Consider the following 57,671-nt stretch of genomic DNA (forward strand, 5'->3'; position numbering starts at 1 on the left):
GACCGCTACCACGCCGTCTTTCACCAGATAGCGCGGCAGAATCTCCAGCACTTCATTGGCCACCGACAGGTCATTGGCCTCCTTGGGGTTGAGGCCGATGGTGCAGAAGTGATGGATGCCGAACATGCTTGCGCGAAAGCGCTCCCAGCCCAGCAGGGTGTCGAAGTAATCGATGAAGCTGCCAACGCTGGTCCGGGCCTGACCCTGCCAGAACGCGGGCTCGATCACCCCGGTGATGCCGGCGGCGGCCATGTTCTGGTAGTCGTCGGTGGTGCGGCTGACCATATGAATGTGCGGGTCGAAATACTTGGGCATGGTGAATCCTCGTCAAGGGAAGGAGACGTTGGGTATCAGTTCAGGTGACTGCGCCATTCCGGCGGCAGGCGCTGCTGTTGGTCCAGGTCGAGCAGTCGCTGACGCTGCTCCGGGGTGAGCTGGTCGAAGGCAATCGCCAGGGGCAAGCCAACGGACACCGCCCGATCTGCCGCGAGTTGTTCTTCCAGCAGGTCGAGGGCCAGTTGATTGAGGGGGATGCTGTGTCGCTGGCTCAGGCCGATCAGGCGTCGCACATCGAGCCCCATGCCCAGCGCTTTCAACAGCAGTTGGTGGAAGGCCCGTTCCGGGTAGTGACGGGACGGGTAGGGCGTATCGAGGGCGAGGGCGGCAAACACCTGACTGTTGCTGGTGCGCCCGGCCTGCAACGCCAGTTCCACGCATTGCCCATGGCTGTCGAGCCAGTCGAAGGCTTTGAGGACGGCGATCTTTTCCTGATCGTCGCCCCACAGAAAAAGCTGGCGCAGCATGGACAATTGTCCGCCCTCGGAGGACTGTTCAAGGACCTGTGCCAGCAATAAAGCGCGCGCCAGCTGGATCAGATTCCAGTGGCTGTCGGGCAGTGCCCGGTCACGCAGATGACGCTTGCACTGGCCACTCAGAAACGATGCGGTATTGGCGTCCGGTTGCCGGGCCAGTTGCTCTTGCGCCTGACGCCACCAGTGCAATTCGCTGTCATCGAGTTGCCGGGCGAGGGCCTGATGGTGTTCGGCAAGGCAATCGCGGCGCATGCCGAGGGCCGCCGTCGGCGGCGCGGTGACGTCCATGTTCATGTCGGTTTGATCCAGCGCTGGAAGTGTGGGAGCAGGAAGAACACCAGAACACACAGCAGGCTGCCCAACGGCTGGTTGGCCACGGCCATCACCAGCGCATCGAACAGTGGCAGCGCCGCTAGGCCGGCCCCGATAAAGGCGCGGACCTTGCGCTGCTGCGGGTTGGCAAGGTGCTGCCGGTAATGCCAGCCCAGCCAGCCAAGCCAGAGCAACAGCACCGGCCAGAACCACAGGTTGTCGGCGTAGATCGCCAACGCCAGCGGGCTTAGCATCAGGAGCAGAGGCAAGCGACTGAGCAACTGGTTGTTGTGCTCATTGCGCGCCAGGTAAGTCAGCCCGCTGATGTAGACGCCCAGCAAAATCGCGCAGAGCCAGATCGGCTCCGGCGGCACCGCCAGACTGGCCGCTGCCGTGAGGTACAGTGCCGAGCGACAGGCGCCCATCAACCAAACGCTGTGGGCGTATTTTTTGTGCAGCACGTTGTAGCCAATGATGCAGCCCACCAACAGGCTGACGCTGGCCAACAACCAATGCGGCTGATCGATCAGTTGGCTCAGCCCCAGCACCGAAGCGGCCGCCAGTGTCAGCAACAACACGGTGGCGAGGCGCACTTGCTGGCGGCTCACCAGACCCAGCGTGATGGGCCGAGGATTGTGGTGTTGCTGATCCCAGTCGGCATCCAGCAGATCGTTCAACAACATGCCGGCCAGATACAGCAGTGACAGGGTGAACAGCAGCAGAATCCACACGAGCCACGAGGGCGGCGCCAGTGCACCGGCGCTGCTGGCCAGCAGGGCGGCGGCCAGGGTGTTGGTCCACACCGTGGGCAGGTTGGAGACACGACCGAGGGTCATCCAGGTCTTGAGGTTTTGCGGGGTCTGGCTCATTTCGCGAAACCCTCGCTCAAGTCGAGCACCGGGACGCTGCGGGCGGACAGCTTCTGCAACGCCTGCGCCATCCTCGCGTCGTCGACTTCATGCAGGTCTACCGACTGGCCGATTCCGCTGAGCATCGGGATCGAGAGTTGCCCGCCGAGGTGTTGACGGAACTCTTCCAGCCCGAGCAACACGGGTGAGCGACCTTGCGCATCTTTGAGGGTCAGTTCCGGCGGGCACAGGTTGAAACCGAGTCGGGTCAACAGGCTCATCACCCGTTCACTGTCGGTATCGCTCAACAGCCCGAGGGCATTGGCGTAAAGCCCGTCGAGTGCCATGCCAACCGCAACGGCTTCGCCATGGCGCAAGCGGTGATGGCTGAGGTTCTCCAGTTTGTGCGCGGCCCAGTGCCCGTAATCCAGTGGCCGTCCGTTACCGCGTTCGAAGGGATCGCCGGCGCCGGTGATGTGCGCCAGGTGCAGCTCGGCGCAGCGGCGGATCGCGTAACGACTGGCCGGATGATCGAAGCGGGCGAGGGCATCGGCCTGTTGCTCCATCCATTCGAAGAATGTCCGGTCCTTGATCAGCGCGACTTTCACCGCTTCGGCGAGCCCGGCGACCTGGTCGCGGCGGGTCAGGCTGGTCAGCAACTGGAAGTCATTGATCACGGCAGTGGCGGGGTAGAAGGCGCCGAGCAGGTTTTTCTGGCCGAAGGCGTTGATGCCGTTTTTCACTCCGATGCCGGCGTCGTTCTGCGCCAGCACGGTGCTCGGCACGCGGATCAGGCGGATACCGCGATGGAAGGTGGCGCAGGCATAGCCCACGGAATCCAGCGCCGCGCCACCGCCAAGAGCGAGTACGTAACAATGCCGGTCCAGCCCATGTTTCAGCATGTCGGCGTAGAGCTGCTGCAGCACCTGTGAATCCTTGCTCAGCTCACCGGCCGGAATGGCAATCGGCGGTGCCTGTAAATGCAGGTCCGCTGCATGGGCAGCAAAGTAGCCATCGATCTGTGCCAGCAGATGCGGCGCGCTTTTCAGCAGTTGTTCATCGGCGAACACCATCACCGTCACCCGGCCGTTTTGCCGGGCGGTGAGTTGTTGATGCAGGCAGGGGTTAGAAGAGTCGAAGAGGTGATCGGTGAACACCACCGGGTAGTCGTAACTGACTTCGAAACGCCCGTGCAGCACTGGCCCGGCACCGTGTTTGCGCAGGGCCTTGAACAGGCTGTACCCGGCGATGAACAACCCCGGCAACACCATGCTGGCGAGAATCGTCACCAGCAGCGCGTTCTCCTCGACGAGGAATGTGCCGATGGCGCTGTAGGCCAGTGCCAGCCCTGCATTGGCCAGGGTGGTCACCAGCAGGAATGCCCGCAGTGGATAATGCTGCATGCCGGCGGCCACCACAGACGTCTCAGCCAGCACGGGCACGCCGCGCAGACAGATCAACGACAGCGTGCCCAGTCGATAGGCCATTTGCCCGGGCTTGCGTTGATGCAGGCCGAGACGACTGGACAGCATCCGGAAATAACCGGCCCCCAATGCATAACCCAATCCGGCCCCCAGACATAGGCCAATGAAAATCACCAGATAACCGCCGACGCTGCCGAGCATGGCCACGGCCAGTAGCGCGACCACACTGGAAGGCACGGGCAGCACGACGTCCAGCGCCAACAGAGCGATCAGCAACAGCGCCAGGTTGAGTTGCTGGGTGGGGGAAGTCGGCAGGTACAGGTCGAGATGATTGAGGAAGTCCTGGATCTGCTGTTCGAACAACAGGAAACTGGCAATCACCAGTACTGCAAAGCAAAACAGTGACAGCCAGAAATGTCCGGCCGACGCATTTTTCGAGAGCGCACGATACCAACGGCTGTGCTTCATCAAGCATCCCTCTTGATTGTGATGACTGAGTTCCGTTCAGCAACTAAAGCAGCGTCTTGTTTGTTTCAGAAGAATGAACGCTCCCGCCGGGAGGGCTGTTTTTATTATTCGATGGGGTCGTGCCAGTGAAGATATTCATGAACCTAGACGGTTGTTGTGGTTTTGCAAGTCGATTGGGTGATGGCGCTTTTAAGAGGATGTTTAGTGGGTGTGAGAGTATCGCAAGGTGGCGGGATTATTTTTTGGATTTACTCAGCATATTCAACAGGATGGGGGATTTTATTGAAGTTTTTTAAATGCTGTTTAAAGCGCCAGATGAGAAGCCGTTTCAACTGGATTTGTTAGCAAGCTACTTAGGTGATGGCTATGTGGCATTATTTTTCGTTATTTGAGTTATTGCGGCTGGCTATAAGTGCTCCTGATAGTTGAGTGATTTGCTCGGTTAGTTGGACTTTTAACTTGCAAGCTCACATGGAAAAGAAAGATCCGGATGAAAGGCAATTCTTTAAAACCCGTGCCGCAGACCGTGCTTGATCAATTGGCGACTGACGGAACCTTCGGCCGCGTCGCTGAGAATGGGCAGATGCTTGAAGTGGAGGGCGGCAAGTTTTCGCTTGCCGATGGCAGGTGCAAAGGGCGGGGCTGGAAAGGCAGAGTCGTTGGGCTGCGAAGGCTGATATCCAGACGGCAGGAAGGCTGAGTGTGCGGAGATTTTGAGCTGCTATCGTTGTGCATACAGCAGAGTCGTATCCCTGCGAGGTTCTTGAGTGGCAAACCCTGCTGTATGGACGAGGCGGGTCAGCCCGGGACGTCATCGTCCGTGGCTGAGACTATTTGACGGCGTACACTTTGCGTACATAGCGCGTGCTTTTCCAGGCGCACGGCGCACCCCGCGCAACAAACACGCTGTCGCCGGTATTGACGGTCACGCTCAAACCCTCAGGCGTCTGCAACGTTACGGTTCCTTCGATCAGATACATCAGCTCATTGAGCTTGTGCGGGCGACCGTGACGTTCGTAGGGCGTCGAGTCCCACACGCCGACACGCAGATCGGTAGTCGCGTCTTCGAAAGCGTTACGTGACCGGCATTGCGGTGATGGACCGATCAGAATCTGTTGTTCCGGCGCGGCGGAGGGAGACAGGTGTGCCAGCGGGTCGAGCGAGGTCACACCAGGCGTCGCACCTTTGGTGGCCATGGCGCAAAACGCCCACCGCGAACCGGTCTGTGCTTCGATCCGTAAAGCCGTGCCCCGGCCTATGACCGCGCTGGCGCCGACGGCCAGTTCAAGTGTCCGCTCCCGGGTTTTCAATGTCACGTGCCCGGCGTGAACCACGATCACTTCGGTGTGCGGGAAATCCTCGACCTCAAGGCTTTCGCCTGTTTCGACGATGCCTGCAGACACGCCGTCGTTTCCTGACCAGGCGACCTGACGTTCAGTCGAGAACGGGTCTGCAGCGTTCAAGGGTTGCTGCTTGAAAGAGGTGTCGACGCGACTGCCATCGGCGCGAGCCAACAGCATGATGCAAGGTTCGAACATACGGGTGAAGCTCCAGCTATTGAGGGGATTTCTTGTGGGGGGCGAAAAGCGCCAACCCGAGGGTCAGCCGATGGCTTGAGTGACCAGCGCAAACTGCCGAACGCCATGGTGTGCTTGCGGTGCTGTACCACGGGACATTTGTGCCACGGTGTCGACCTGCTTCAGGCCGGCAGCTTCCAGCCAATCGGCCAGACCACCATCCGCTGGAATATCGATACGCACAAAGGCGTCCGGTACCTTGGCCAGCAATGTCGCGATCAGATGTTGGGCCTGCTCAAGGTTTTCGGCGATCAACGGGCCGATGCAACGACCGCGACCGAACGGGCGCAGCAGGGCGAACGCGCGCAGCTGACCGTCGCGCACAATGCCCACCGCATGCTCGACGATGGCGAATAGATCGGTGAGCACCGCTTGTCGATCCAGGCCGCTCCCGGCATTGGCCAGTTCCAGCACCCGCGCATGATCCGCTTCGCGCAGTGGGCGGCATTCTTCACCGTCTGCCAATGGCCCGGGCAGAGGGGCTTGCGCCTGGCCCTGGTGCTGCTGAATCCGGCCAAACTCGACAAAACCCTGGCTCGCATACAGCGGTGCGCCGGCCACGGTTGCATTCAATATCGCCGTGCTTGACTGGCAAGCCTGCAGCGCGTGTTCCATGAGCTTTCGCCCGATGCCCTGGCCCTGGTAATCGTTACTGACAATGACCAGGCCAATGGTCGTGAAATCACCTTGCGGGCAGGCGAACGCGGTGCCGATCAAGCGCTCGCCATCAAGTACGACAAAGCCCTTGCTGACCCTTTGCAGCATGGCCCAGTCGTCGAGTCGATGGGGCCACTTCAATTGCACGGACAGTGCATGGGCCTTGGGCAGGTCGTCGGCAGTCATCGGCCGATAGACGTAGGACGGACGTGGGGTGGACATGGCGATTCTCCGATAAAGAGTGTGCGCTTACGCCGGTTTTTCCGGCGAGATGACGCCTGTATCCCATCTGGATGAAAGCCTGACAAGGGGGCAGGGAATATTCGGCAGATTCCGCGAAGCACGGTCCCGAAGACCACACTTACTACTTAATCCGGGGCTTGTGTCGGCAGCAAATGCTTGGGCCTTTTTACTCTATAAAAGGCTTGTACCGAGCCTCGTCGCCCTAGGCGCTGGATGTGTTTTCTATCGCTTCAATTCAGAACCGGGCTGACGCGCGCGACAGCACCTGACACTACTGCTGCGATGGGGCGCAGTTTCTGCGGGCAAAGCCGATATCCGAAATCCACAGTGGCTGAAACAGGTCCATAAGGGCGCATAAACCGGGGCTTTGCCCAAGGCTGGAGCGCACCGCAAAGTCTGCTGAGTGGAATGACCAAAACGGTGATTTGTATCGAACGGAGGTCGCTTTTAACGCCATCTGCTGATTTCACGGTGTTGTAATGACGGTGTGCTGCAGCGTTGCATCGCTACTGCGCAAACCAGGCAAATGCTTGTAGCGCCATTGACCTCAACGAACTTCAGGAACGCACTCAATGAGCTTTCTTCGCCCCAAATTCATTACCTTCGACTGCTACGGAACGCTGACCAATTTCCACATGGGCACGATGACCCGCGAACTCTTCGCCGATCGCGTACCCGCGGAGCAGATGGATCAGTTCGTCAAGGATTTCTCGGCCTATCGTCTGGACCAGGTCATGGGCGACTGGATGCCGTATGACGAGATTCTCAAGACCGCTCTGGCGCGTACCTGCAAGCGTTGGGGAATTGAATACCGCGAAGAAGGCCAGCTGTATTACGACGCTGTTCCGACCTGGGGCCCGCACCCGGACGTACCAGCCGGCCTGTCGAAAATCGCCGACAAGATTCCCTTGGTGATTTTCTCCAACGCCAGTAACAGCCAGATCATGTCCAACGTCGAAAAGCTCGGCGCACCTTTTCACAAAGTCTTCACCGCAGAGCAGGCACAAGCCTACAAGCCACGTCTGGCAGCGTTCGAGTACATGCTCGACAACCTCAACTGCGGCCCGGAAGACATCTTGCATGTGTCTTCAAGCTTCCGTTACGACCTGATGCCGGCCCACGACATGAAGATCAAGAACAAGGCCTTCGTCGCCCGTGGCCACGAAGTACCGGGCAATGCCTTCTACAGCTACCACCAGATCCCGGACATCGGCGGCCTGGCCGGACTGGTCGGCCTGTAACGACATCCTCATTGGCAAAGGCGGGATTGAACATGGGCAGTGAATCCTACTGGCTCGACAGCGCACCGGACTTCACCGGCGCACAGCTCGGCGGTTTGCCCGGGCAAGTCGATGTGGCCATCGTCGGTGGCGGTTTCACCGGGCTGGCGGCGGCCCGGGCCTTGGCGCTCAAGGGCGCCAGTGTGGTGGTGCTGGAAGCAGGGCGCGTGATCGGCGAGGCATCGGGACGCAATGGCGGGCAGTGCAATACGGGGGTGGCGCAGGATTACGCCAGCCTCAGCGCCAGTCTCGGTGCCGACCGGGCGAAAGCCTATTACCAGGCTTACGAAAGTGCCGTGCAAAGCGTTGTGTCGCTGGTCGAGCAGGAGCAGATCCCCTGTGACCTGCTGCGCAACGGCAAGCTGAAACTGGCGGCAAAACCGCTGCACTACGAAGGCTTGGCCCGTACCTGTGAGCTGATTCGCAACGAAGTCGATGCCGATGTTGAATTGCTGTCTGCCGAACAGACCCGCACCGAAGTCAACTCTGCGCAGTTCCATGGCGGCCTGTTGCAGCGCAATGGCGTGCAGATGCACGTCGGGCGTTTCGGCGTCGGTCTGGCGCAAGCGGCAGTGCGTCACGGCGCGCTGATCCATGAGGGCACCTCGGTGCTCGACTGGAAAGCCCGGGCCGGCGGTTATCAGGTCAACACCAGCAAGGGGTCGCTGCACGCCGGGCAGGTTCTGCTGGCGACCGGCGCCTGTCAGCACGGTGGGCTGGGCTGGTATCGGCGGCGGATTGTGCCGGTCGGCAGTTTCGTGATTGCCACCGAGGTCCTGCCGCGGGCGCTGATCGATCAGTTGCTGCCGGGGCGCCGCGCTTATGTCACCAGTCGAATGATCGGTAACTACTTCCGCCTGACCCCGGACAACCGCTTGCTGTTTGGCGGGCGTGCGCGGTTTGCCATGTCCGACAGTGTCAACGATGCCAAGAGCGGCAAGGTGCTGCAGGCGGCGATGATCCAGATGTTCCCGCAACTGGCCGGCGTCAGGATCGATTACTGCTGGGGCGGCCTGGTAGACATGACCTCCGACCGTTTACCGCGAGCCGGTCAGCACGGCGGCGTGTTCCACTCGATGGGTTACAGCGGCCACGGCGTGCAGATGTCGGTGCACATGGGGCAGGTGATGGCCGATGTGATGGCCGGCAATGCCGAGGCCAACCCCTGGCGTGAACTCGACTGGCCGGCGATCCCCGGGCATTTCGGCAAGCCGTGGTTCCTGCCTTTGGTGGGCGCCTACTACCGTTTTCAGGACTATTTGCATTGAGTTGATGTTGTGGCTTCACCGTCGTTTGCGTTTCCAGGACGTTCCGGTCAACCGGAACACTTGAGCCTTCTTGATTTCGACAGGTAGCACTGAAATGACTGATCACAAGAACGATTCACCGCTGATCTCAGGCGAAGAAAGCCTGCGGGTGTTCGAAGGCCTAAATCGCGGCATGTCACGCCGTCACGCGTTACAAATGCTCGGCGTGGCCGGCGTAGCGGCTGCCGGCGCCGGCAGCCTGTTCGGTGCCGCCGGCAAGCTGTTGGCTGACGATACGGCCACGCCGGGCAAAGGCAAGCAGGGTGGGCGGATACGCGTCGCCGGCATATCCAGTTCCACCGCCGACACCCTTGATCCGGCCAAAGGCGCGCTGTCCACCGACTATGTGCGGCACTACATGTTCTACAACGGCCTGACTCGTTTCGACGCGCACCTGGTGCCGCAACTGGAACTGGCCGAGCGCATCGACAACACCGACGCGACACTGTGGACGATCACCCTGCGCAAAGACGTGACTTTTCACAACGGCAAAACCCTCAGCGCGGCCGACGTGGTGTTCTCGCTGTCACGACACAAGGATCCGCTGACCGGCTCCAAAGTCATGCCGCTGATGGAGCAGTTCGCGGAAATCAAGGCCACCGGCGCCAACGAAGTACAGATTCGCCTGACTGCGCCAAACGCCGAATTGCCGTCGATTCTGGCCGTCTCGCATCTGCTGATCGTTCCCGAAGGCACCACCGACTTCAACCAGGGCATTGGCACCGGACCGTTCAAGGTCAAGGAGTTCAAACCGGGTGTCCGTTCGGTCGCAGCACGCAACACCGGTTACTGGAAACCCGGCCTGCCGTACCTCGACGAAATCGAATTCATCGCCATTGGCGACGAGCCGTCGCGGGTCAACGCGCTGCTGTCCGGCGACGTGCACATGATCAATGAGGTCAACCCGCGCTCCACCGACCGGATCAAGGCCAGCGCCAGGCACCGAGTCGTTGATGCGCCGTCGGGCAACTACACTGATTTGATCATCCGTCAGGATCAGATGCCCGGCCAGAACGCCGATTTCACCCAGGCGATGAAGTACCTGCTGGATCGCGAACAGATCAAGTCGGCGGTGTTCCGCGGCTTTGCTGTGGTCGGCAACGATCATCCGATCGCGCCCGGCTCGCGCTACTACAACAGTGACCTGCCGCAAACGGTCTACGACCCGGAAAAAGCCAAGTTCCTGCTAAAAAAAGCGGGCATGGAAAACATCAGTATGGAGCTGTTTGCGTCGCCTGCCGCAACGGGTTCCGTGGATATCGCAGTGCTGTTGCAGCAGTCGGCCAAGCAGGCCGGGCTCAAGCTCGACGTCAAGCGCCTGCCGAGCGATGGCTACTGGTCCAACCACTGGATGAAGCACCCGATCAGCTTCGGCAACATCAACCCACGGCCGAACGCCGACGTGATGTTCTCGCAGTTCTTCCAGTCGAAGGCGCCGTGGAACGAGTCCGGCTGGAAGAACGAGCAGTTCGATCAATTGCTGATGCTCGCCCGCGGCGAAACCGACGATGCCAAGCGCGGCAAGATGTACGCGGACATGCAGACCCTGGTGCACGACCACTGTGGCATCGGCATACCGGTGTTCATCAGCAACATCGACGGCGTCGATCAACGGATCAAGGGCTACGGCAGCAACCCGCTCGGCGGTTTCATGGGTTACATGTTCGCCGAGCAGGTCTGGCTGGACGCTTGAACAGAGCCGTCGAAATGAACGGCAAGCCAGGTGCAGGAGGGTAGGCGATGAATAGCAACACACTGTGGTTGGTCGGACGGCGGCTGGGCGCCGCGATCGTGACTTTGTTGATCGTATCGATGGTCGTGTTTGCGATCACGGCGGTGCTGCCGGGAGACGCGGCACAACAATCCCTTGGCCAGTTTGCCACCCCGGAACAGGTGGCGGCACTGCGCCTGAAACTGGGGCTCGATCAACCTGGTGTGGTGCGTTACCTGCACTGGTTGATGAGCCTGCTCAGTGGCGATATGGGCGTGTCGGTATCCAACGCAATGCCGGTCGGTGAACTGATGGCCGGGCGCGTGCCCAACACTCTGATGCTGGCGGCCGCCACGGCGCTGGTGTCGGTGCCGGTGGCGCTGGTTCTCGGCATAGGCTCGGCGATGGGGCGTGGCGGACGGGTCGACAGTGTCCTGAGTTTCACCACCCTGGCGATGGTCGCGGTGCCGGAGTTTCTGGTGGCGACCCTCGCGGTGTTGATCTTTGCGGTAAACCTGGGCTGGCTGTCGGCGCTGTCCTATGCCAGCGACATCACTTCACCGTGGCAATTCATGCGTACCTATGCCTTGCCGGTGATGACGCTGTGCTGCGTGATCGTTGCGCAAATGGCGCGGATGACGCGCGCGGCAGTGATCGACCAGCTCGACAGCCCCTACGTGGAGATGGCCCGGCTCAAAGGCGTCAGTCCGATCCGCATCGTACTGCGTCACGCGTTGCCCAATGCCATCGGACCGATTGCCAATGCGATCGCGCTGAGCCTGTCGTATCTGCTCGGCGGAGTGGTGATTGTCGAAACCATCTTCAACTATCCCGGCATCGCCAGCCTGATGGTCGATGCCGTGACCAACCGTGACATGGCACTGGTGCAGGCCTGCACCATGTTGTTCTGTGCGGCTTATCTGGGTCTGGTGCTGATTGCCGACCTGTGCGCGATTCTGTCCAATCCGAGGCTGAGAAACCAATGAACAATCTCATTGTGAAATCGACGCCCGCAGCCCCCGATCTGTCAGCCGGCAAGGTGTCTCACGGGCCCGCGTGGCTGGGACTCATCGGAGCTTCCATCTGCGTTATCTGGCTGCTGGTTGCGTTATTCGGCCCGTGGCTGGCGCCGCATCCGGTCGGCGAGGTGGTCTCGGGCAACGTGTTCGACAACATCAGCGCGTTGTACCCGTTTGGCACTGATTATCTGGGCCGCGACATGCTCAGCCGGGTGCTCGTCGGCGCGCGCTTCACCGTGGGCCTGGCGTTGATTGCGGCGGTGCTGGCCAGCGCGCTGGGCACCGGCTGTGCGCTGCTGTCGGTGGTGTCGCCGAAGTGGCTGGACGAAGTGATCAGCCGCTTGATGGACGCCTTTATCTCGATCCCGAGCAAAATGCTCGCGCTGATCATGGTCTCGGCGTTCGGCTCTTCAGTGACCCTGTTGATCAGCACGGCGGTGTTGAGCTTCGCTCCGGGCGCGTTCCGTATCGCCCGCAGCATGGCAGTGAACATCGAAGCGCTGGAGTATGTGCAGGTCGCCCGAACCCGGGGCGAGCGGCGCTTGTACATCGCATGCGTGGAGATCCTGCCGAACATGCTCAACCCGGTGCTCACTGATCTGGGCTTGCGGTTCGGTTTCATCGTGCTGCTGCTCAGCGGCATGAGCTTTCTCGGGCTGGGCGTGCAACCGCCGGATGCCGACCTCGGTTCGCTGGTGCGGGAAAACATCGGCGGCCTCAATCAGGGCGCCCCGGCCATTGTCATCCCGGCGCTGGCCATCGGCACCCTGACCATCGGCGTGAATCTGTTCATCGACAGATTGTCGTCACGACGTAGTCGCCGCACGGGAGGCCATTGAAATGACCCAATTGATTCGAGTTGAAGACCTGCGCGTGGTTGCTTGCGGCGAGCATGGCGAAACGGAGATTGTCAAAGGCGTGAGCTTTGCCTTGGAACAAGGTGAAGTGCTGGCGTTGATCGGCGAATCAGGCTCGGGCAAGACCACCATTGCCCTCGCTCTGTTGGGTTATGCCCGACGGGGCTGTCGGTTGTCCGGCGGCGTGGTGCAGGTGGGCGAGCACGACATGCTCGCGCTCAGCGAGCAGCAATTGCAGGGCCTGCGCGGTAATCGGGTGTCGTATATCGCGCAGAGCGCTGCGGCTGCGTTCAACCCGGCGAAGAAACTGATCGACCAAGTGGTGGAGGGCGCCTTGATTCACGGCCTCGGCCCCCGCGCCGCCCTTGAGGCCAAGGCCATTGAGCTGTTTCGCGATCTGGCCCTGCCGGACCCGGATCACATCGGCCAGCGTTACCCGCACCAGGTGTCCGGGGGGCAACTGCAGCGGGTGATGGCGGCAATGGCGCTGATCAGTGATCCGTTGCTGGTCATCCTCGACGAACCGACCACGGCGCTCGATGTGACGACCCAGATCGATGTGTTGCGGGCGTTCAAACGCGTGGTGCGTGACCGTGGCGCAACAGCGGTGTATGTGTCCCATGACTTGGCTGTAGTGGCGCAAATGGCCGATCAGATCGTCGTGCTCAATGGCGGTCAGATATTCGAACAAAGCGCCACGGCGGCGCTGCTCAACGGCCCGACTCATGAATACACCCGCAGTTTGCTGGCGGCCGCGCGGCCGGACACGACGATCCGTCCACCTTGCGGCATTGCCGAAGAAACTCCGCTGCTGACCATTCGCGGACTGACCGCCGGTTACGGCAACAAGAACACCCTGGGCATGCCGGCCATTCGTGTACTGGAGGACATTGATCTGACCGTGCGCCGGGGCCAGGCGATTGGCGTGATCGGCGAGTCGGGTTCTGGCAAGTCAACGCTGGCCCGTGTGGTGGCCGGATTGCTCACGCCGGCATTGGGCGGACTGACCTTTGACGGGCAACCGCTGGGAGGTTGCCTTTCCGAACGCAGCGACGAGCAATTCCGGCGGATCCAGATGGTGTTCCAGAACGCCGACACGGCGCTCAACCCGATGCACAGCATCAGCACGATTCTGAGTCGACCGCTGAAGATGTATTTCAACCTCAAAGGCGCGGCGTTGCGCGAACGTATCGGCGAGTTGCTGGATCTGGTGCGCCTGCCGCGAGCCTTGGCCGAGCGTCGTCCGAGCGAGTTGTCCGGCGGGCAGAAGCAGCGGGTGAACCTGGCGCGGGCACTGGCGGCCAAACCCGATCTGATCCTCTGCGATGAAGTGACCTCGGCGCTGGACACCGTGGTCGGTGCAGCGATTCTTGAATTGCTCCGCGATTTGCGTGAGCAGCTTGGTGTGTCCTACCTGTTCATCAGTCATGACATCTCCACCGTACGCGCGCTGTGCGATGACGTGGTGGTGATGTATAGCGGCCACAAGGTTCAGGCCGGCAGCCGGCAGTCGTTTGCACAGGCACCGTTCCATCCCTATACCGATCTGTTGATTCACTCGGTGCCGGAACTGCGCCAGGGCTGGCTTGAAACCTGCGGGACCACCTGCGGCGAACTGCCGCCCATCGGGCCAAAAGCCAACGTCGCCGAGCTGTGCACCTTCCTCAATCGCTGCCCGGTGCGCGTCGATGGCCTGTGCAACCGTACGGCACCCAACCGCCGAATCATCGACGGTGGCAGTGAAATTCTCTGCCATCACGACAGCGTCGAACTGCTGAAAACTCAGCGGGACGTGACCACCTTGAATCAGGGAGCCTATGCATGAGCGCTCGTTTTGTGAGACTGGCCGAGCAGGGTCGGGCGACCGTCAGCTTGACCGTGGATGGCGTGCCCATCAGGGCGTTGCAGGGCGACACATTGATGGTCGCGTTGCTCACTCAGGGCAATGCGTTGCGCCAGTCGGAATTCGATTCCGGTCGACGTGCCGGGTTCTGCCTGATGGGCGCCTGCCAGGATTGCTGGGTGTGGACGCGCAGCGGCGAGCGTCTGCGTGCGTGCTCCAGTGAAGTCCGTGAAGGACTGGATCTCGTCACCACACAACCGGAGGCGACATGGCCATTGCACGGGTAGTTATCGTCGGCGCCGGACCTGCGGGGATTCGCTGCGCCGAAACGTTGGTGCAGGCAGGCTTCAAACCGGTCCTGATCGATGAAAATCGCCGCGACGGCGGACAGATCTATCGGCGCCAACCCGAAGGTTTCACCCGCGACTACCGCGCGTTGTACGGCACTGAAGCGGCCAAGGCGCGCGACCTGCACGAGAGTTTCGAGCGCTTGCGCCCACACATCGATTACCGCCCCGACACGCTGGTGTGGAATCTGATGCCCAGACAATTGTGCTGCGTCAGTCAGGGGCACCATACGACGGTGGACTACGATGCGCTGATTCTCTGCACCGGCGCCACGGACCGCTTGATGCCCATTGAAGGCTGGCAGTTGGCGGGCACCTACAGCCTCGGCGGGGCGCAGATCGCGCTCAAGTCGCAGGCGGTCTCCATCGGACATCGCGTGGTGTTCATGGGCAGCGGTCCGCTGCTGTATCTGGTGGCCAGCCAGTATGTGAAGGCCGGCGCCAACGTCGCCGCGGTGCTTGATACATCACCACTGAGCAAACGCATCGTCGCGCTGCCGAAGATGCTCGCGCGGCCCGGGGTGTTGCTCACCGGGATGAAACTGTTGGCGCAGTTGTATCAGGCGAAAATACCGGTGCATCTGGGGATCAAGCCGGAGCAGATAATGGGAGATGCCACCGGCGGCGTCAGTGGCGTGCGCGTGCGCTCCGCCAAAGGCGAAACCCTGGACATCGATTGCGATGCCGTGGCCTTGGGGTATCACTTGCGTCCGGAAACCCAGCTGGCCGATCTGGCCGGATGTCGCATGCGTTTTGATGAGGCGTCCGGCCAATGGTGGCTGGCGCTTGATGAAGAGGGCCGCACTTCGGTCAGTGGTGTGTATGCCGCTGGCGACGGCGCCAGGATTCGCGGTGCCGATGCGGCTGAACATGCCGGACGCCTGGTGGCGATGGCGCTGCTGGAGGATCAGCAAAAACCGGTGGATGCCGTATTGCGCGCAGAGCAACGGCGCGCATTGGCGGTGATGGATCAGTTCCGCCTCGGTCTGGCGCAGGCATTTCCCTGGCCCGCCGAACAGGCCCGGGCCTTGCCGGATTCGGCGATCGTCTGTCGCTGCGAGATGATCAGCGCGGGCGAACTGCGCCGTACGGTCAGTGAAAAGGGCGCGTGCGAAGTCAATCGGGCCAAGGCCTTCAGCCGAGTCGGCATGGGCCGTTGCCAGGGCCGCTACTGCTCGCAGGCCGGCGCCGAAGTGATCGCCGCCGCAGCCGGCGTCAGTGTGCAACAGGTAGGTCGCCAACGCGGTCAGGCCCCCGTCAAACCGCTGCCGATGGTCATCATCGAGGAACCGTCATGAACCCGCACAAAAGTGATGTATTGATTATCGGCGGCGGCATCATGGGCGCGGCGTCAGCGTTTTTTCTGCGCCAGCGCGGGCACTCCGTGACCCTGCTCGAGCGCGACCAGATTGGCCAATACGCCAGCGGCGTCAACTTCGGCAACGTGCGGCGTCAGGGCCGTTATCTGGGGCAACTTGAATTGGCCAACCGTTCGTTTGCGCTGTGGAAGCGCTTGCCGGAGCTGATTGACGACGATCTGGAGTTCATCGCCAGCGGCCACATGCGCGTGTGTTACCGCGAAGACGAAATTGCCGAGCTCGAAGCGTATGCCGCGGCACCGGAAGCGGCGCAACTGGATCTGCAGATCTATCGCGGCGCTGAACTGCATCGGCGCTTTCCGTTTCTGGGGCCGGACGTGAAGGGGGGCTCCTACGCACCGCATGACGGTCACGCCAACCCGCGACTGGCGGCGCCGGCATTTGCCCGGGCGGCGCGGCGAATAGGTGCGCGTATCGAAGAACAGACTGAAGTGGCCGAAGTTCAGAAACACGGAAACGAGTTCAGCGTCACCACCACCGATGGCCGGCAATATCGCGCCGCACAATTGCTGATCACCGCCGGTGCCTGGGGAGAGAAGCTGTCCGCGCAGTTCGGCGAACCGGTACCGCTGGACACCCATGGCCCGCAGATGGCGGTGACGGAACCGGTTCCATACGCCTTGCCGACGGTAATTGGTGTGTTCACCAAAATCCCTGAGGAAGTGATTTATTTTCGACAGATTCCGCGCGGCAACATCATCATTGGCGGCGGCTATCGCAGCAAACCGGACATGCTCAATCGCCGCGCTTATGTCGAGCCACGCAGCATCCTCAACCAGATCCGGCAAATGCGCCGACTGCTGCCAGGTGTCGGCAATCTGAACATCATTCGGGTCTGGAGCGGCATCGAAAGCTATCTGCCGGACTCGCTCCCGATCATGGGGCCAAGCGGTACGGTCGATGGCCTGTATTACGCGTTCGGCTTCTGTGGCCATGGCTTCCAGTTGGGGCCGGGCGTCGGTGACGTCATGGCTGAGTTGATCAGCACCGGCAGCACCTCCACGTTGATTGAACCCTTTTCCATACGCCGGTTCGCCCCTTTGGCCGAACAACGGAGCAAAGCCTCATGAAACCCCGTGTACTGGAGATTCTCAAACGATTGATTGCGTTCGATACCGTGTCGTCGGAATCGAATATGGCGTTGATCGAGTACGTTCGCGACTTGCTGCTGAGCAAGGGCATCGAGTCGCTGATCGTCAAGGACGAAAGCGGCAAGAAGGCCAATCTGTTTGCCAGCACTGGCCCGAAAGACCAGCCGGGCATTCTGCTGTCCGGCCACACCGACGTGGTGCCAGCAGCGGGGCAAGCGTGGACTGTTCCACCGTTTCAGGTGACGGAGCAGAACGGGCGGATTTACGGGCGCGGCAGTTGCGACATGAAAGGCTTTATCGCGCTGGCCATCGACGCAATGCTTGACGCTGCTGAACATTCCCTCAGCCGTCCGCTGCAACTGGCGCTGTCACACGACGAGGAAATCGGCTGCGTTGGCGTGCGCCGTTTGCTCGATGTGCTGCATCTGGCGCCGGTGCGGCCGTTCCTGTGCCTGATCGGCGAACCGACCAACATGCAGTTTGTGCTGGGACACAAGGGCAAGGGCTCGTACCGCACCTATTGTCGAGGGCTGGAGGCGCATTCTTCGCTGGCACCGCGCTCGGTCAACGCGATCCACGTGGCCTGCGATTTTATTGCAGCGTTGCGTGAAGCCCAGCGCCAATTGCAGGAGCAGGGCGCCCGGGATGCCGATTACGACGTGCCTTACACCACCGTGCACGTTGGCCAGATCGGCGGAGGCCGGGCGCTGAATATTGTGCCGAATCTGTGCACGGTGGATTTTGAAGTGCGCAATTTGCCGGCGGATGATCTGGAACAGATTCTCGCGCAGATGCAGGAGCGTGCCGAGGTGATTGTGCGCGAGGCACAGAAGCTCTCGAGCGTGGCGGCCATCGAGATTGAAACGGTCAACGTCTATCCTGGACTGGACACCCACCCGAGCGTCGAAGCGGTACGGTTCCTGAAAAATTTCGCGGCGCCGGATACCACGACGTCCAAGGTTTCGTTCGGTACGGAAGGCGGATTGTTCAAGCAGCGTCTGGATGTGCCGGTGGTTGTCTGCGGACCAGGTTCGATCGAGCAGGCGCACAAGCCCGACGAGTTTATCGAGATCAGCCAGATGGAGGCGGGGGAGCGCTTTCTGGAGGGCTTGCTCGGTTCGCTGAAACGATAGAAAGCAGCAGTTCTGCTGTTCCACCGCCAATTTCAGCAGCCGACACTGTCCGTCAAGCGCTTTCAGCATCCTCATCCGCCGAGTCTCCCTAGACTGGAATCTGTCTCGGATCAGGACTCGACCATGCTCAAGAATCGTTTGAAAGACCCCGGTCTTCTCGCAGAACTCGCTTATGTGAACGGCCAGTGGATTGGCGCCGATGACCGCGCGACCCTGGATGTCGTCGACCCGGCCAGCGGCGAATTGATCGGCCGTGTGCCCGCCATGCAAGGCGTGGAAACCCGTCGCGCCATCGACGCCGCCGAACAGGCCTGGCCTGCCTGGCGGGCACGACCGGCTGCCGAACGGGCGGCTCTGTTGGAGCGTTGGTATCAGGCGATGATCGACAACCTCGACGATCTGGCGCTGATCATGACCTGCGAACAGGGCAAGCCGCTGAATGAAGCCAAAGGTGAAATCCGCTACGGCGCGGGTTTCGTCAAATGGTTTGCCGAAGAGGCACGGCGGATTTACGGCGAAACCATGCCGGCGCCCAGCGGCGACCGCCGACTGTTGACCCTCAAGCAACCGGTGGGTGTCTGTGCGGCGATCACGCCCTGGAATTTCCCCAACGCAATGATTACCCGCAAGTGTGCACCTGCCCTGGCGGCGGGTTGCCCGATCATCGTCAAACCGTCGGATCTGACGCCGCTGTCGGCGCTCGCGTTAGCCGTGTTGGCTGAGCGCGTCGGCATTCCGGCCGGGGTGTTCAATGTGCTGACCGGTATGCCCGCCGGGATTGGCGAAGAGCTGACTGGCAACCCGACGGTACGCAAGATTTCCTTCACCGGTTCCACTGCCGTGGGCCGCTTGCTGATGCGCCAGAGTGCCGAACACATCAAGCGATTGAGCCTGGAGCTCGGCGGCAACGCACCGTTCATTGTGTTTGATGATGCTGATCTTGAGCAGGCGGTCACCGGGATCATGCTGAGCAAGTTTCGCAACGCCGGGCAGACCTGCGTCTGCGCCAACCGGATTCTGGTGCAGGACGGCATTTACCAGCGTTTTGCCCAGCGTCTGGTCGAGGAGGTCGGCAAACTGAAGGTCGGCAATGGCCTGCAGGACAACGTGACCATCGGCCCGCTGATCAACAAGGCAGCTGTAAACAAGGTGGCCCGTCACATCGATGATGCCTTGAGCCAGGGCGCGCAGCTGCTCTGCGGCGGCGTTCCGCAGGGCGACAGTCAATTTGTGCAACCGACGGTGCTTGGCGATGCCCATGCCGGCATGCTCCTGGCCAACGAAGAAACCTTCGGCCCGGTCGCACCGCTGATGCGGTTCACCGATGAAGCCGAAGCCTTGACGCTGGCCAATGCCACACCGTTTGGCCTTGGTGCTTATTACTTCACTCAAGACTTGCGTCGCTCATGGCGTTTCGGCGAAGCGCTGGAATTCGGCATGGTCGGCCTCAACACCGGAATCATCTCCATGGAAGTCGCGCCGTTCGGCGGCATCAAACAATCGGGCCTGGGCCGTGAAGGCAGCAAATACGGACTTGACGAATACCTTGAAGTCAAAGCCTTCCACATCGGCGGCTTGTAACTTCACAACAACGGGGAGCCACAACTGATGAGCAAGGTCTTCAAGATCGCCGCGATTGCCGGCGACGGGATTGGCAAGGAAGTGCTGCCCGAGGGGCTGCGGGTTCTGGAGCAGGCCGCGAAGAAATGGCAACTGGATTTGAGCATTGAGGTGCTCGACTGGGCGCATTGCGATTATTACCTGGAACACGGACAGATGATGCCCGAGGACTGGTTCGAACAGCTCAAGGGCTTCGACGCGATTTACTTCGGCGCCGTGGGCTGGCCGGAGAAAGTGCCGGACCATATTTCACTGTGGGGGTCGCTGCTGAAATTTCGCCGCGACTTCGACCAGTACGTGAATATCCGTCCGGTACGCTTGTTCCCCGGGGTGCCATGCCCGTTGGCCGGGCGCGAACCGGGGGATATCGATTTCGTGGTGATTCGCGAGAACACCGAAGGTGAATATTCATCGGTCGGCGGCAAGATGTTCGAAGGCACCGAGCATGAGTTTGTGCTGCAGGAATCGGTCTTCACCCGCCGGGGTGTCGACCGGATTCTCAAGTTTGCCTTCGATCTGGCCCAGACCCGGCCACGCAAGCGCCTGACCGCAGCAACCAAGTCCAACGGCATTTCGATCAGCATGCCGTACTGGGACGAGCGCACCGCGCTGATGGCCGCACAGTACCCGGAGATAACGTGGGACAAGCAGCACATCGATATCTTGTGTGCGCGGTTCGTTCTGCAACCGGATCGGTTCGATGTGGTGGTGGCGTCGAACCTGTTCGGCGATATCCTCTCCGATCTGGGGCCGGCGTGTGCCGGAACTATTGGTATTGCGCCGTCGGCCAACCTTGATCCGCAGCGACGCTTTCCGTCGCTGTTCGAGCCGGTCCATGGTTCGGCGCCGGACATCTATGGGCAGAACATCGCCAACCCGATTGCGATGATCTGGTCCGGTGCGCTGATGCTCGATTTTCTGGGCAACGGTGACGAGCGTTATCGCGCAGCACACGACGGAATCTTGCAGGCGATCGAGCGGGTGATCGCCGAGGGACCGATCACTCCAGACCTGGGCGGGAAGGGCTCGACCCAGGATGTCGGCAGGGCCATCGCGGAGTTCCTCTGAAGCATCGTCATCCTCTGCATGAGTGAGCCTGCTCGCTCATGCAGAGGGGCTGAATCAGTAGCCTTTGTTGCGGTCGATCTGACCGCTCATGAGCTCGCCGCGTTCGAAGCAGCGGATGTTCTCCAGCAGGACAGCAAATGCGCTTTCCGGCTGGGTCATCGCCGCGATATGCGGCGTCAGCAGAATCTGCGGATGCCCCCAGAAGGGATGATCCGCCGGTGCCGGTTCGTTCTGCACCACATCCAGCACCGCGCCGCTGAGTTGCCCGCTGTCCAGCGCGTCGAGCAAGTCTTCTTCCACCAGATGCCCACCGCGCCCCATGTTGATCAGTGCCGCGCCATGAGGCAATTGGCGAAACAACTCCCGGTCGAGAATGCCACGGGTCTGCTCGGTCAGCGGCAATACGCACATCACAATGTCGCACTGGCTCAGAAACGCCGGCAGTTGCTCGCGACCGGCAAAGCACTCGACGCCGGCAATCCGATGCGCACTACGCGCCCACCCCTTGAGGGCAAAGCCCAGAGGCTGCAAGGTGGCGAGAATCTGCTGCGCCTGAGTTCCGAGACCCATCACCCCCACCCGACGCTGATGCGCCGGCTGCAGCAGGTGCGCCTGCCAACAGCGCGCCATCTGCTGTTGGCGATAGCGCAACATATCCCGGTGCAAGCTGAGCACGGCAAAACTGGCGTACTCGCACATGCCTTGGGTGATCCCGGGATCGAGCAGGCGCACCACCGGAAGACTCGGCGGGATACGGCTCAGATCCAGTTGATCGACTCCGGCCGACAATGCAAACAACACCTGCAGATTTGGCAGCAACGCCTGCAAATCTTCCGGCGCCTGCCACGCCGCCAGATACTTGATGTCTGCGGGATCGCCGATGTCCGGCCAGACGCGCCATTCGATGTCCGGGGCATGTTCGGCGAACAGTGCTTTCCACTGTTCGCCGCGCACGGGGTCAGCTTTGTAGAGCAGGGCCATGGTCAATTCCTGAGGAGGTTGAAGGTGCTCCCATGATCGCCCAACCCCAGAGCAGGATCTGTCGAAAGCAGCGCTGCGAACACTGCGCGTCACGTCATATAAGCACGCGCCCGGCAGATTCGGCGGCCTGAAGGAATCTGCCGTTTGGCAGGGTGAAAACAGTCGATCCGGATTTCTCAGGGGCCAAGTTCGGCGTAGTTCGTTCCGCACAAGTCTTAATCTTAAGACCCTGTGTAACCACCTCCTGCATTCACTCCGGGCCGCCGGACTCACGAAGGGAAATGCCATGAACAGCCAAGTCGACCAAACGCCTCATTTACTCCATCAGCGTGATCAGTTCGTGCCACGCGGGCTGGTCACCGCTCATCCGCTGGTGATTGATCGCGCCCAGGGGGCGGAGTTGTGGGACGTGGACGGTCAGCGTTATCTGGACTTCGTCGGCGGCATTGGCGTGCTGAACATCGGCCATAACCATTCCAAAGTGGTTGCAGCGGTGCAGGCCCAATTGCAAAAAGTCTCGCACGCCTGCTTTCAGGTGGTGGCCTACAAGCCGTATCTGGATCTGGCCCAGCGTTTGTGCGAAATGATAGGTGGCGAGGAACACTACAAAGCAGCGTTCTTCACCTCCGGTGCCGAAGCCGTGGAGAACGCGGTGAAAATCGCCCGCGCTCACACCAACCGCTCTGCGGTGATCTCCTTCCGCGGCGGTTTCCATGGACGCACCTTGCTCGGCACCACTTTGACCGGCATGAGCCAGCCCTACAAACAGAACTTCGGGCCATTCGCGCCGGAGGTGTTTCACACCCCATATCCAAATGCCTATCGCGGCGTCACCAGTGAGATGGCGCTCAAGGCGCTGGACGAGTTGCTCGCCACTCAGGTTGCGCCGGAGCGGGTTGCGGCGATCATCATTGAACCCGTACAGGGCGACGGTGGCTTCCTTGCGGCGCCGGCACAATTCCTCCAGGCATTGCGCGAGTTGACCCACAAGCACGGCATCGTGCTGATCCTCGATGAAATACAGACTGGATTCGGTCGCACCGGCAAGTGGTTCGGTTTCCAACACGCCGGCATCCAGCCTGACCTGGTCACCGTAGCCAAGAGTCTGGCCGGCGGGCTGCCGTTGTCGGGTGTGGTCGGCAAAGCCGACATCATGGATTCGCCATTGCCCGGTGGCCTCGGCGGCACCTACGGCGGCAACGCACTTTCCTGCGCAGCGGCCCTGGCGGTGATCGACGCCTATGAAGAAGAGGCACTGCTCGAACGTGGCGATGCATTGGGTAAGCGCCTGCGTGAGGGCTTGTTGCAGTTGCAGCGCCGTCATCCGCAAATCGGTGACGTACGCGGCACCGGATTCATGCTGGCCATCGAGCTGGTCAAGAACGATGAAGCGCGCTCCCCGGACGCAGATCTGAACCAGCGTGTGATCGATGAAGCGCGCAAAGGTGGCTTGCTGGTGATCAAGTGCGGCGTCTATCGCAACGTCTTGCGGTTCCTCGCGCCACTGGTGACGACCGAAGCGCAGATCGATGAAGCGTTGCAGATTCTGCAGGCTGCGTTGGCACGGGTATTGAACTGATGTCCGCCGGGTTCAGCGGCGCGGTCGCTGACCAGCGTCGCTGAACCTTTTTGGCGCACGGATTGATGAAACGCATCATCGGAGGCTGTGTACACCATGGGGCTGACTGATTATCGAGCACTGCTCATCGATTGCGACGAAGTCCTGGTTGACCGTGATTCGGGGGTCTGGACAGCGCTGCAGCCGTTGCTCGACAGCCGGGGCGGGCGCCCGGACAAGGAACAGGTGCTGGGCGAGTTTCGCGAGGTGGTGCAGGCGCTCTATCCCCGCTTTGCCGAATTGGGCTTCAGTGGATTGCTGTGTTTTGCCCATCGCCAACTGGCCGAGCGCTGGAGCTTGAAAGCCAGTTGGGAGGAGGGCATGAGTTTCGCGCGTTCCGCTGCCAACTGGTCATTGTTCGAAGACGCGCCGGGAGCGATGCTGTACTTGCGCAAGTTTTATCGCCTGCTGGTCGTGGGCGACCGGGATGCCGAGGATCGCGCCGTGTTGTGCGAGCATCTGGGGATCGTGGCCGATGACTTTATTTCGCTGGCCAGCGATCCGCTGCGGGACGAGGACTGGTTGAATGCCAACGAGCTGAGGCCGGAGCACATTCTGCGCGTGACCCGACCTGTCGCCCGCGGTCCGGCACTTACCGATGTGTGTCTGATCGGTCGTGAACGGGTGAAACAACCGACCCCATGCGCTGCGGATTATTGCATCAACAGCATGGCTGACCTGGTCGCACAGCATCAGATGTGTTTACGGCGCTGATTTTGCTAGTAGATTGTCCTACAAATGGCAGTCAAGAGGTTCGCAATGGAAGGTTTAGTCAAACTGGACCGCATCGACATCAGTATCCTGGTTGAGTTGCAGAAGGACGGGCGCATGACCAATGTGAGTCTGGCCGATGCCGTGGGATTGTCGGCCAGCCCCTGCCTGCAACGGGTCAAACGGCTGGAATCGGCCGGGTACATTTCCAGCTACAAGGCACACCTGAACCTGGCGAAGATCACCGAATCGGTAACGGTCTTCACCGAAATCACCCTGAGTGACCACAAGCGCGAAGACTTCGCCAAATTCGAGTCGAATATCCGACTGGTGGATGAAGTGCTCGAGTGCCATTTGATCAGTGGTGGCTACGATTATCTGGTGCGTTTCATGACGCGCAGTATTCAGCACTATCAGGAAGTGATTGAAAGCCTGCTGGATAAAAACATCGGCATTTCCAAGTACTTCAGCTACATCGTCATCAAATCCCCGGTGCTCAAGGACGGTGTGCCGTTGCGCAAGTTGTTGCGGCACTGAAGCTCCATACATCCATCAGGCGCAAACAGGGGGACAGCTGGCTGTCCCCCATTATTTGCTAGCCACCAAAGCCAACGATGGCTTTGGTTTCCAGATACTCCTCAAAGCCGTAGACACCAAATTCACGACCATTGCCGGATCGTTTGTAGCCACCGAACGGTGCCATGGGATTCCATGCAGGGTGGTTGAGCAGCACTTGTCCAGCGCGGATGCGTGAGGCAACGGCACGTGCATGATCAAGGTTGCGGGATTGAACGTGGGCGCTCAGTCCGTACACCGTGTCGTTGGCGATCGCGACAGCCTCATCGAGCGTTTCATAGGCAATGATGCACAGCACCGGCCCGAAGATTTCCTCCTGGGCAATGCGCATGCTCGAATCAACCTCGGAAAATACAGTCGCTCGGGCATAGAAGCCCGTTTCATGACCAGGCACGCGGCCTGGTCCGCCGCAGACGAGTTTGGCCCCTTCACTCAGGCCCGATTCGATCATGGCTTGCACGCGCTTGAACTGGGCCTCATTGGCGATCGGACCGAGTACCGTCTCTTCCGATTGTGGATCTCCCACGATGATCGCGTTGGCGGTTGCGGCGGCCAGTGCCTCGACTTCCGCCAGCCGTTCCCTTGGTACGATCATTCTGGTCGGGGCGCTGCAGGATTGCCCGACGTTGCGAAACGCCGTCATCACACCCAGTGGCACGACTTTGGCGAAATCGGCATCGGGCAACAGCACATTGGGTGACTTGCCGCCCAGTTCCTGGGTGACGCGTTTCACTGTAGGGGCGGCCGCTTGCGCGACCAATGCACCTGCACGGTTTGAACCGGTGATCGAAATCATATCGATATCCGGGTGTGCAGCCATGGCGCCGCCGACGTCAGGGCCTGTGCCATTTACCAGATTGAAGACACCCGGTGGCAGGCCGGCGTCATGCACCAGTTGGGCGAAAAGAAGGGCACTGAGCGGTGACAGTTCGCTAGGTTTCAGTACCACTGTGCATCCGGCCGCAATAGCCGGAGCCACCTTGGCGGTGATTTGATAAAGCGGCCAGTTCCAGGGGGTGATGAGACCGCAGACGCCGATGGGTTCGCGTTCAATCGCGGTGCCGTCTTCAACCGACTGGAAGCGATAGGTGGACAGCAGATCACGGGCAATCCGAACGTGTTCGGCCGCCAACGGCACTTGCATCGCTCGGGCGAAACCGATGGCAGCGCCCATTTCCAGAGATAACGCCTGCGCAAGGGACTCTTTTCGCTCAAGGATCAGGTCGTAAATCTTTCCAAGAAAGACCGCACGTGCTTCGGCGGAGGTCGCAGACCAGCCAGGAAACGCCGCACGTGCTGCAGCGACTGCCCGATCAACGTCCTCGGCCGCCCCACTGGCGACCTCTGCAACAACGCTTTCAGTCGCCGGATTGACCACGGGCAAACTGGCAGGTGTGGCCGGCGAAGTCCAGCCACCATTGATATAAAACCGCTGAGACGTTTGCGGATCCACGGGGTAGATATTCGAAGAGTGTGTTGTCATCCAACGAGCTCCTTGGAGTACTGATGAGGGGGCTGCTGACAGCAGCGGCAGAGGGAGGTCAGAGCAACACCGTGGCATCGGTACATGCCTGGTACCCTGCGGTCTGGATAAACTAGCAAAAGCGCCCAGTCGAAATATGCCGTTCTTAAAGTCGGCAAGGGATAATCTGCTGTATCTCAGGGGCTGACGTGATTCGACGCGGCGTCGCGGTATATCAGAATCTGAACGAGGGTGATCTCGAACTTGTTTTCGTGAAGTTCCGCCTCTGATGTCGCAAAGCGGCTCGGAAAAATCGGTTCATTTCAGACCATATCCTGGTGTTCTGCGCTGTCTCGTCGTTGGGTTCGGTTGCTGCCGATCGAACAGCGGCCGCGCACAGCAACAGCGCATCAACCACTCTGATCGAATCCGCTTCGCGTCAGTATGGTGATGGACAGTTGGACCAGCCGCTGCAACGCTGGAGCGGGCCCTGCATATCCCTAATGTCTTTACGATACTCACCGTGAATATTCGACCCATCTAGCAGTGCTACCAACCAATCGGGTACCTGGCAGAGAGTACTTTGGACGGACTTTTTTCTAGGAACAGTTTCACGATCTCAAGTGCTCTAGCACCTGCCTCTACACGACTGTTAGCGATAGATGCCAGTGTTTTGGAGCCTTTAAAAGAACAAGCAACCGGATTCAGGTTCGGAAATTGCTAGGAGACTCGTGTAAAAAACTGGGAGCAGGCCCATGCATATCAACCAAATGGACATGACGAATTCTGAGCTTGGCCTTTTTGCCAAGATCGTCTGGCGACTTCGAACGGGTGGGGCGGGGGATGAGGTTCGTCAGCAGGTGCTCGGTGATGTTACCCAGCTGCTTCGATCTGACTTCGGAGCCTCTTACCTTTGGGATAGCTCAAGGGGACGATCCACGCGTTGCGCTGCAGTCAATATTGATGCGCGTATGCTGCGCCAATACGATGAGCAGATTCACACGCACGATACCGTAACGCCGGTGTTACGAGCCCAAGGGCAAGCTGCTTGTGTGGATGATGTCATTGGTCGGCGTACATTGGAGCGCAGTGAGCATTACGCCGAGTTCCTCAGACCCTGTGGGATGCATCATGGAGTGAACGTTTTCTTCTTCAACCAGGGACGGGATGTGGGGGATCTGCGCATATGGCGCAGTGCCGACCAACCTGCATTTGGTCCCAGGGAGCTCACTCTGCTGAACGCTCTCACGCCGTACTTCCAGCAAGCGCTCTCGGTTGAGCTGCCTTTAAACGGAGCCCTAAGTCCGCGAGAGCGTGCTGTTGTCGAGCATGTAGCAGCTGGGCGCAGTGACAAGGAGATCGCGCGCCTCATGTCCATTGGCTTCACAACGGTACGTACCCATCTCAAAAACGCCATGGCCAAGACCCATTCGAGCAATCGAACCGAGCTCGCCATGCGAGTGGGAATGCACTGAACCTCCTCATTTATGAGGATGTTTGCCGGATATTTTCCTGTGCGTAAATGAATCATCGAGACCTGCAGTGGGGATCGACTGATTCTCAAGGAATATCCGTGAAGACCAGACTCTCCTGTTTAGCGATTGGCCTTTTGGCAGCAAGCGTTGGCGCATCGGCGTCGAGCGTACCGCAAGACTTCTACCTGATGAGTGCTGAACAGACGGCACAAGCCATCTGCGAAAAGAAGGTCTCCAGTGAATCGGTTGTCAGTTACTGGCTGGCCCGTATTGACGCGCATCCTGAGCTTAATGCCTTCATTTCTCTAGACCCAAAGCGAGCCTTGGGCGAAGCGCGTGCTGCAGATGAACGCCTCGCCAAGGGGGAGCAGTGTCTTCCATTGGGCGGTGTCCCTATAGCAATCAAGGACAACATTCAGGTCGTTGGTTTCACGAACACAGCAGGCACGCCAGCGCTCGCTAATTTCTTTCCGAAAGCCAATGCACCGATTATCGATAGGCTACAGGCTGCAGGCGCCATTGTGGTCGGCAAAACCAATATGCATGAGCTCGCGTTTGGCGCTACCGGCTACAACACTGCCTTTCATCTTCCACAGCAGGTCGGTGTGCGCAATGCCTTTGACAACTCTCGCATTGCCGGTGGTTCGTCATCAGGGAGTGCCGCCGCTCTGGGCGCTCGCTTGATTCCAATCGCTATGGGGACAGATACAGGTGGCTCTAGCCGTGAGCCTTGCGCGCTAAATGGCTGTGTCGGTTTTCGCCCAACGGTGGGTCGATATAGCGGCGTAGGCATCACGCCTATTTCGACGAGTCGCGATACGGCAGGCCCAATGGCCAATTCGGTTGGAGATGTCGTGTTACTGGATTCGATTCTTAGCGGTTCTTCACCTCTGAAGCCAATTCCGGCCCACCAGATTCGACTGGGCATTCCAGATTTCTTCTGGGCAGATTTAGAACCGGAAGTCTTGACACAGGCCAGCGCCGCCGTAGAGAAGCTCCGCAGTTCAGGCGTTGAGGTCGTCTCAGTCAGTATGCCGGGTATCGGTCAATTGGCATCAGCTGTGGCAACGCCAGTCGCCATCATGGAAGCGCGCAAGGCCCTGACCGATTACCTGAAATCACAATCGACCGGAGTGTCATTCGAAACCCTGGTCGCCAACATTTCGAGTCCCGACGTTCAAGGTATTTTCTCGGCCATGGTGGTGCCGGGTAATGTCCCTGGGCCTGATGGAAAGATGATTCCTGGCGGCCCGGCTTATGCGCAAGCGATCAAGACGGGTGTCCCAGCCTTGCTGGCTCTCTATCAGAAGACCTTCGCGGACAACAAGCTCGACGCTCTTCTGTTCCCCACGGTTCCAGAGGTGGCAATCAAGACCGGACCTGACGCCGGAACGCCTCAAAAATTTGGTCGGATTATTCGAAACACCGACCCGAGCAGCAACGTAAGGATGCCGGGGCTCAGTCTTCCCGTAGGTGTTGGGAAAGAGTCCGGACTTCCTGTCGGTATGGAGATTGACGGATTGCCTGGAATGGACGACCAGCTCCTGGCAATCGGTCGCACGCTTGAGTCGATCTGGGGGCAGGGGCCACTTTCGCCCATAGCACGCTGATCGGTTGTTCTTATCCTGAGCGCAGTTGCCCTGGCTGCGCGAATAAAAACCTTTTTCGGATTAAATGAATGAACGCGATCCCACTCGTCGCAGGTACTTCTGCGCGCCGATTTTGTGTAACCGCGATTGCGGCTTTGGGTAGTATGGCAAGTTCGGCATGGGCTGATTCGGCGCCTACAGACAGCAGCCCACTCAAGGCGCACCTGATCGTTACCGATCTGATGCTGGAGAACCTTAATACTGGCCCTCGTCCCCACACATTCGCCAACGCGGGCGCTATTTTCGCCGGCGCCGATTTTGACATGTCCAAACTTTTGGGATTTGCAGGTGGCACGTTCCAGTTTGAATACACATTCTTCCCATGGATGCGCAATGAAGGTCAGCCCACCGCTGGCGCTTGGCAAGGCGCCACGGGTAGCGCTCTAGGCGGCGCACCTATGCATAACGACATCGACAAGGGGTATCTGTCGAAGTTTGAATATCGGCAAATGCTGTTGGACAACCATCTTGAGCTCGACGTTGGGCGTAGCAATGCTAAGCAGCATTTCTACATGATGAATTGCGAAAACTGGGTTACCTGCAACGACCCCATCATTGAAAACACCACCGGAATACTGCCTTACCCATACGGAAGCTGGGGCGTTTACTCGCGTTACTCATTCGACAATGGTCAGTACCTGCATGCTGGTGCTTTCGAGTCTAATCCTGCCCATTACATCAAACGCACCAAGGGATGGGACTGGGATCCTGGTGACGCGAGCGGTATTACTTGGCTAGCAGGTGTTGGAGATCAGAAAAGCTTTGCGCAGACGCCATTGGCTTATCACTACGAACTCAATGGCTTTTACAACAGTGCCGAACAGACTGATATCCTCGATGGCTCAACCCGTCGTGGTAGCAGCGGCTTGATTTTCCGCTTCATGCAGACGCTTTCTCGCGAGGGCGCTTCCGCTACAGGGGCTCCAGACAAAGCCTGGCAGACATTCGGTGCATGGACATGGAGTGCTGATGATCTGCAACCTTTTGAGCATTTTGTCGAGTTGGGTGTAACCCGCATTGGCCCGTTCGGGCGTCCACAAGATTCTGTGAGCCTAAAAGCGAGTTACCTTCGTCTGGGTGATAAGCAGGTTCAGTACCAGCATGATCAGAGACTGCGCTCGACGGGAATTGATCAGGGGATGTCGAAAGGGGAATCCCGCGTTGAACTGAATATGGTTTGGCGGGCAACACCTTATCTGTCATTCCAACCAAGCGTGCAGTACGTTTTCAATCCAAGCAATTTTTACAACCCGCAAGCCGAGGTGAGTAGCAATGGTGCTGTCGTTGGACTGCAGATGGTTTATGACTTGGGATCGCAGATAGGACTTTGATGCCTGAAACGGAGAGAGTGATCGGGAATCATGAACCCAATCTAGATGCAGTGGAATCCTCAGGCCGCATCTGACTCACCCAGAGCGGCCTGAATTTGTTCAAAGAACCACTTGAGTCCAGTTGACTGGATGCTCCGGGAGTGCCAGTGAAGGGTGACCTCGAATGCTGGAACTTCGAAGGGCAACTCCAGCGTCTTCAGCGGCTTGGTCAATGGCAACTCGCAAAAACTCTCTGCGATTTGGGACGGTAGGATGGCCAACAATTCAGTGCCTGGTATCACCTTGGGTAGAACTGAGAAGTGGGGAAGGCGTAGCTTTATCCGGCGCTTTGCTCCTAATTTCTGAAGCACATCTTCCGCCATTCCATGGCCCGATGTTCTCGTGACGAGAACGTGACGCTCCGCAAGAAATTGTTCCATGGACATCTCAGAATGGATTCGGGGGTGGGCCGCATCTAGCAAGCAAACGTACCGTTCGCTAACCAACTTTTTCGACGCTAGGCCAGCGCTGGTAATTGCACGGCTGCAGATGGCTGCGTCGATGTAGCCATCGTTCAACCACATCCCCACTTGGTCAATTTCGAGAGGAATGATCTCCAGCTCGATATTGGGCGCCAAACTATTCAGCCTCTCCATGAGCTTTGGCAGCAACGCCATCTCTCCCAAGTCGGAAAGGGCCAGTCGAAATTGTCGGTTTGAGTGGCCCGGTTCGAATTTTCGCGCTTCAGAGATCGATTCCTCAATGCAACGTGAGGCTTGCTTGAAGCCTACGTAAAGCTGAGCAGCAAGCCTCGTGGGCTGCATGCCTTGGCTAGTTCTTACGAATAAAGGGTCGTCGAATTGTTCGCGAAGCTTACCTAGCGCATAGCTGATTGATGGCTGAGTCACGAATAGCCGTTCGGCGGTAACCGTCAGGCTCTGAGTCTCATACAGGGTGACGAATGTGGTAACGAGATTGAGATCGAAATTAGCCATTTGCAGACCTTTATCAAAATAAGCGGTGTCTATTTTTGTGACAAAAAGGATTGATTTGATCGATCTTAAACCAATTTTTACAGTAGGAGCACTCGGACACACCCTGGAACTTGAACCCATGAAAACAATCCATTCTGCCTCCTATGCCCTGTTGCGCCGTCATGGCATGACCACCATCTTTGGTAATCCCGGGTCGAACGAGCTTCCATTCCTCAAGGATTTTCCAGAGGACTTTCAGTATGTTCTGGGGCTACACGAAGGTGCTGTCGTTGGTATGGCTGATGGTTACGCGCTCGCGAGCGGTAAACCCGCTTTCGTGAATCTCCACGCGGCGGCCGGTACCGGTAATGGAATGGGGGCGCTCACCAATTCATGGTACTCGCACAGCCCGCTGGTGATCACGGCAGGGCAGCAAGTGCGGTCGATGATTGGGGTTGAGGCAATGCTGGCTAACGTGGACGCCCCGCAGTTGCCGAAGCCGCTCGTCAAGTGGAGTTATGAGCCGGCGACTGCTCAGGACGTGCCCAGAGCATTGAGCCAAGCGATCCACATTGCCAACACCTCACCTAAGGCTCCGGTCTACCTTTCGATTCCGTACGATGATTGGGAGGAAACATCACCCGCCGGTGTGGAGTACCTGCTTCAGCGGGAAGTCCAAACTGCCGGTGCCCCTGACGGACGTCAGCTGGAAGCTCTGGTCAAGCAATTGAACAACGCTAGAAATCCTGTTCTGGTACTGGGCCCGGATGTCGATGCCACCCGCGCCAACGATCATGCTGTTGCGTTAGCCGATAAATTGAAACTTCCGGTTTGGGTCGCTCCTTCAGCATCACGTTGCCCGTTCCCAACACGTCACCCGAGCTTCCGGGGTGTTCTGCCTGCCGCAATCGCCGGTATCAGCAAGACCCTTGATGGCCACGACCTCATCGTCGTGATTGGCGCTCCAGTCTTTCGTTATCACCAATTCGCACCAGGTGATTACCTGCCTGCTGGCGCTCAACTGCTGCATATCACCTCCGATCCCCAGGAAGCCGCTCGTGCGCCGATGGGAGACGCGCTGATCGGCGACATCGCTGAGACACTCAGGGTTCTTGCCGAGGGTGTTGCAGAAAAGGCGAAATCCTACCCTGCGCCAATTCCTGCGCCGGCAACGATGCAGGATGAACCTCATCACTTGCGCCCAGAGACACTGTTTGACGTACTGAATGATTTAGCTCCGCCGGACGCTATCTACGTCAAGGAGTCTACCTCAACAACCACGGCGTTCTGGCAGCGCGTGAACATGCGTCATCCAGGTAGTTACTACTTCCCTGCAGCGGGCGGCCTGGGCTTCGGGTTGCCAGCCGCGGTCGGTGTCCAGCTTGCTCAACCTGACCGGCGAGTAGTCGCATTGATTGGTGATGGTTCCGCTAACTACGGGATCACTGCGCTTTGGACAGCAGCGCAGTATCACATTCCAGTGGTCTTCATCATTTTGAAAAACGGCACCTATGGCGCCTTGCGCTGGTTCGCCGGGGTCTTGAAGGTCGAGGAAGCTCCTGGCTTGGACGTGCCAGGTCTGGATTTCTGCGCAATTGCCAAAGGGTATGGAGTGAAGGCTGTCCACACCGATACGCGCGAAAGTTTCGAGGCCGCACTGCGAGCTGCACTGGACTCTACTGAGCCAACCGTAATTGAAGTTCCCACCGTGACGATTCAGCCTCATTGATGAGGGACAGGGCCCCGCGATGGGCCCTTTGCAAATCTGAAATAACAAAAACAAGAGACGAATCATGATCCCGAAAAATGCGATAGAGATTGCGAACACTGCGCCGTTGGGAAAATTTCACTATGGCCTGTTGTTCTGGTGCTCTTTCATCATGTTGTTTGATGGATACGACCTGGTCATATATGGCTCTGTAGTTCCACGGCTCATGGAGCAGTGGTCAATACCTCCTGTTCAGGCGGGCTGGATGGGAAGTGCTGCGCTGTTCGGAATGATGTTCGGTGCCGTTGCGATTGGCCCTTTGGCTGACCGCCTTGGTCGTCGCAAAGTCATTCTCGGGGCGATCACTCTGGCGAGCGTTGGAGCACTTGCCAACGCATTTGCATGGGATGCCTTGAGCTTCGCATCTCTGCGTTTCCTGACGGGTGTTGGGCTGGGTGGCGCGGTTCCCAACATCGTAGCGCTGATGAGCGATCTGTCGCCCACAACCCGGCGCAGCACACTCACGACCATCATGCTCAGCTTCTATTCCATTGGTGCGATGGTTTCCGCGTTGGTGGCCATGCTGCTGATTCCGAAGTTCGGATGGGAGGCGACGTTCTTCATTGGCGGCCTGCCTTTGCTCTGCTTGCCATGGATGTACCGTTACCTTCCCGAATCCCTGCCTTACCTGCTGGAGAAGGACAAGATTGCAGCCAGCCGGCTCATGACTCGCATTCTTCCTGGTATTGATACTTCCTCGGTTCGATTTGAGTCGCCCGTCCGGACATCCTCGTCCACACCTCTGTCACGTCTTTTCAAAGAGGGGCGAGGTGTCAGTACGGTATTCCTTTGGCTGGGATTCGGCATGTGCCTGCTGATGGTCTATGGCCTCAATACCTGGCTGCCGAAAATCATGGTTGCTGGCGGCTATCCACTGGGCTCAAGCCTGATGTTCCTAGTGACATTGAATCTAGGCGCGACTGTTGGCGCGCTTGGTGGCGGCTGGCTGGCGGATCGCTGGGGGTGCAAACCCACCCTGATCCTGTTTTTCACGCTCGCGGTCGCTTCACTTTGCACCCTTGGTATCAAGCCCGGCCCTGTATTGCTCAACGTCATGTTGCTCATCGCTGGTGCTACGACCATCGGCACTCTCGCAGTTGTTCACGCCTTTGCCGCGCAACAATACCCGAGTGAAATCCGTTCGACTGCTGTGAGTTGGTGCTCAGCGGTAGGCCGATTCGGTGGGGTTGCTGGCCCTGCTCTTGGCGGGTTCATGCTGAGCCTGAACTTGCCGCTTCAATTGAATTTTATTTTCTGCGCGATACCTGGGCTGATCGCTATCTTCGCCATAGCTATGGTGAAACGGCGCGCACAGAATTCGAGTGAAAACCTGACCCAGCCTATAGATGCACATTCCTGATATCCAAGTATCACCGTCTAAGGAGACTTCACGTGAGCCAAAGTAACTGTATGCCTTACCAAGACATGTACTTGCTGCCAATTGCAGGGGAATGGCGGAAGGGCAGCACCGGGAACATTCTCAACGTTACTGATCCGTACACCGGCGAATCGCTCCTGGAAATCAGCCAGGCTGATCGCCAGGATTTGAACCAGGCTTACGTCTTTGCCGAGCAGGCGCAGGCTAGTTGGGCAGCTATGGCCCCAGGACAACGCTCGGCCATCATGCTCAAAGCCGTCCAAATCTTTGATGATCGTCGCGAAGAAATCATCGACTGGATCATTCGAGAGTCCGGCAGCACGCGGATTAAAGCCCAGATCGAATGGGGAGCCGCTCGCGGGATTACTCAAGAGTCGGCCTCGTTCCCTGCTCGGGTACATGGTCGCATCCTCCCGTCCAATGTACCGGGCAAGGAAAACCGAGTTTACCGTGAGCCGCTCGGTGTAGTGGGTGTGATCAGCCCGTGGAATTTCCCGTTCCACCTGACCCAGCGATCTGTCGCACCTGCATTGGCACTCGGCAACGCGATTGTTATCAAGCCGGCGAGCGATACACCAGTAACTGGGGGGCTTCTGGCAGCGAGAATTTTTGAAGAGGCCGGTGTACCGAAAGGCGTGATCAGCGTGCTGGTGGGCTCCGGTGCACAAATCGGTGATGCATTTGTGGAACATCACGTTCCTAAGTTCATCTCGTTCACCGGCTCGACGCCGGTAGGATTGAACATTGGGCGGATCGCAAGTGGCGGTAAGCATCTCAAGCATGTGGCGTTGGAGCTCGGAGGCAACAGCCCATTCGTGGTACTCGCGGACGCAGATCTCGATCAGGCGGTTGCTGCTGCCGTCATGGGCAAGTTCTTGCACCAAGGCCAGATCTGTATGGCCATTAACCGAATTATTGTCGAAGACGCGCTGTATGACCGTTTTGTAGAGCTTTACGCCTCCAAAGTCAGGACACTGAAGGTGGGTAACCCAAGCGACCCTGACACCGTTGTTGGCCCGATCATCAATCGCAAGCAACTTGAAGGCCTGCTGAGCAAGGTTTCCCGCGCGAAGGAAGAAGGAGCCAGGACAGTTGTAGAGGGGGAGGCGAAAGGAAATCTTCTGCCGCCACACGTCTTCGCTGATGTCACAGCAGATATGGAGATCGCTCGGGAGGAGATTTTCGGGCCACTCGTTGGGATTCAGCGTGCTCGGGATGAAGCTCACGCCTTGGATCTGGCGAATGACAGCGAGTTTGGTCTATCGAGTGCAGTGTTTACCAAGGATCTGGAGCGGGGTGCTCGTTTTGCTCGAAAGATCAAAGCAGGCATGACACACGTTAACGATATCCCTGTGAACGACGAAGCCCATGCGCCATTCGGCGGGGAAAAAAACTCTGGGCTTGGCCGATTCAATGGAGAGTGGGCAATCGAGGAGTTTACAACCGATCATTGGATCAGCGTCCAAATGACGCCTCGTATTTATCCATTCTAAATAAAATTCTAAAGCTGTAGATCGCCCCTTTAAGCAGTCTCTGCCCTTTAGATTTCTAAAGGGCAGCCTGCTGTAGCCTTCACAACGAGCCTGTGTACATTGGTTGGCATGAAAGAACGGATGCGTCGAATCTAACCAATACGAGCGGGGCGCTGTTTGACTGAGGGTTCCGTGCTCCCTCAAAAAGCGCTGCAGTCACACAGGGCTTATTTTCTGACTCGAAAAGTGTTGCTGCCTAAATTCCTTTGGTGTCATCCCTGTTTCGCGTTTGAACGCACGGCTGAAATGGGTGCAATTGCTGAATCCCCAGTCGAATGCAATCTCGCCGATATTCTTGCCTTTGAGTGCATGGCTTTTCAGATCTTTCTGACAGAGCTGCAGTCTTTGGCTCCATATCCATTGAGAGAGTGGCTGCTCTTCATTACCGAAAATTCGGTAGAGTGAACTTACTGACATTTTAAGATCCATAGCGACTTTCTCGACGTTCAGACTCGGATCTCGCAAGTTCTGTATGACGTAGTTTTTCACTCTGGACAAATGGAACATCTGCAGCCTTGATATCTCGCACTGCCGCGCCTGTGGTAGGGATTGCAATCCACCTACTATCAGCTCAATAAGCGCATTGGCGATTGGCTCTGACACGGGCGGTGCCAGCTCAATTTTATTCTCTGCCAACGAACGCAACATTCCTCCAAGCAAGATGCTCGGGCCGACTTTGGAATCGATAGTTAGGCCGCACATCCGTTCCGGGTTGCTCAGATGAGCATTGAGCAAGCGCCGAGGAATCCTAAGGATGTATTTGCTGAAATTTGCATCGTACTCCATCTCAAAAGGCCGGGTACTGTCGTAAACAACAAAATCACCAGCCTTCTGCTTTGACTCTTTATCTTCCTGCCTTAAATAGCCTTGCCCACAAATCTGATAACTGACCATGAAGTAGTCAGCGTCAGATTTTCGGGCTAAACGGGCGCTCCGAGTAACCGCGTGTGGGCTCGCAGCCATAGTCATTAAATCTAAGGCACCCACAGGAACATGTCGCAGATCAGCACTGAACGACGTTCCGGCACCGGCAGTGCACTCCAAAGGCATGAACATTTTACCGATCAAATCCCGCCAAAAATCGAGACGATTGCCTTCAGGAATGGCCTGTGTAGAGATGGTCGTTTGCACGGTGTGTGTCCTGCGCGAGCTGCTTGGCTATAGGCAAGCAAATAAGATGCCCCCCAGTCCCAGTCAGGTCAATCCGAGCAACTCAGGCATGAAGGATGGGAAGGTGAGTACATATTGTTTTTTTTGCAGCAGTTTCTCCGTCTGTCCACGCCCTTTTTAAGAGCACTTCAATTTGCTGTGCACGCAAATGGAAACGCATTTCACCTTAAGAAACTGAGGCAACTTCTGCAGGAAGTGGAGGGCAGCGATTCTCGCCGATGCCCTGACAAACTCTCCGTCGCCGGAAGTATTGACTTGGCTTAGCGCAGCAACTCCAGCATTCGCTTAACCACCAAAAGCACAATAAGTAGGGCAAAAAAGATGCGAAGTCCGCTCTTTTTAGCTCGGGATACGGAGCAGCCAATTTGAAAAAGCGTATGGCAGCAGGCGGTTTAGCCCTCTTGGGGTCAGTCAGTATTCCCGCTTTGGCCGCTGAGCCTTTGGCAGCAAATTCACCTTGGCTCACAGGTGATTGGGGCGGGATAAGAAATGAACTTGGTGATGATGGCGTCACCCTGGGGCTATTTTACGTCAACGAGCTTGCCTCGAACGTAAGGGGTGGGTATGACCAAAGGACGGCGCTGGAGACCAGTGACCAGACAACAGCCCTATTTAACTACGATCTGAGCAAAATGTTGGGGATCGACGGGGAGTTTAGCCTTGTCGTAACGAATAGAAACAATCATGAGTTACTGACTAACACGCGCGTTAACGATCCACGCACAGGCTCACTTCCTAACTTGTCACAAGAGGTATGGGGCTTTGGGTCTGTCACCCGTCTCACTCGGCTGACCTACCAGCAAAACTTTTTCAACAAACGATTGAGCGTGCGAGTTGGGAAAATGACCCCGACGGAAGAATACTTTCCGTCCACATGTGAGTTCCAGAGTTTGGTCAACTGCGGCACCGTGCCCGGTATCAGCAACATCTGGTACGGGTGGCCTATCAGCACATGGGCAGTTTCTACAAACTATCACATCACCCCGGATTGGTACTTGAAACTGGGGGTGTATCAACAGAACCCTCTGACTACCACCAATGAGCGAGGTCTCTCGCTGAGTGACAAGGGGGCTGAGGGACAAATTTACCCCGTGTTGCTCGGTTGGCGCCCTCACTGGGGGGAGCGCAAGTATGCGGGTAACTATTTCATCGGAGCCTATTACAGCAATGTTGATGCGCCTGATGTTGCCGCTGGTGCTGTTGGGGGGATGCAGGCGTTGAATCCATCCGCGGGGTTCAAGCAGCGTCATGGAAAACGTGCCGCATGGGCGTTCTTTGAGCAGCAACTCACGGGGCCTGGGGGTGACAGCAAGCAAGGCTTGCGCGCTTTCGTTAACGCCGAAGTCAATGACAAAGAAACCTCTGTCCTCCACTACGGCTACGGCGCGGGACTGTATTACAACGGTCTATTCGCTAGCCGACCAGATGACATGCTGGGCTTTGCCAGCACCGCCATCAAGATCAACAAAGATTGGACACGCAATCGTAATCTGACCAACCAATTGGCGGGCATCGACGACTACGATGATCCTCGTTATCTCCCCTTGGGCGACACGGAAGTCTCGACCGAGCTGTTTTATCGCTATCAAGCAACCAAGTGGCTGTATCTCCAACCGAACATCCAGCACTACCACGCCCCTGGTGGCGTGGACAAAGTGCCAGATGCGACGGTGCTTGGCCTGCGATTCAACATCAGTTTCTAGGTAGGGCACCCCTTAATGAAAAAGCTTCTTCCCTCAAGTTCTATCGCTTTCTTGGCGCTTTTTATAACCACCCCCCACGTACTAGCGGCATCCCACGCTTGGTTGGACTCAACCACATCGCCCGACGAGCGAGCAATGCTTCTGCAAAAAGACCTGACTCTTGAGGAGCAAATTCGTCGAGTTCATGGCGAAATGGCCATGCCTATTCTTGGGTTTGCAGTTCCGCAAGGGGCTATTGGATCAGCAGGGTTTGTGCCTGCGGATGTCGCGAGAGGTATTCCTGCACTTCAAATCACTGATGCAAGCCTCGGAGTTGCCAACCCCGCCAACGTACGGCCAGGTGATGGAGGGACGCCGTTGCCGTCAGGACTCAGCAGCGCCGCAAGTTGGAATCCTGAAGTCGCCTACGACGGCGGCAAGATGATTGGCCAAGAGGCGTGGAGCAAGGGCTTCAACGTCATGCTTGCGGGCGGAGTGAACCTCGCGCGCGATCCCCGCAACGGTAGAAACTTTGAGTATTTCGGTGAGGATCCATTGCTGGCCGGGACTATGGCTGGTGAAAATATCAAAGGCATTCAAAGTCAGCATGTGCTGTCGACGATCAAGCATTTTGCGATGAATGATCAGGAGACCGCGCGGATGGGCATGAGCGCTGTGATCGACGACCGGGCCATGAGCGAGAGTGATTTGCTCGCGTTCCAGATCGCCATTGAGCGTGGCCAACCCGGCGCGGTCATGTGCGGATACAACAGAGTGAATGGTACGCACGCGTGCGACAACGCTGAGTTACTTCAACGAGTGTTGAAAGATCGCTGGGGCTATCGCGGGTTTGTCATGTCTGACTGGGGTTCGGTTCACGGGGTCGAGGCAGCCATGCATGGTGTCGATATCGAGATGGGGACACAGTTGGACAAGTGGTTGTTTGGCGATGTTTTCTTCGATAGACCCTTGCTTGCCAAAGCAGAGCAAGATCCAGCCTATCAGGCTCGCTTAGCTGAGATGAGCCAGCGAATTCTGCGCTCGATGTTTGATGTCGGCCTATTCGAGCACCCTCCAGTCAAAACACCCATTGACTATGCGGCGAGTAAAGCTGTCGCACAGCGAGCCGCTGAAGAAGGGATGGTGCTGCTGCGCAATGAGAATAGCGTGCTGCCGTTGAATAGTTCAATCAAGAAGATTTTGGTGGTGGGTGGTAACGCAGACAAGGGGGTGCTTTCCGGAGGCGGTTCTTCCCAAGTTGTGGAACCTGAAGGTGTAGGACTGGCTATTCATACCGGAGGGGAAGGGCAGTTCTCCACATTGCGTGAAATGGTATGGCACAGAAGCTCGCCACTTAAGGCTCTGAAAGCGGAACTCCCAGACGCCACGATCACCTTCAACGACGGTCGTCATCCTGGAGAGGCTGCCGCGCTGGCGAAGAACGCTGATCTCGTCATCGTGTTCGCGACGCAATGGATGATGGAAAGCTACGACACATACGATCTGGAACTGCCTGATGGTCAGAATGGTTTGATCGACGCGGTTGCCTCGGCGAACGGTAAAACGATTGTTGTTTTGGAAACCGGAGGCGCCGTCAGTATGCCCTGGCTGAGCAAAACGGCGGCAGTAATGCAAGCTTGGTACCCCGGTGCCGGCGGCGGTGAAGCCATTGCTCGTACGCTGACCGGAAAGGTTAATCCTTCAGGACGTCTCCCGATCACGTTCCCTGCTGATCTGAAACAGCTACCTCGTCCCGAGGTGCCTGGGTTTGGTGGTGCTGAAAACGCCAGGATCGACGTCGACTACAACATCGAAGGCGCCGATGTCGGCTACAAATGGTTTGCGCGAAAGAAAACCAACCCATTGTTCCCGTTCGGTTATGGCCTTTCGTACACGCAATTCAAGTACGACGACTTGAAGGTTGAGCAGATGGCTCCACTCGTTGTTTCTTTCACAGTGACCAACACCGGCAAACTCACCGGGAAGGACGTACCTCAACTCTACCTGACGGGCATGCCCGGCAGGGCGCAGCACCGCTTGTTGGGTTGGAGCAAGATCGAGCTCCAGCCAGGGGAAACACGTTCTGTAACCCTAAAAGTGGATACGCGGTTGCTCGCAGACTTTGACGCCAAAGCGCAAGGCTGGACGGTGGCTCGGGGGCCGTATGCATTGGGCCTAGGTCATAGTGCGACCGAGTTGGTGGCACAACAGCACGTCGCCTTGCAGAAGCAAAGCTTTTCAGACGTTGCCGTCAGCCACTAAGGCGCTTTCTCGTGGAGCGAGGGCGCCAACACCCTAGCCCCAGGGAAGCTCAAGCAAGTCTGACAAGATCTTCAGCACATTTTTCCTGCTCGTTTTCATCAAAGATGCAGGGGACGGCTGCGTGCCATATTTTTTGAGGTTTCCATGTCTTCTTCAACTTCGTATCGAGTCGCGGTGGTACAAGCCGCACCTGTTTTTATGGATCGTGCGGCGACCGTCGATAAATGCATTCGGCTCATTGCTGATGCGGCGTCTAGCGGGGCCCGGTTGATTGCATTTCCCGAGAACTTCATCCCGGGTTATCCGTGGTTTTTCTGGCTCGGTTCTCCCGCATGGGCAATGCAATACATGCTCAGCTACCACGAACAGGCTTTGGTGATCGATAGCCCCGACTATCGGCGCCTGGAGCAAGCGGCTGCGGAGCACCAGATTTTCGTATGCGTTGGTTTTACTGAGAAGTCTAATGGGAGCTTGTATATGGCTCAGGCTTTTATCGATGACCAAGGGCGTACCCTGTCGACGCGTCGCAAGCTCAAGCCGACTGTCGCTGAGCGCATGGTGTTTGGGGAGGGCGACGGTAGTGACATCCAAGTTCATGAAACCAACCTTGGACGGCTTGGTGGACTCTGCTGCTGGGAGCATATCCAGCCCCTAACGAAGTTCGCCATGTACAGCAAGCACGAGCAGATTCACGTGGCTGCATGGCCAGGTTTTTCCCTCTATACGGACGTCACCCCAGCAATTGGTGGCGAGGTTAATAACGCCGTAAGTCGTACCTACGCCGTCGAAGGCCAGTGTTTTGTCCTCGCTCCCTGTGGGATGGTTTCCGAAGACGTGGTCGAGTTCCTTTGCCAAAACGATGATACCCGCAGCCTGCTTAAGGTGGGTGGCGGATACGCACGAATTTATGGCCCAGACGGCGCGGACTTGGCGACTCCCTTGGCGCCGGATCGAGAAGGTCTGCTCTACGCGGATGTGAATCTCGATGCCGTCACACTGGCCAAGGTTGCGGCAGATCCGGTTGGCCACTATTCCCGTAGTGACGTGACACGTCTGCTGTTCAATGCTGAGTCTCGCCGGCCCGTAACCGAAGACGCATCAGCCCGTGCGGACGACGAAGTCGTTCTCGTTGGCGACCTTGAGTCCAATTAATCGATTCCACGCTCCCTTGGGTATATGACATGCAACAAAAATCGCAGGGTGATTCGGCTTACGAGTGGAAAATGGTTTGGTTGCTTGCAGTGCTGTTCGGCATTGTGGGCCTTGATCGGCTGATAGTTGTATACCTGTTCCCGATTTTGATTCCAGAGTTGGGATTGAGTAATACCCAGGCCGGAGCCATTGCTTCCGTACTGGCGTTGACGTGGGCGCTATCAACCTATTTTCTTGGTGGTCTGAGTGATCGCCACGGACGGAAAAAGGTTCTGGTCTACTCTGGCATCTTCTTCTCACTGATGACCTGGATGACCGGGGTTGCAAAAAGCTTCACCGGCATGCTGGTTGTCCGAGGGCTGCTTGGCGTGGGCGAGGGCGGTGTATTCAGCGCAAGCGTTGCAACGCTTGCTGAGATCTCGACGCCTAAACGGCGTGGGCTCAACATGGGGATTCACCAAGCGTTCTTTCCGTTACTCGGTATCGGCCTGGGCCCAATCATCGCGACTCAGTTGAGCCTGTACATGCCGTGGGAGTGGGTATTTTTCTTACTGGGGATCCCTGGACTGATCCTGACGGTCATGTTGGCCAAGCTGATGCGAGAGCCAAGCAAGAGTCTTCCTGGAGCCGAAGCTGTCGAAAGCACACCTCTCAGGAGTGTTTTCGGATTTCGCAATATCTGGGTGACGACAATTATTGGCTCGCTGTTCCAAACCGGTTTGTTCGTGTTTTCGACCTTTGTAGCTCTATACCTCACACAGGTGGTCGGTCTGTCGTTGAGCACAACGGGGCTGATCGTGTCGGGCTGGGGATTTGGTGGTTTCATCGGGATGATCGCTGTGCCTGCGCTATCAGATCGCTGGGGCCGTAAATCCGTGCTAGTGGCTTGCGCCACGATGTACGGCGTTTTAATGCTTGCGTTTGCTCTCAGTCATGCAGGCCCGGTAGTGATGTTTTCTATTCTTTTCGCTGCCGGCATCTTCGGCTTTGGAATCGCTCCATTGTTCTTGGCCGTTATTCCGAGCGAGTCGGTACCTTCCAACATGACGGGTTCCGCAGTCGGTGTGCCAACGGGCGTAAGCGAGTTGATCGGCGGCGTTTTAATGCCGGTTATCGCCGGTGGTCTGGCTGACCTATACGGTTTGTCTGTTCCGATGATGGTGGTGGGCGCGGTCTCGCTGGCAGCAGCTTTCACAGGCCTGTTTCTGGTCGAAACTGCTCCCGGTTTTGCTGGACGTCAGCAAACTTCGGTAGGTCTGCCAGCATCATCCGAATAAATTCTATCTATTCGAGCAGGGAATAATATCGATTTGATCAATCAGGCCCTGCTCAATAGAGTGGGGTTTTTCTTTTGGATTTTTGTACTGCCTTGAGGGCTCCATGAACTCAGCATTTAGCGTAGAAGGGTTTCGCTCCCTGGCACGGCGGCGCCTTCCCCAGATGGTCTTCGACTACCTTGACGGTGGTGCGGATGATGAAAAATGTCTACAGCGGAATCGGGATGCTTTCGATCAATGGGAGCTGGTCCCAAGGCGTTTGGTTGATGTCGCCCATCGAGACCTCAGTGTTGAGGTGTTCGGCACGTCTCAGCCATTGCCGCTTATGGTTGCGCCAATGGGGCTCAACGGTGTTTTCTGGCCGAGGGGCGATATCGCATTGGCAAGGGCTGCGGCGAAAGCGGGTATCCCATTTATGCTTTCTACAGCTGCCAATGCATCAATCGAGGAAGTTGCCGACAAAGCCGGCGGTGATCTTTGGTTCCAGCTGTACGTTGTACATCCTTCCCTTGCTGATCAACTTGTCTCACGTGCCCTGGCTGCTGGATATAAAACCTTAGTGCTCACAACCGATGTCGCCGTGAACGGAAAGCGCGAGCGTGATCTGCGCAGTGGATTTGGCCTTCCATTCAAGTACACACCCAAGGTGATGTTGGATGGAGCGTTGCACCCTCGGTGGTCGCTCAGCTTGCTTGCTGGGGGAATACCTCAGATGGCGAACTTTGCCAATCAGGATGCCGACAATGTGGAACTCCAGGCCGCGCTGCTTTCCCGAAAAATGGACGCAAGCTTTGACTGGGCTTCTCTTGAGCGATTACGAGCCATGTGGCCGCATCGCCTTATTGTTAAAGGGATTCTTCACCCCGAAGATGCGACCCGCTGTATGGCCCTGGGGGCCGATGGTGTGGTGCTTTCTAATCACGGTGGACGCCAGCTAGACTCGAGCTGTTCACCTATGCTGTCTCTGCAGGAGATTTCTGCCATTCACCCAGGAAAGGTATTAGTGGATAGCGGTTTCAGAAGAGGATCGGATGTGGTCAAAGCCTTGGCGCTCGGCGCCGACGCAGTGCTCATCGGTCGACCTCTCCTTTACGGATTGGCCGTAGCCGGCGAGGAGGGCGCCAGCGAAGTCCTTAGCATCATTCGAGACGAGTTGGATCGTACTCTCGCGAATATGGGGTGTGCCTCGGTTAGAGATTTGTCACCGGATTACCTGAAAAAACAACAGGGCTAACGCGGATTACAGGTAGGTCGGTGTGGATGCCTGTAATCTCAGGATCAGTCGATTACATCGCAAGGTAATCCTGCGTAGTTTTCGGCCATGCTATTGCGTCCGGCTTAACCAAGCTCTGCGTGCGCGAAGTCGCCCATGGCGAGCACGTATCAACACGAGCCGTGGTTATTTAGCAGAAGACGCAGCGGGCCAGTGAAGTTCTGGATCACCGAACAAACAAGGTTTGCTATCGCGGCCTGGATACATCAGGCCCAACTACGCAACGAGGACTGCTTTATCTGGGAATTGAAGTCGACGACGCCTGGGGATGACGGAACACCTGAGGTTTAAATATGCATAGCGACAGGCGAAGCCTGGCCGTCGCTAATCGGCGCAAAAGCGCAGTCACATAGCGATGGTTTCCGCGTAATTTACCCGGTAGCGTCCAGATAAGAAGATTGAGAAATAGATAGCCTCGGACTGAAGGTCTATCTCTTCATCGCCAACGGCTTTGGCGTTACCGCATGCACCAGAGCATGAGCCGTCGTGGAAACTGTTGGGATAATGCGCCGATGGAGCGCGTTTTTCGCAGCTTGAAATCTGAATGGATACCGACCGTGGGCTACATGACGGCCCAAGAAGCGCATCGAGACATGAGTCATTATCTGATGCATCGGTACAACTGGATTCGACCGCACCAGTTCAACGATGGGCTGGCCCCAGCTCAGGCCGAGAAAAAACTTAACGTCGTGTCCGGGATTAGTTGACCACTCCACAGGTTGCCGAATCCATGTTGGGTAGACACCTGATGCACCTGCTCGACTGAGGCCCTTTTTTCCGACGCTTGTCTCTTCCATCCGCTAACCAACACCCGCCCACAGCCCCGTGTATGCCATTCGGGGCAGTAGGCGAGCGGGCGCGCCAACTAGAAGTGAACCGCCCCTTCTGACGGGATCACACACGCGCTACTTATCGTCGCCATACCAGTATTGGGCCGTCACACACCGTCGTCCATGAGGAGTCACTGCCGGTGATAAACGTTCTGAGTGCGTTGGCATTCTTCCTCAGAGTCGAATCGGACAGTGTGATCTGATGGCGTCACGTAGACGAGTCAATGCAGGCCAAGGCGCGATATTTATTCAGCGCAACGTCCTGAGACCCACCGAGCCCTCTCTTTCATCAAACGTTGACTGGCACTGCTTTTTGCCTGCGATACAGGATCGTCGTCGCTGTGAACCCACACAACGCAGCAAACATTAGCCAGTAGGCGGGCGACGCCTTGTCACCTGTTGCCTGCACCAGGATTGTTGATACGGCGGGTGTAAAACCGCCAAACACAGCCGTTGCCAAACTGAATGCCAGTGAAAATCCTACAACTCGTACGTTCTGAGGCATTACCTCAGTCAGTGCTGCAACCATCCCGCCGTTGTAAATGCCAAAGAAAAAAGAGAAGTACAGCAGCACCGCGAGCAATCGCTCGAAACTTGCCGCTGCGGCCAGCCAGTGCATGGCGGGATACGCAGTAAAGATGCACAGCAAGCTGATTGCCAGCAGCAAGGGACGACGGCCGATACGGTCGGAAAGTGTGCCTCCGATGGGCAGCCAGATGAAATTGCTGAGGCCGACGAAGAGCGTGACCACCAGGCTGTCAGTGGTGCTCAGATTGAGTACGGAGCGGCCGAACGTCGGTGTGTAGACGGTAATGAGATAGAACGTGGTAGTGGTCATCGACGCCAGCAGCCCGCCCGCCAGTACCGTGCGCCAGTTGTCCCGCATCGAGCGAAAGACTTCGCTGGCATTTGGGTGATGGCTGCGCGCTTTGAATGCATCGGTTTCCTGTAGCGAGCGGCGAATGATGAAGATGAACGGGATAATCAGGCAACCAATGAAGAATGGGATACGCCAGCCCCAGGCTGCAACGTCGGCGGCCTCCATAGACGCGTTAATCGTATAGCCCAACGCAGCCGCAAGAATGATCGCCACTTGTTGGCTGGCCGACTGCCAACTGGTATAGAAACCCCGGCGTCCGGGCGTGGCGATTTCAGCCAGGTACACGGAAACACCACCCATTTCTGCACCTGCGGAGAATCCCTGCAACAGTCGCCCGAGCAACACCAATATCGGCGCTGCGATGCCTATGCTGGCGTAGCCCGGAACCAAGGCGATCAAGACCGTACCCGCGGCCATGATCGACAGCGTCACGATCAGCCCCTTTCGCCGGCCAACCTTGTCGATGTATGCGCCCAGCACGATAGCGCCCAGCGGCCGCATCAGAAATCCCGAGCCGAATACGGCGAAGGTCATCATTAACGAGGCGAACTCGCTGGTGGCAGGAAAGAAGGTCTGCGAGATGTAAGTGGCATAGAAGCCGAACAGAAAAAAATCGAACTGTTCGAGAAAATTGCCGCTGGTGACCCGCAGGATGGCGCCCAGTTTCGACCCCTTGGATCGGGTGTCTTGAGTTGTTGTTTTCATCATGGCTACCGTGGTGATCAATATTGTTTTTGGAATGAATGGATCGCCGATCAGTCGCTACCTGCGTTGATCGGGTTGGGTTGGCGTTTTTCGATGGAGTACTTGAGCAGCGCGGCGCCGCGGAAGATGCCATGGGCGAATTTGCTGTAGGGCATGGTCAGGAAAAACGCCATTACCAGGCCGAGATGGATTGCCAGCAACAGGCCCAAGGCTGCGGTTTCACGGAACGCCAGGAGTGCCAGGCCGCTGGCGCTGACCAGGAACAGCAGCGCGATAAAGCCACGATCCATGGGTTTCTGATTGTCGTCGCCGTGCTCAGGGTTGCGACGCAGGTTCAACCACAACAGGCCTGCGGGGCCTATCAGCAGACCGACTCCACCTGCGATGCCCAGCATCACCGGTAAGCTCAGGACGGGGTAGGGCGCCGACCAGTCCAGAAGGAAATGGTAGAGCGTGGCGACTCCAGTGGCTGCGAAACACAGCATGAAGCCGTAGAAGGTGAAATGGTGGAAGCGCCGTCGCCACAGGGTGAATCGATCATCAGCGTTATTGCAGCCTTCACCATGGCCACCGTCCAGAAATTTGAGCCGGGCGACATTGGCCGTGGCTTCCAGTGCAGCGGCGGTTTTTTCCTGCGCGGGCGCGTCGGCCGGTGAAACATTGCGCCAGAAGCGCCGCGCGCCAAGGGTTAACGCGAGTACCGCGAATCCGAAAACTGCACCGAACATTACGGCCAGGGTGTTGTGCGGGAAGATCCCGAAGAAATTTCCCCTGGGCATCGCCGTGAACAGGTTGCCCATCACCATCAACGTGAGGCAGAGGAACAATGCCAACCCCGCGCCGGACGCCAGCGCGAGCGTCAGCCCGTTGTGCCGGTACAACTTGCCCATCATTTGCGGCCAGGCGTACTCGGCATAAGTGTCGAGGCGGACTTTGGCCATGGCCTTGGGCACATTGATTTCGAATTCGTGAGGGGCAGCGTACTGACAGGCATGCAGGCATGCGCCGCAGTTATGGCAAAGGTTCGCCAGGTAATGGATATCCGCCTGAGAAAACTCCAGACGTCGTGTCATGGCCGGAAATACAGCGCAGAAGCCCTCGCAGTAACGGCAGGCATTGCAAACGGTCATTTGTCGCTGAACTTCGCTTTCATCAAGGTTGAGTACGGGAATCAAATGACCCGGTGCCTTGGGATCAAACAGCTGCATGTTGGGGCTCCGTGATAAAAGGGGTCGGTAAGCCGGCCGCAGCCGCGGCTTGCACACCGGCGATGCGACCGAAGGCGGTACCAATGGCCATGCCGATGCCGGCGGTATAACCCTTGCCCAGTACGTTGCCCGCCATCATTTCTCCTGCGACAAACAGGTTGGGACTCGCCTCACCCTTGAAGTGAACGGCTGCGGTTTCGTCGGTCGCCAGCCCCAGATAAGTGAACGTCACGCCTGGCTTGAGTGGGTAGGCGCAGAAGGGGGGCTTTACCAAGGGGCGGGCCCAATGGGTCTTGGCGGGGTTCAAACCTTCGGTGCGACAATCGTCCAGTGCGGTGTGATCAAACGTACCGACACGGCAGGCCGCGTTGTAGTGCTCGATGGTTTTGACGAATTGTTCAACAGGAAGCTTCAACCGCCGGGCCAGTTCCTGTAGCGAATCGGCTTTGGTGCCTGGAAACACCGGAGGCATGAAACGGCCGACGGCTTGCTGGTCGATGATCGAGTAGGCCTGTTGTCCGGGCTGACCGGCCACCAGACGGCCCCAGATCGCATAGCGCTTGGGCCAGAAGTCTTCGCCTTCGTCGTAGAAGCGTTCGCCATCGCGATTGACGACCACGCCCAGTGATACGCAATCGATGCGAGTGCAGATACCCCCGTCATACAGCGGGGCTCGGGCGTCGATGGCGACCATATGCGCCTGGGTCGGGTCGCCGATAAAGTCGGCCCCCAGGCTCTGCATGCGCCGCAGCAGTACACCGGTATTGAAGCGCGTCCCGCGAATCAGAAAATTGTCGGAAGGCCATTCTCCGCGCTCGTTCTGACCCCAGGCTTCGCGGAGCCATTCGCGGTTGGATTCGAATCCGCCCGCAGCCAGAACGCAGGCTTTGGCCTGAATGCGCTCGGCGGGGAAATGCTGGCCATCGACCTCACGCTCACCGAGGTGCGCTGCAACAAACGCGTGGCCCTTCAGTTCGATGTCAGTGACGTGAGCGTCATAGCGGATCTTGACGCCCAGCCGCTCGGCGCTGCGAAAGTACGCATTGACCAACGCTTTGCCGCCACCCATGAAAAACGCATTGGTGCGCGCGACATGCAGGGCACCCGACAGCGAAGGTTGAAAATGCACACCATGGGAGCGCATCCAGTCACGGCAGTTCGATGAAGCGCGGATGACAAGCCGTGCAAGCTTTTCATTGGTCATCCCGCCCGTCACTTTCAGCAGATCCTGCCAATATTCCTCTTCGGGATAGGCATCGACCAACACATCCTGCGGTGCGTCGTGCATACAGCGCAGGTTGCGGGTGTGTTGCGAATTGCCGCCGCGCCAGATTTTCGGTGCACCTTCCAGCAACATGACGCTGGCGCCGGCCTCTCGGGCCATCAACGCTGCACACAGGGCGGCGTTACCACCGCCGATCACTAATACATCGATCATCATTACTCCTCAATCGCAAGGAGGCATGAACGAAGTGCTCCTCGCGAGTGGAGAGAAGGTAGAGCGGTGAGCTTATTGTCGAAAGGCGCGAAATGAGTCGGGGCGTTTAGTTTTCGTAAAGACTTTGGTGCGGATCCCGCGAGTGTCGGATAACTCGAGGAGGGCGCGCGGGGATCATGACGCGAGCTCCTCAATCCACGACGCCCCCGGCCATTGTCGATCAACGACCAACTGCCGGGCGACATCGGTGATCACCCGTCGCGCCGCGAGTGCTGCGGGGGACAGCTCGTCATCAGGTAATGTCGCCAGCAGGTTTCGTCGACCGACGTGAACATCGGAAATTTCCACCACTGAAAGCCCCGACTCACCTTTGAGCGCCGCTGCCGCGCCGGGCTGGATGGTGGCCGCATGACCTGCGCGTACAGCATTCATCAACACGGCCAGACCATCGACCTCCATGATGATGTTGGGCGCCACGCCCGAACGCTCGAACGCAACCGTCAGCGTAGAACGCAAACCGTGTTGCGCGGTCGGCATCACCAGTGGAAGGTGCCCCAGGTCCGCCAGTTGCACGCGGGTTCCCTGTGGTGCGTCGGGCAGGTGCGGTGAACTGATGACAAACAGCTTTTCGTCGAGCAGCGGTGTCACGCTCCAGCGTTTGCCACCTTCGAGTTGAAACACAATGGCCAGGTCGATCTGGCGGGCATTGAGCTGGGTCGCCAGATGCCCGGACAGCATCTCGACCAGGTGCAATTGGATATCCGGGTAACGCTCCCGCATCGCGTTGATCAATGGTAGGGCAAGTACCGTGGCAGTCGTGGGCGCCATTCCAACGGTGACATACCCGCTCATCCGCCCGCGGTGAGCGGCCGTGATCGCGTTTTCGGCCTGTCGCAGGCACAACTGGGCGTGGTGCAGGAACGCCGTGCCGGAGCTGGTAGGTGTGACGCCGGTCGTGGTGCGATTAAGCAGGCGAGTTGAGAGCTCGCTTTCAAGCTTCGCGATCTGTTGGCTGAGGGCTGACACGCCGACATCCAGCTCAAGCGCTGCACGTCCCAAGCTGCCGTGTTCGATGATTTTTACGAAATAGCGCAGCTGTCTTAATTCCAAGCGTTACCGCTCCACGTCCGGTTGAAGGGTCAGGGTGCTGTCAGGTCTTTGCTGTGGCAGCACTGCCTTTATCAGCCTGAGAGGTTATGCCTTGGCAGTCAAACATCGTGTGGGTTCGGTTAAGTGGAACACTCGATTCCCGACAATGCTTGTGAGTGCCGAGGGCGGTGTTTCAGGTACTGCGTGAGAATGACTGTCTCGATGACGCACTACGCCAAGGACGCGCTCATCGATGGATTCCCCATCTTGGTTCAGTGTTACTCAGCTACCGTTCTGCACCATTTCTGGTCTCGCATTGGGCCATTAGGTAGCAGATTCCGAAGGTTGTTCCGGCAAATCTGATAGCTGGGAACTTCGAATTTCTCCCTTAATTCATTTGAATCAAACGCTTGGGGAGGCGAGGTGAGTTTTGGCATGCATTATGCTGTTTTGTATCCGTGGATAATTGGATACAAAAAGACAAAAGGTGCCGCCATGCAATTCGCTCCTGCTTACGACCAGCGTCAACCGATGACCGCCGAGGAGGAGGCTTACAACTTTCTTCTGGAGGGCATCTGCGGGGGGCGTTATCGCAAAGGTGACCGGCTGATTGCCGAGGACATTGCCACTGAAATCGGCATGAGCCGCATGCCTGTACGCGAAGCCTTTCGACGTCTCGATGCTCAGGGGCTGGTGACGCTAAGGCCTAATCGCGGTGCGATTGTCAGCGGTCTGGATGTCGAGGAAATGCACGAAGTCTTCGAGATGCGCAGCGCGCTGGAAGGGCTGGCGATTCGTGTAGCGGTGCCGAAGATCGGTGAACGTCAGTTGACGGCCCTGGAACGGCTGCTCGATGAAATGGATGACTACCGTGACGAGAGTGCGGCCTGGGTCAGCCGTCATCGCAAGTTCCATGAGTACCTGTGCAGCCTCAGCGGACGACCTCGTCTGGTGAAACAGATCAGCGCTCTTTATTCGCTGATCGAAGCCCCCATGCGTCTTTGGCTGCAACACGGAGAGAAGCCGCTGAGTGCACGTGAGGAACACGTGGTGATCCTCGACGCGATTCGTGCCGGTGATGCCGCCAAGGCAGAAGCGGTGGTGCGCGAGCACATCGAAGGCACGGTCCCCGAGCTGATCAAGTTTCTGCAATCGGAAAGATAACCACAGAGCGGGCAATGAACCCGCCGATGTTTTGACTTTGAGAACTGCCCCGTTACTAACCGAACTGGAGTGTCTGGTCATGCATACGTCTCGCCTGTTATTGGCTGCAATTTCCCTGGGGCTCTGTACGCAGTGGGCGGTTGCCGCACCCACCGTGCCGGAGCGTTTGCTCAAGGTCGACAAACTCACCTATTGCTCGGGCATGGATTCGCCGCCTCTGGTTTCCTTCGATGAAGCGCAAAAGCCAAAGGGCCTGACTGTCGATCTGGGCCTGGAAGTTGCCAAACGTCTGGGGGGCAAGAAGGTCGAGTGGCGGGTGATTCCGTTTTCCGGATTGCTGCCGGCCTTGCTGGCCAAACAGTGCGACATGATCGTCGACCAGTTGTTCGACAAACCCGAGCGCCGCGAGGTGATCGACATCGTCAACTACATGTATTCCAGCCAGGCGGTGGTGGTGCCCAAGGGCAATCCGAAAGGGCTCAAGGCGCTGCCGGATCTCAGCGGGCACAAGATCGCGGTACTCAACGGTTCGACCATCAAGACCTTGCTCGACACCGAAAATGAAAGCCTGACCAAGGCCGGCAAGCCACCGATGAAACTGGTGGTCTACAACACCGACACCGATGCATTCCAGGCGCTGCGGATCAGTCAGGTCGACGCTTACGGCACCACAGTGGAAACCGCAGGGTATTACGCCGCGATGGCGCCGGACCTGTTCGAGGAGGGCGTTCCAGCCTTCAGCCGGATCCTCACAGGCCTCGGCATTCGCAAGGACGATCCGCAACTGAGTGCCGCCGTACAGCAAGTGATCACCGACATGCGCAGCGATGGCAGCTACAAACAGCTCCTGAGTAAATGGCACGTCTCCAGCGACACGCTTGATTGAGGTAGGCGTTGATGAATTTCAATTGGGATGTGTTCTGGCAGTATCTGTTGCAGCCCAGCGGGGTCTACCTCACCGGACTCTGGCTGACATGCCTGATCAGTGTGCTGGCCATGTTATTGGGTTGTGTTTTGGGATTGGCGGCGGCGTTGCTGCGACTATCGAAGAATCCTTTGCTGCATCTGCCCGTGCGCTTTTATGTGTGGCTGATGCGCGGGACGCCCTTGCTGGTGCAGATCGTCTTTCTCTACACGGCGCTGGCGGCGGGCGGGATTTTCCGCTTCGAAGACATTGAACTGTTCGGACTGATGATTCCCGGCAATATCCAGGCCGCGATTATTGCGCTGGGCCTCAACGAAGGCGCGTACATGGCCGAGATCATCCGCGCCGGTATCGGTGCCGTCGACAAGGGGCAATACGAGGCGGGGCGTTCCCTGGGCATGACCTTCGCCAAACTGATGCGGCGTATCGTTTTGCCGCAGGCGTTTCGGGTCATCGTGCCGCCGCTGGGCAACGAGTTCAACGTGATGCTTAAAAACACCACGCTGGTCAGTGTTATCGGCGTGCAAGAGCTGCTGCTCAGTACGCAGATGGTCACCTCGGCGACCTTCCGAGTGTTCGAGTTGTACCTCGTGGTGGCGATCTATTTCCTGTTGCTCACCACGTTGTGGGGCTTCTTCCAGCGCTGGCTGGAAACACGTTTCGGCCAGTCGGACCGACCGTCGTCGCCGCCGCCGGCATCCAGCCGGATGTTCGGTCGCAGCACGCTGAAACTGCTGAGGGGACGTTAATCATGGCGCATCAAAGTGACGAACTGATCATCGAAGCGCTGAACATTCACAAGTCGTTCGGCAACCTCGAGATTCTCAAGGGCATTTCCCTGCAAGTGCGGCGCGGTGAAGTGGTGGTGCTGATCGGCGCCTCGGGCTCCGGTAAAACCACGTTTATCCGCTGCATCAATTTGCTGGAAGACATTCAGTCCGGGGAGATCCGGGTCAATGGACAGTCCATGGGCTATCGCACGAAGGCCGATGGCGGCCTGGTACGGGATTCGGAACGCAACATTGCCCGTCAGCGGCGGGACATCGGCATGGTGTTCCAACGCTTCAATCTGTTCCCGCACATGACCGCACTGGAAAACATTATCGAAGCACCGATTCAGGTGTTGGGTGTGCCGCGCAAAGCGGCGGAGGAACAAGCGCGGACGTTGCTCAAGCGTGTCGGGCTGGCGGAGAAGGCCAACCATTACCCGTCGATGCTTTCCGGTGGTCAACAGCAGCGGGTGGCGATTGCCCGGGCTTTGGCCATGAAACCCCAGGCGATGCTGTTCGACGAACCCACCAGTGCCCTGGACCCGGAAACCGTCGGTGAGGTCTTGCAAGTGATGAAGGAACTGGCGGAGGAGGGCATGACGATGGTGGTGGTCACCCATGAAATGGCTTTTGCCCGAGAGGTCGCCGACCGTGTGGTGGTACTCGATCAAGGTGAACTGATCGAGCAGGGACCGCCGGAGCAGATTTTCAGCCATCCCTCTCATCCCCGTACCCAAGCCTTTCTCAGCCGCGTGTTGTGAGATTCACAAGGATATTGACGATGCGTTTATCGAGCGTGTTTGCAGCCCTGTGTTGCGCTGCCGTTGTGCCCATGATCCAGGCTGCCGACCCGGTGGTGAAGGTTTACAACTGGTCCGACTACATCGGCCCCGACACCCTGAAGAACTTCGAAAAAGACAGCGCCATCAAGGTGCAGTACGACATCTTCGACACCAATGAAATGCTCGAGGCCAAGTTGCTTTCCGGGCACTCGGGGTATGACGTGGTGGTGCCTTCCAGCCAGTTTCTGTCGAAACAGATCCGCGCCGGCGCCTATCAGCCGCTCCAGCGTGAACTGCTGGATAACTGGAAGCACCTCGACCCGCGCTTGATGCAGCGTCTGGAGGCGGCCGATCCGGGCAATCGATATGCCGTGCCTTATATGTGGGGCACCGTGGGCATCGGCTACAACGAGGAGAAAGTGCGAGCGGTGCTGGGCAAGGACGTGCCGCTGGATTCCTGGGCCATGGTGTTCGATCCGCAGAACCTTTCCAGGCTCAAAAGCTGCGGCGTAGCCTTTCTTGATGCGCCGGTAAAGATCATCCCTCAAGCCATGCTTTATCTCGGGCTGGACCCCAACAGCGTCAAGCCGGACGACTACAAGCAGGCGTCGAAGCTGCTGATGACCTTGCGGCCGTCGGTGACTTACTTCAACTCATCGAAGTACACCGCGGATCTGGCCAATGGCGATATCTGTGTGGCGATCGGTTACTCCGGCGACGTGATGCAGGCTCAGACCCGGGCCCGCGAGGCCGGGAAAAACATCGATATCCGCTACGTCATTCCCAAGGAAGGCGTGAACCTGTGGTTCGACATGCTGGCGATTCCCAAGGATGCCAGCAACGTGGCCAACGCTCATGCGGTGATCAATTATTTGCTGCGACCCGAGGTGATTGCGTCGGTCAGTGACTACGTCGGGTATGCGAACCCGAACAAGGACGCCACGCCCTTGATGGACCCCAAGGTCAGCGGCAACCCGGGGATCTACCCGAACGACGAAGTGATCAGTCACACCTTTGTCTCCGCAGACCTGCCGGAAAACATCCAGCGTCTGATGACCCGCGAATGGAACCGGATCAAATCCGGTCAATGAATCCTTGTTTTGAAGAGCCTTTGCCATGCTGAATTTTTCTGCTCACGAGTATCCGTATCCGTCGCAACGCCAAAGCGTGTTTGCCCGTCGTGGCATGGTGGCGGCGTCCCAGCCGCTGGCCGCTCAGGCCGGTATCGAGATGATGCAAAAGGGTGGCAATGCAATCGACGCCGCGATAGCCACCGCAGCGGCGCTGACCGTGGTCGAGCCTACGGGTTGCGGTCTTGGCGGTGATGCTTTTGCTCTGGTCTGGTTCAAGGATCAGTTGCATGGACTCAATGCTAATGGTCATGCGCCGGCTGCTTTGAGCATCGAAGCCGTCAAGGAGGCCGGTCATGAACAAATGCCGTTGTATGGCTGGACGCCGGTAACGGTGCCCGGTTGTCCGTCGGCCTGGGCGGAGCTTTCTCAACGCTTTGGGGTGTTGCCGTTTGCTGATTTGCTGCAACCGGCGATCAGCCTGGCGCGGGATGGTTTTCCGCTGTCGCCTGTGGTTGCCCATCAGTGGCAGGTTGCTCTGGACGAGTTCAGTCCCCATCGCGACGCGGTGCTGGACGCCTGGTTCAATACCTTCCTGATTGAGGGGCGGGCGCCGAGGGCAGGGGAGCTGTTTCGCAATCCGGCGCAAGCGCGGACGCTTGAAGAGTTGGCTGAGAGCCGCTGTGAGAGTTTGTATCGTGGCGCTTTGGCCCAACGGCTGGATGCTCATTCGCGGGCTACTGGCGGGTATCTGCGAGCTACGGATCTGGAACATTACCGTGCGCAGTGGGTGGAGCCGATCCACGTCAATTATCGTGGTGTGGATGTCTGGGAAATCCCGCCAAGCGGTCAGGGTCTGGTTGCACTGATGGCGCTGAAGATCCTTGAGGGTTTCGACTTCGATCATCGCGACAGCCAACAGACCTGGCATCGTCAATTGGAGGCGATGAAGCTGGCCTACAGTGATGGCTTGCACTACATCACTGATCCACTGCACATGCGTGTGGCGGTGGCCGATCTGTTGAGTGATGACTACAGCGCTCGGCGTCGTGGCCAGATCAACGAGAAGGCTCAGCCACCCAAGCCTGGTGATCCTCACGCCAGCGGCACGGTGTATCTGGCGACGGCCGATGGCCAGGGCAATATGGTTTCGTTCATCCAGAGCAATTACCACGGCTTTGGTTCGGGTGTGGTGCTGCCAGACAGCGGCATTGCACTGCAGAACCGGGGGCAGGAGTTCAGTCTTGATCCGGACCATGCCAACTGCCTGGCGCCGGGCAAGAAGACGTTTCATACGATTATTCCGGGGTTCCTGACCAAGGATGGCAAGGCGCTAGGGCCGTTTGGCGTGATGGGCGGGTACATGCAGCCTCAGGGGCATGTGCAGATGGTCATGAATCTGGTGGATTTCGGATTGAATCCGCAGTCGGCGCTGGACGCTCCGCGATGGCAATGGTTGGGGGGGATGAAGGTTGGGATCGAGCAGGGAGCTTCTAGGGATCTGGCCAATGCCTTGATGCGCCTGGGGCATGAAGTGCGGATTGCCTGTGATCTGACGGATTAT

Annotated in this window: 46 protein-coding genes and 2 pseudogenes (2 of these 48 cut by a window edge); 34 read left to right on the top strand and 14 right to left on the bottom strand. The window is 58.0% G+C overall.

All coding sequences use genetic code 11. The annotated features are described in order from the left end of the window. From NH234_RS14970 to NH234_RS14995, 6 genes are all read right to left on the bottom strand, one after another. Positions 1–315, bottom strand: partial view of a TatD family hydrolase gene (locus NH234_RS14970; RefSeq protein WP_367253228.1) — the 5' end (the start) only. It extends 570 nt beyond the left edge of the window; 315 of the gene's 885 nt are visible here — the first part of the coding sequence; it begins with the start codon at positions 313–315; its stop codon lies off the left edge, out of view. 35 nt (positions 316–350) lie between these two features. After that, on the bottom strand, positions 351–1,106 hold the full coding sequence (locus NH234_RS14975) for an EboA domain-containing protein (RefSeq protein WP_367253229.1): 756 nt from the start codon (positions 1,104–1,106) through the stop codon (positions 351–353). Further along, positions 1,103–1,993: a UbiA family prenyltransferase gene (locus NH234_RS14980; protein WP_085730898.1), complete on the bottom strand. Its 891-nt coding sequence runs from the start codon at positions 1,991–1,993 to the stop codon at positions 1,103–1,105. The genes NH234_RS14975 and NH234_RS14980 overlap by 4 nt, the downstream gene beginning before the upstream one ends. Next, positions 1,990–3,864: a 3-dehydroquinate synthase gene (locus NH234_RS14985; RefSeq protein WP_367253230.1), complete on the bottom strand. Its 1,875-nt coding sequence runs from the start codon at positions 3,862–3,864 to the stop codon at positions 1,990–1,992. The genes NH234_RS14980 and NH234_RS14985 overlap by 4 nt, the downstream gene beginning before the upstream one ends. An 830-nt stretch (positions 3,865–4,694) precedes the next feature. Beyond that, entirely contained in the window at positions 4,695–5,402 is a 708-nt protein-coding gene (locus NH234_RS14990) for a cupin domain-containing protein (protein WP_367253231.1), read from the bottom strand. Positions 5,403–5,465: 63 nt separating this feature from the next. Beyond that, positions 5,466–6,320, bottom strand: a complete 855-nt coding sequence (locus NH234_RS14995) for a GNAT family N-acetyltransferase (RefSeq protein ID WP_367253232.1) — start codon at positions 6,318–6,320, stop codon at positions 5,466–5,468. A 593-nt stretch (positions 6,321–6,913) separates the two neighbouring features. Here NH234_RS14995 and NH234_RS15000 point away from each other — a divergent pair. The 12 genes from NH234_RS15000 to NH234_RS15055 all read left to right on the top strand — a co-directional run bounded on the left by NH234_RS15000 (position 6,914) and on the right by NH234_RS15055 (position 20,996). Further along, on the top strand, positions 6,914–7,582 hold the full coding sequence (locus NH234_RS15000; protein WP_085730903.1) for a haloacid dehalogenase type II: 669 nt from the start codon (positions 6,914–6,916) through the stop codon (positions 7,580–7,582). A 32-nt stretch (positions 7,583–7,614) separates the two neighbouring features. Continuing rightward, complete coding sequence (locus tag NH234_RS15005) at positions 7,615–8,889, top strand: NAD(P)/FAD-dependent oxidoreductase (protein ID WP_367253233.1); 1,275 nt, start codon at positions 7,615–7,617, stop codon at positions 8,887–8,889. Positions 8,890–8,983: 94 nt separating this feature from the next. Next, entirely contained in the window at positions 8,984–10,621 is a 1,638-nt protein-coding gene (locus tag NH234_RS15010; RefSeq protein WP_085730905.1) for an ABC transporter substrate-binding protein, read from the top strand. Between the two features lie 47 nt (positions 10,622–10,668). Then, positions 10,669–11,625 (top strand): ABC transporter permease, encoded by a 957-nt coding sequence (locus tag NH234_RS15015; protein WP_367253234.1) that lies wholly within the window; start codon positions 10,669–10,671, stop codon positions 11,623–11,625. Next, positions 11,622–12,497: an ABC transporter permease gene (locus NH234_RS15020; RefSeq protein ID WP_085730907.1), complete on the top strand. Its 876-nt coding sequence runs from the start codon at positions 11,622–11,624 to the stop codon at positions 12,495–12,497. Before NH234_RS15015 ends, NH234_RS15020 begins: the two co-directional genes overlap by 4 nt. Position 12,498: 1 nt before the next feature. Continuing rightward, positions 12,499–14,340, top strand: a complete 1,842-nt coding sequence (locus tag NH234_RS15025; protein WP_367253235.1) for an ABC transporter ATP-binding protein — start codon at positions 12,499–12,501, stop codon at positions 14,338–14,340. Beyond that, positions 14,337–14,645: a (2Fe-2S)-binding protein gene (locus NH234_RS15030; RefSeq protein ID WP_085730909.1), complete on the top strand. Its 309-nt coding sequence runs from the start codon at positions 14,337–14,339 to the stop codon at positions 14,643–14,645. Before NH234_RS15025 ends, NH234_RS15030 begins: the two co-directional genes overlap by 4 nt. After that, positions 14,627–16,003, top strand: coding sequence for an FAD-dependent oxidoreductase (locus NH234_RS15035; RefSeq protein WP_367253236.1), 1,377 nt, complete (start codon positions 14,627–14,629; stop codon positions 16,001–16,003). The genes NH234_RS15030 and NH234_RS15035 overlap by 19 nt, the downstream gene beginning before the upstream one ends. Further along, positions 16,000–17,154, top strand: a complete 1,155-nt coding sequence (locus NH234_RS15040; protein WP_367253237.1) for an NAD(P)/FAD-dependent oxidoreductase — start codon at positions 16,000–16,002, stop codon at positions 17,152–17,154. The genes NH234_RS15035 and NH234_RS15040 overlap by 4 nt, the downstream gene beginning before the upstream one ends. Further along, on the top strand, positions 17,151–18,308 hold the full coding sequence (gene argE, locus NH234_RS15045; RefSeq protein WP_085730912.1) for an acetylornithine deacetylase: 1,158 nt from the start codon (positions 17,151–17,153) through the stop codon (positions 18,306–18,308). Before NH234_RS15040 ends, argE begins: the two co-directional genes overlap by 4 nt. Positions 18,309–18,431: 123 nt before the next feature. Continuing rightward, a complete protein-coding gene (locus tag NH234_RS15050; protein WP_085730913.1) occupies positions 18,432–19,889 on the top strand; it encodes an NAD-dependent succinate-semialdehyde dehydrogenase in 1,458 nt (485 codons plus the stop codon). A gap of 27 nt (positions 19,890–19,916) precedes the next feature. Then, entirely contained in the window at positions 19,917–20,996 is a 1,080-nt protein-coding gene (locus NH234_RS15055; protein ID WP_367253238.1) for a tartrate dehydrogenase, read from the top strand. Positions 20,997–21,050: 54 nt separating this feature from the next. On the opposite strand, the gene NH234_RS15060 is transcribed toward NH234_RS15055, so the two are convergent. After that, on the bottom strand, positions 21,051–21,977 hold the full coding sequence (locus NH234_RS15060; RefSeq protein ID WP_367253239.1) for a 2-hydroxyacid dehydrogenase: 927 nt from the start codon (positions 21,975–21,977) through the stop codon (positions 21,051–21,053). Positions 21,978–22,263: 286 nt separating this feature from the next. On the opposite strand from NH234_RS15060, the gene gabT reads away from it, so the two are divergent. From gabT to NH234_RS15075, 3 genes are all read left to right on the top strand, one after another. Next, positions 22,264–23,556, top strand: coding sequence for a 4-aminobutyrate--2-oxoglutarate transaminase (gabT, locus tag NH234_RS15065; RefSeq protein WP_367253240.1), 1,293 nt, complete (start codon positions 22,264–22,266; stop codon positions 23,554–23,556). Positions 23,557–23,652: 96 nt separating this feature from the next. Beyond that, positions 23,653–24,309 carry a 2-haloalkanoic acid dehalogenase gene (locus tag NH234_RS15070; protein ID WP_085730917.1) on the top strand — a complete coding sequence of 219 codons (657 nt, stop codon included), beginning with the start codon at positions 23,653–23,655 and terminating at the stop codon, positions 24,307–24,309. Positions 24,310–24,354: 45 nt separating this feature from the next. Beyond that, positions 24,355–24,843, top strand: coding sequence for an Lrp/AsnC family transcriptional regulator (locus tag NH234_RS15075; protein WP_027616181.1), 489 nt, complete (start codon positions 24,355–24,357; stop codon positions 24,841–24,843). A gap of 58 nt (positions 24,844–24,901) precedes the next feature. Here NH234_RS15075 and NH234_RS15080 read toward each other — a convergent pair whose 3' ends face one another. Then, a complete protein-coding gene (locus NH234_RS15080) occupies positions 24,902–26,365 on the bottom strand; it encodes an aldehyde dehydrogenase family protein (RefSeq protein WP_367253241.1) in 1,464 nt (487 codons plus the stop codon). A gap of 734 nt (positions 26,366–27,099) precedes the next feature. On the opposite strand from NH234_RS15080, the gene NH234_RS15085 reads away from it, so the two are divergent. From NH234_RS15085 to NH234_RS15095, 3 genes are all read left to right on the top strand, one after another. After that, complete coding sequence (locus tag NH234_RS15085) at positions 27,100–27,819, top strand: response regulator transcription factor (protein ID WP_367253242.1); 720 nt, start codon at positions 27,100–27,102, stop codon at positions 27,817–27,819. Between the two features lie 98 nt (positions 27,820–27,917). Continuing rightward, the gene (gene iaaH / locus NH234_RS15090; protein WP_367253243.1) at positions 27,918–29,429 is read left to right on the top strand and encodes an indoleacetamide hydrolase; all 1,512 of its coding nucleotides are present in this window, start codon (positions 27,918–27,920) and stop codon (positions 29,427–29,429) included. Between the two features lie 68 nt (positions 29,430–29,497). Beyond that, positions 29,498–30,799 (top strand): carbohydrate porin, encoded by a 1,302-nt coding sequence (locus NH234_RS15095; protein WP_367253244.1) that lies wholly within the window; start codon positions 29,498–29,500, stop codon positions 30,797–30,799. Between the two features lie 59 nt (positions 30,800–30,858). Here NH234_RS15095 and NH234_RS15100 read toward each other — a convergent pair whose 3' ends face one another. Then, on the bottom strand, positions 30,859–31,773 hold the full coding sequence (locus NH234_RS15100) for a LysR family transcriptional regulator (RefSeq protein WP_367257179.1): 915 nt from the start codon (positions 31,771–31,773) through the stop codon (positions 30,859–30,861). 118 nt (positions 31,774–31,891) lie between these two features. Between NH234_RS15100 and mdlC the strand changes: the two genes are divergently transcribed. The 3 genes from mdlC (at position 31,892) to NH234_RS15115 (ending at position 36,391) form a co-directional block, all read left to right on the top strand. Next, the gene (gene mdlC / locus NH234_RS15105; RefSeq protein ID WP_367253245.1) at positions 31,892–33,481 is read left to right on the top strand and encodes a benzoylformate decarboxylase; all 1,590 of its coding nucleotides are present in this window, start codon (positions 31,892–31,894) and stop codon (positions 33,479–33,481) included. 64 nt (positions 33,482–33,545) lie between these two features. After that, positions 33,546–34,880 carry an MFS transporter gene (locus NH234_RS15110; protein WP_367253246.1) on the top strand — a complete coding sequence of 445 codons (1,335 nt, stop codon included), beginning with the start codon at positions 33,546–33,548 and terminating at the stop codon, positions 34,878–34,880. A gap of 50 nt (positions 34,881–34,930) precedes the next feature. Further along, positions 34,931–36,391 carry an aldehyde dehydrogenase family protein gene (locus NH234_RS15115; RefSeq protein ID WP_367257181.1) on the top strand — a complete coding sequence of 487 codons (1,461 nt, stop codon included), beginning with the start codon at positions 34,931–34,933 and terminating at the stop codon, positions 36,389–36,391. Between the two features lie 195 nt (positions 36,392–36,586). Here the strand turns inward: NH234_RS15115 and NH234_RS15120 are convergent, their stop codons facing one another. Beyond that, entirely contained in the window at positions 36,587–37,561 is a 975-nt protein-coding gene (locus tag NH234_RS15120; RefSeq protein ID WP_367253247.1) for a helix-turn-helix domain-containing protein, read from the bottom strand. A 404-nt stretch (positions 37,562–37,965) separates the two neighbouring features. On the opposite strand from NH234_RS15120, the gene NH234_RS15125 reads away from it, so the two are divergent. From NH234_RS15125 to NH234_RS15155, 7 genes and pseudogenes are all read left to right on the top strand, one after another. Then, on the top strand, positions 37,966–39,303 hold the full coding sequence (locus tag NH234_RS15125; RefSeq protein ID WP_367253248.1) for a carbohydrate porin: 1,338 nt from the start codon (positions 37,966–37,968) through the stop codon (positions 39,301–39,303). 135 nt (positions 39,304–39,438) lie between these two features. Further along, the gene (locus NH234_RS15130; RefSeq protein ID WP_367253249.1) at positions 39,439–41,544 is read left to right on the top strand and encodes a beta-glucosidase; all 2,106 of its coding nucleotides are present in this window, start codon (positions 39,439–39,441) and stop codon (positions 41,542–41,544) included. Between the two features lie 144 nt (positions 41,545–41,688). Further along, positions 41,689–42,696 (top strand): carbon-nitrogen hydrolase family protein, encoded by a 1,008-nt coding sequence (locus tag NH234_RS15135; RefSeq protein ID WP_367253250.1) that lies wholly within the window; start codon positions 41,689–41,691, stop codon positions 42,694–42,696. Between the two features lie 29 nt (positions 42,697–42,725). Further along, complete coding sequence (locus tag NH234_RS15140; RefSeq protein WP_367253251.1) at positions 42,726–43,973, top strand: MFS transporter; 1,248 nt, start codon at positions 42,726–42,728, stop codon at positions 43,971–43,973. 103 nt (positions 43,974–44,076) lie between these two features. After that, on the top strand, positions 44,077–45,207 hold the full coding sequence (locus tag NH234_RS15145; protein WP_367253252.1) for an alpha-hydroxy-acid oxidizing protein: 1,131 nt from the start codon (positions 44,077–44,079) through the stop codon (positions 45,205–45,207). Positions 45,208–45,311: 104 nt separating this feature from the next. Then, positions 45,312–45,480 (top strand): annotated as a pseudogene (locus tag NH234_RS15150) (integrase); the annotation flags it as partial. Positions 45,481–45,686: 206 nt separating this feature from the next. Further along, a pseudogene (locus NH234_RS15155) lies at positions 45,687–45,953 on the top strand (integrase core domain-containing protein); the annotation flags it as partial. Positions 45,954–46,365: 412 nt separating this feature from the next. On the opposite strand, the gene NH234_RS15160 reads toward NH234_RS15155, so the two are convergent. The 4 genes from NH234_RS15160 to NH234_RS15175 all read right to left on the bottom strand — a co-directional run bounded on the left by NH234_RS15160 (position 46,366) and on the right by NH234_RS15175 (position 51,417). Next, positions 46,366–47,664 carry an MFS transporter gene (locus tag NH234_RS15160; RefSeq protein ID WP_367257183.1) on the bottom strand — a complete coding sequence of 433 codons (1,299 nt, stop codon included), beginning with the start codon at positions 47,662–47,664 and terminating at the stop codon, positions 46,366–46,368. A gap of 47 nt (positions 47,665–47,711) precedes the next feature. Beyond that, positions 47,712–48,869, bottom strand: coding sequence for a tricarballylate utilization 4Fe-4S protein TcuB (gene tcuB / locus NH234_RS15165; RefSeq protein ID WP_367253253.1), 1,158 nt, complete (start codon positions 48,867–48,869; stop codon positions 47,712–47,714). Further along, on the bottom strand, positions 48,856–50,307 hold the full coding sequence (gene tcuA, locus NH234_RS15170) for an FAD-dependent tricarballylate dehydrogenase TcuA (RefSeq protein ID WP_367253254.1): 1,452 nt from the start codon (positions 50,305–50,307) through the stop codon (positions 48,856–48,858). Before tcuA ends, tcuB begins: the two co-directional genes overlap by 14 nt. A 174-nt stretch (positions 50,308–50,481) precedes the next feature. Further along, positions 50,482–51,417 carry a LysR substrate-binding domain-containing protein gene (locus tag NH234_RS15175; protein ID WP_367253255.1) on the bottom strand — a complete coding sequence of 312 codons (936 nt, stop codon included), beginning with the start codon at positions 51,415–51,417 and terminating at the stop codon, positions 50,482–50,484. 474 nt (positions 51,418–51,891) lie between these two features. On the opposite strand from NH234_RS15175, the gene NH234_RS15180 reads away from it, so the two are divergent. The 6 genes from NH234_RS15180 to NH234_RS15205 all read left to right on the top strand — a co-directional run. Then, on the top strand, positions 51,892–52,560 hold the full coding sequence (locus tag NH234_RS15180) for a GntR family transcriptional regulator (protein ID WP_085730923.1): 669 nt from the start codon (positions 51,892–51,894) through the stop codon (positions 52,558–52,560). A gap of 79 nt (positions 52,561–52,639) precedes the next feature. Next, positions 52,640–53,446 (top strand): ABC transporter substrate-binding protein, encoded by an 807-nt coding sequence (locus NH234_RS15185; protein ID WP_367253256.1) that lies wholly within the window; start codon positions 52,640–52,642, stop codon positions 53,444–53,446. 11 nt (positions 53,447–53,457) lie between these two features. Then, positions 53,458–54,234: an amino acid ABC transporter permease gene (locus NH234_RS15190; RefSeq protein ID WP_085730925.1), complete on the top strand. Its 777-nt coding sequence runs from the start codon at positions 53,458–53,460 to the stop codon at positions 54,232–54,234. A 2-nt stretch (positions 54,235–54,236) separates the two neighbouring features. Beyond that, on the top strand, positions 54,237–55,016 hold the full coding sequence (locus tag NH234_RS15195) for an amino acid ABC transporter ATP-binding protein (protein WP_367253257.1): 780 nt from the start codon (positions 54,237–54,239) through the stop codon (positions 55,014–55,016). A gap of 20 nt (positions 55,017–55,036) precedes the next feature. Next, positions 55,037–56,128, top strand: coding sequence for a polyamine ABC transporter substrate-binding protein (locus NH234_RS15200; protein ID WP_085730927.1), 1,092 nt, complete (start codon positions 55,037–55,039; stop codon positions 56,126–56,128). A 25-nt stretch (positions 56,129–56,153) separates the two neighbouring features. Continuing rightward, positions 56,154–57,671 carry the 5' portion of a gamma-glutamyltransferase family protein gene (locus NH234_RS15205; RefSeq protein ID WP_367253258.1) on the top strand. 93 nt of this gene lie beyond the right edge of the window, so only the first 1,518 of its 1,611 coding nucleotides appear in the window; it begins with the start codon at positions 56,154–56,156; its stop codon lies off the right edge, out of view.

Origin of the sequence: Pseudomonas sp. stari2, assembly GCF_040760005.1 — a bacterium.
Classification (GTDB): Bacteria; Pseudomonadota; Gammaproteobacteria; order Pseudomonadales; family Pseudomonadaceae; genus Aquipseudomonas.

Excerpts from the sequence above, each read along its gene's own strand:
- NH234_RS14980 (WP_085730898.1), bottom strand. The coding sequence starts at position 1,993 with ATGAGCCAGACCCCGCAAAACCTCAAGACCTGGATGACCCTCGGTCGT.
- NH234_RS14995 (WP_367253232.1), bottom strand. The coding sequence starts at position 6,320 with ATGTCCACCCCACGTCCGTCCTACGTCTATCGGCCGATGACTGCCGAC.
- NH234_RS15190 (WP_085730925.1), top strand. The coding sequence starts at position 53,458 with ATGAATTTCAATTGGGATGTGTTCTGGCAGTATCTGTTGCAGCCCAGC.
- gabT (WP_367253240.1), top strand. The coding sequence starts at position 22,264 with ATGAACAGCCAAGTCGACCAAACGCCTCATTTACTCCATCAGCGTGAT.
- tcuA (WP_367253254.1), bottom strand. The coding sequence starts at position 50,307 with ATGATCGATGTATTAGTGATCGGCGGTGGTAACGCCGCCCTGTGTGCA.
- NH234_RS15185 (WP_367253256.1), top strand. The coding sequence starts at position 52,640 with ATGCATACGTCTCGCCTGTTATTGGCTGCAATTTCCCTGGGGCTCTGT.
- NH234_RS15005 (WP_367253233.1), top strand. The coding sequence starts at position 7,615 with ATGGGCAGTGAATCCTACTGGCTCGACAGCGCACCGGACTTCACCGGC.
- NH234_RS15145 (WP_367253252.1), top strand. The coding sequence starts at position 44,077 with ATGAACTCAGCATTTAGCGTAGAAGGGTTTCGCTCCCTGGCACGGCGG.
- NH234_RS15095 (WP_367253244.1), top strand. The coding sequence starts at position 29,498 with ATGAACGCGATCCCACTCGTCGCAGGTACTTCTGCGCGCCGATTTTGT.
- NH234_RS15195 (WP_367253257.1), top strand. The coding sequence starts at position 54,237 with ATGGCGCATCAAAGTGACGAACTGATCATCGAAGCGCTGAACATTCAC.
- argE (WP_085730912.1), top strand. The coding sequence starts at position 17,151 with ATGAAACCCCGTGTACTGGAGATTCTCAAACGATTGATTGCGTTCGAT.
- NH234_RS15075 (WP_027616181.1), top strand. The coding sequence starts at position 24,355 with ATGGAAGGTTTAGTCAAACTGGACCGCATCGACATCAGTATCCTGGTT.
- NH234_RS15060 (WP_367253239.1), bottom strand. The coding sequence starts at position 21,977 with ATGGCCCTGCTCTACAAAGCTGACCCCGTGCGCGGCGAACAGTGGAAA.
- NH234_RS15015 (WP_367253234.1), top strand. The coding sequence starts at position 10,669 with ATGAATAGCAACACACTGTGGTTGGTCGGACGGCGGCTGGGCGCCGCG.
- NH234_RS15110 (WP_367253246.1), top strand. The coding sequence starts at position 33,546 with ATGATCCCGAAAAATGCGATAGAGATTGCGAACACTGCGCCGTTGGGA.
- NH234_RS15080 (WP_367253241.1), bottom strand. The coding sequence starts at position 26,365 with ATGACAACACACTCTTCGAATATCTACCCCGTGGATCCGCAAACGTCT.
- NH234_RS15140 (WP_367253251.1), top strand. The coding sequence starts at position 42,726 with ATGCAACAAAAATCGCAGGGTGATTCGGCTTACGAGTGGAAAATGGTT.
- mdlC (WP_367253245.1), top strand. The coding sequence starts at position 31,892 with ATGAAAACAATCCATTCTGCCTCCTATGCCCTGTTGCGCCGTCATGGC.
- NH234_RS15020 (WP_085730907.1), top strand. The coding sequence starts at position 11,622 with ATGAACAATCTCATTGTGAAATCGACGCCCGCAGCCCCCGATCTGTCA.
- NH234_RS15025 (WP_367253235.1), top strand. The coding sequence starts at position 12,499 with ATGACCCAATTGATTCGAGTTGAAGACCTGCGCGTGGTTGCTTGCGGC.
- NH234_RS14975 (WP_367253229.1), bottom strand. The coding sequence starts at position 1,106 with ATGAACATGGACGTCACCGCGCCGCCGACGGCGGCCCTCGGCATGCGC.
- NH234_RS15130 (WP_367253249.1), top strand. The coding sequence starts at position 39,439 with ATGCTTCTGCAAAAAGACCTGACTCTTGAGGAGCAAATTCGTCGAGTT.
- NH234_RS15040 (WP_367253237.1), top strand. The coding sequence starts at position 16,000 with ATGAACCCGCACAAAAGTGATGTATTGATTATCGGCGGCGGCATCATG.
- NH234_RS14985 (WP_367253230.1), bottom strand. The coding sequence starts at position 3,864 with ATGAAGCACAGCCGTTGGTATCGTGCGCTCTCGAAAAATGCGTCGGCC.
- NH234_RS15115 (WP_367257181.1), top strand. The coding sequence starts at position 34,931 with ATGCCTTACCAAGACATGTACTTGCTGCCAATTGCAGGGGAATGGCGG.
- NH234_RS14990 (WP_367253231.1), bottom strand. The coding sequence starts at position 5,402 with ATGTTCGAACCTTGCATCATGCTGTTGGCTCGCGCCGATGGCAGTCGC.
- NH234_RS15180 (WP_085730923.1), top strand. The coding sequence starts at position 51,892 with ATGCAATTCGCTCCTGCTTACGACCAGCGTCAACCGATGACCGCCGAG.
- NH234_RS15085 (WP_367253242.1), top strand. The coding sequence starts at position 27,100 with ATGCATATCAACCAAATGGACATGACGAATTCTGAGCTTGGCCTTTTT.
- NH234_RS15010 (WP_085730905.1), top strand. The coding sequence starts at position 8,984 with ATGACTGATCACAAGAACGATTCACCGCTGATCTCAGGCGAAGAAAGC.
- NH234_RS15050 (WP_085730913.1), top strand. The coding sequence starts at position 18,432 with ATGCTCAAGAATCGTTTGAAAGACCCCGGTCTTCTCGCAGAACTCGCT.
- NH234_RS15100 (WP_367257179.1), bottom strand. The coding sequence starts at position 31,773 with ATGGCTAATTTCGATCTCAATCTCGTTACCACATTCGTCACCCTGTAT.
- NH234_RS15070 (WP_085730917.1), top strand. The coding sequence starts at position 23,653 with ATGGGGCTGACTGATTATCGAGCACTGCTCATCGATTGCGACGAAGTC.
- NH234_RS15055 (WP_367253238.1), top strand. The coding sequence starts at position 19,917 with ATGAGCAAGGTCTTCAAGATCGCCGCGATTGCCGGCGACGGGATTGGC.
- NH234_RS15000 (WP_085730903.1), top strand. The coding sequence starts at position 6,914 with ATGAGCTTTCTTCGCCCCAAATTCATTACCTTCGACTGCTACGGAACG.
- NH234_RS15030 (WP_085730909.1), top strand. The coding sequence starts at position 14,337 with ATGAGCGCTCGTTTTGTGAGACTGGCCGAGCAGGGTCGGGCGACCGTC.
- tcuB (WP_367253253.1), bottom strand. The coding sequence starts at position 48,869 with ATGCAGCTGTTTGATCCCAAGGCACCGGGTCATTTGATTCCCGTACTC.
- NH234_RS15200 (WP_085730927.1), top strand. The coding sequence starts at position 55,037 with ATGCGTTTATCGAGCGTGTTTGCAGCCCTGTGTTGCGCTGCCGTTGTG.
- NH234_RS15135 (WP_367253250.1), top strand. The coding sequence starts at position 41,689 with ATGTCTTCTTCAACTTCGTATCGAGTCGCGGTGGTACAAGCCGCACCT.
- NH234_RS15160 (WP_367257183.1), bottom strand. The coding sequence starts at position 47,664 with ATGATGAAAACAACAACTCAAGACACCCGATCCAAGGGGTCGAAACTG.
- NH234_RS15035 (WP_367253236.1), top strand. The coding sequence starts at position 14,627 with ATGGCCATTGCACGGGTAGTTATCGTCGGCGCCGGACCTGCGGGGATT.